Raw genomic sequence first — 43,643 nt, 5'->3', positions numbered from 1 at the left:
GCCGGCGGCGGTGCGCGCCTTCGACGACGACCGCGTCGCGGTGGCCGCCGCCGGCGCCCAGCGCGGCCGGCTGGTGCTGGTGGTGGAGGACGATGCGCCGTTCGCGCAGATCCTGTACGACCTGGCGCACGAGAAGCAATACCAGTGCCTGGTCGCGTTCGAGGCGGAAGAGGGGCTGGCGCTGGCGCGTGAATACCGCCCGGACGCGGTGCTGCTCGACATCCGCCTGCCGGACCGTTCCGGCCTGTCGGTGCTGCAGCTGCTGAAGGACGATCCGGCCACCCGCCACATCCCGGTGCACGTGGTGTCCGGCGCCGACAACGGCGAGGCGGCGCTGCACCTGGGCGCGATCGGCTACGCGCTCAAGCCGACCACGCGCGAACAGCTGACCGAAGTGTTCCGCCGCATCGAAACCAAGCTGACCCAGAAGATCAAGCGCGTGCTGCTGGTCGAGGACGACGACCGCCAGCGCGACAGCGTGGTGCAGCTGATTTCCGACGCGGACGTGGAAATCGTCGCGGTCGGCAGCGGCCAGGAAGCGCTGGCGCTGCTGCGCACCACCATCTACGACTGCATGATCATCGACCTCAAGTTGCCGGACATGCAGGGCAACGAGCTGCTGCAGCGCATGGCCGGCGAATCGCTGGCGGCGTTCCCGCCGGTGATCGTCTACACCGGCCGCAACCTGTCGCGCGAGGAGGAAGCCGACCTGCACAAGTATTCGCGCTCGATCATCATCAAGGGCGCGCGTTCGCCGGAACGTCTGCTGGACGAGGTGACGCTGTTCCTGCACAAGGTGGAAGCCGACCTGTCCAGCGAGCGCCAGCGCATGCTGAAGACGGTGCGCGCGCGCGACCGCGTGTTCGAAGGCCGCCGCATCCTGCTGGTGGACGACGACGTGCGCAACATCTTCGCCCTGACCAGCGCGCTGGAGCAGAAGGGCGCGCTGGTGGAGGTGGGCCGCAACGGCCACGAGGCGCTGGACAAGCTGGACACCGTGGCCGACATCGACCTGGTGCTGATGGACGTGATGATGCCAGGCATGGACGGGCTGGAAGCCACGCGCCGCATCCGCGCCGACGCCCGCTTCGCGCGCCTGCCGATCATCGCCATCACCGCCAAGGCCATGAAGGACGACCAGGAGCAGTGCCTGGCCGCCGGCGCCAGCGATTACCTGGCCAAGCCGATCGACCTGTCGCGCCTGTACTCGCTGCTGCGCGTATGGATGCCGAACGCGGAACGGAGTTAAGCCATGGTTCACAGCGACACCGAAATCGAGCTGAAGATGCTGATGGAAGCCATCTACATGAAGTACAGCTACGATTTCCGCGACTACACCGGCGCTTCGCAAAAGCGCAGGGTGCTGCACGCGCTGCGCGAAATGGATTGCAGCAGCATCTCGGCGCTGCAGGCCCGCATCATCCACGAGCCGGCCGCGTTCAGCCAGCTGCTGCAATACCTGACGGTGCCGGTGACGTCGATGTTCCGCGATCCGACCTATTACGCCGCGATCCGCGAGCACGTGGTGCCGGTGCTGCGCACCTATCCGTCGCTGAAGATCTGGGTGGCCGGCTGCAGCACCGGCGAGGAAGTGTATTCGATGGCGATCCTGCTCAAGGAAGAGGGATTGTTGGAGCGCAGCATGATCTACGCCACCGACATCAACCCGCAGTCGCTGGAGAAGGCGCGCAAGGGCGTGTTCCCGCTGGACGCCATGCGCGACTACACGCAGAATTATCAGGCGGCCGGCGGCACGCGCAGTTTTTCCGAATACTACACGGCGGCCTACAACGCGGCGCTGTTCGACAGTACGCTGTGCGACAACGTCACCTTCGCCGACCACAGCCTGGCCACCGACGCGGTATTTGCCGAGACCCATCTGATCAGCTGCCGCAACGTGATGATTTACTTTAAGAAAAAATTGCAGGAGCGCGCGCTGGGCTTGTTCCACGAGTCGCTGTGCCATCGCGGCTTCCTCGGGCTGGGCAGCAAGGAAAGCCTGGACTTTTCCGTCTACACCTCGCGCTTCGAGCCGGTCGTCAAGCGCGAGCGCCTGTTCCGCAAGCGCTGATCATGAGCCTGGACCTGCTACCTTCCCTGTTACAGGGCCGCCAGATCGAGGCGGTGATCATCGGCGCCTCGGCCGGCGGCGTCGGCGCGCTGCTGCGCCTGCTGCCGGGCCTGCCGACGCAATACGGGCGCGCGGTGGTGGCGCTGCTGCATCTGCCGGAAAACCGCCAGAGCCAGCTGGCCGAGGTGTTCCGGCCGCGCATGAGCATGCCGGTGCGCGAGGCGGCCGACAAGGAAGCCGTGTCGTCCGGAACGGTGTATTTTGCCGGTTCCGGCTACCATTTGTCGATAGAGACCGACCACAGCTTTTCCCTCAGTTGCGAGGCGCCGCTGCATTTTGCGCGGCCGGCAATTGATTACCTGATGGAATCGGCGGCCGATGCGTACGGCCCGGCGCTGGTGGGCATCCTGCTGACCGGCGCCAACTACGACGGCGCCGCCGGGCTGGCCGCCATCGCCGCGGCCGGCGGCCTGACCGTGGTGCAGGATCCGCGCGAGGCCGAGGTGGCGACCATGCCGCAGGAAGCGATCCGCCGCCGCCAGCCCGATCTGATCCTGACGCTGGACGATATACACACACTGCTGTTGATGCTGGAGAATAACTAATGCAAGACGCATCCCCCACCAAACTGTTGATCGTCGACGATCTGCCGGAAAACCTGCAGGCGCTCAACGCCCTGATCCGCGGGGACGGGCGCGAGGTGTTCCAGGCCGGCTCGGGCGAGGAGGCGCTGGCGCTGTTGTTGCAGCACGATTTCGCCATGGCCTTTCTCGACGTGCAGATGCCTGGCATGGACGGCTTCGAACTGGCCGAGTTGATGCGCGGCACCGAAAAGACGCGCCAGATCCCGATCGTGTTCGTCACGGCGGCCGGCAAGGAACTGAATTATTCGTTCAAGGGCTACGAGGCGGGCGCGGTGGACGTGCTGTACAAGCCGCTCGATCCGCGCGCGGTGAAGGGCAAGGTGCAGGTGTTCGTCGCGCTGTACGAGCAGCGCGAGGCGATGCGGCGCCAGGTCGAGGCGCTGGAGGCGGCGCGCCAGCAGCAGGAAGCGACGCTGTCGGAGCTGAACGCGGCGCAGGCGCAGCTGCAGCGCGCGCTGGCGATGCGCGATGAATTCATGTCCATGGTGTCGCACGAGATGCGCACGCCGCTCAACACGCTGTACCTGGAGACCCAGCTGCGCAAGATGCAGCTGGAACGCGGCAACATGGCGGCGTTCGGGCCGGAGCAGCTGCAGCGCATGGTGGCGCGCGACGACCGCCAGATCCAGAGCATCATCCGCCTGATCGACGACATGCTGGACGTGTCGCGCATCCGCAGCGGCAAGCTGTCCTTGCGGCCGGGCTGGGTGGAGTTGTCCGGCCTGCTGCGGCGCGTGGTGCACGACCTGACGCCGCAGGCCACCACCGCCGGCACCGCCATTTCGCTGGACGCGGCGACGCCGGTCAGCGGCTGGTGGGACGAGTTCCGCATCGAGCAGATCGTGGTCAACCTGCTGACCAATGCGATGCGCTATGGTTGCCAGAATCCGGTGCACGTGTCGCTGACGGTGGCGCCGGACTGGGCGCGCATCGATGTGCGCGATTGCGGTCCCGGCATCGCGCCCGAGCACCAGGAAAAGATCTTCGAGCCGTACGAGCGCGGCGTCGGCACCGACGCGCCGGCGGGGCTGGGCCTGGGCTTGTACATCTCGCGCCAGCTGGCCGAGGTGCACGAAGGCAGCCTGACGCTGCAGAGCAAGCCGGGCGAGGGCTCGGTGTTCAGCCTGACGCTGCCGCGCCGCGACGCGCCGCCGCAGTGATCAGCGCGAGCGCGCTTCCTCGCGGCGCTGGATCAGGTAGGTCTTCAGGTCGTCGAAACTGACGCTGCCGCGCTGGGCGGTGTCGATGTGGTCGAAATTCTTGTCGATGAAGCCGAGGCCGGCGGCGCGCGCCTCGTCGCGGCTCAGCACGCCGTTGCCGTCGAGATCGGCGGCGTCGAAGCGCTTCTTCAGCTTCTGCATGGACTGGTAGCGCAGCAGGATGGGGCCGGAAGCGGCGTCGCGCAGCGCCGGCCGCTGGTAGGGGTCGGCATAAGAAGGTGCATTGCGCGCCAGCACCGGCGCGGCGCCATCGGCGCCCGGCGTCTGGGCGCCGGCTTGCAACATGACCGCTGCAGCGGCCGTCAACACGGCTGATTGCAAAAGCTTCATTGTTGTCTCCCCGCATCTCGAGATGCATGGCTTATGGAGACACTGTGACGCGATTGCCGCAATTAAGCAACCATGTTTGCGCTGCGGCGCGCGCGGTGTCGCCCGGATGCGTCATCCAGGCCCGCAACTTTGTCTGAACGATCACGCCGCTCACTTGTGCCAGAAGCCCTGGTGGGCGACGCGCGCCTCGTCCTCGCGCAGCGGTCCGATCACCTCGGTCGGACGCTGGCCGGCCGCGAACACGGTGCGGCAGGGCAGCGACAGCGTGGGGTTCTCGGGATCGCTGCCGGTCAGCTGCAGCAGGCTGGCTTCCGACATGGCGTACACCACGCGGCCGACGCCGCTCCAGTACGTGCCGCCGGCGCACATGGCGCAGGGCTCGGCGTTGGCGTAGAGTGTGGCGCCGGCCAATTGTGCCGGGCTGTAGCGTTGCGATGCCAGCCGCAGCGCGTTCATCTCCGCGTGCGCGGTGCGGTCGGCGCTGGAGGCGTTCATGGCCTCCGAAATCACGCTGCCGTCGGCCGCCACCACCATGGCGGCGAACGGATGGTGACCTTGGTCGCGCGAGCGCTGCGCCAGGGCCAGCACGCGGGTCAGGAATTCGTGGTCTTGCGGTGTGGCGCTCATCGTAAAACTCCATAATGCAGGTTTTGTTGTTTGAGATAGCCGCGGCAGGCCAGCGACATGCGGTCGCACGCCACCGGGACTTTGGCGCGTGACGCCGGCGGCGATCCCGGTGGGCAGCGCCACCGGGTGCCAGTCGTGGTACACGACCGGGTCCATCATCACTTCGGTATCGTGCCTTCCACGCCCTGCACGTAGAAGTTCATCGACAGCAGATCCTTGACCGGCACCGGCACGCCGGCCGCGTATTTGACGGCGCCCGACTGGTCCTTGATCGGACCGGTGAAAGGCGAGAAGGTGCCGGCCGCCAGCGCCGCCTTCTTCTCCTCGAACGCCTTGGCCGCGTCGGCCGGCACGGCGGCGTTCAGCCTGGACATCTTCACCATGCCTTCCTTCATGCCGCCGCGATACTCGCTGGTTTTCCAGGTGCCGGCCAGCACGGCCTTGGCCGTGTCGATGTAGTAGCCGGACCAGTCGTTGGTGGCGGCGGTCAGGTGGGCCTTGGGCGCGAACCGCGACATGTCCGAATCCCAGCCGAAGGCATACACGCCTTTTTCCTGCGCCACCTGCAGCGTGGCCGGCGAATCGGTGTTCTGCGCCATCACATCCGCGCCTTGCGCCACCAGGGTTTCCGCCGCCTGGCGTTCCTTGGCCGGGTCATACCACGAGTTCACCCAGATCACCTTGGTCTTGATCCTGGGATTCACGCTCTGCGCGCCCAGCGTGTAGGCGTTGATGTTGCGGATCACCTCCGGCACCGGGAAGGAGGCGATGAAGCCCAGCGTGTTCGACTTGGTCATCTTGCCGGCCAGGATGCCGTTCAAATACGCGCCTTCGTACAGGCGCGATTCGTAGGTGCCCATGTTCTTGCCGGTCTTGAAGCCGGTGGCGTGCAGGAAGACGACGCCGGGCGTGCTCCTGGCCACCTTCTCGGTGGCGTTCATGTAGCCGAACGAGGTGGTGAAAATCAGCTTGTTCCCTTCCGCCACCAGCTTGCGGATCACGCGTTCGGCGTCCGCGCCTTCCGGCACGTTTTCGACATAGCTGGTCTTGACCTTGCCGCCCATTTCCTTTTCCAGCGCCAGGCGGGCCTGGTCGTGGGCGTAGGTCCAGCCGGCGTCGCCGACCGGGCCGACGTAGACGAAGCCCACTTTCAGCGGATCTGCTGCAAACGATGGGGCGGCGGCCAGCACGCCGGCTGCGGCCAGGGTGGCCAGTACTTTGCGACGATTCATCATGCGGTTTCCTTTGCGTGGTAGGGATTAGAAGTGGTATTCGGCGCGGACCATCGGCGTGCGCGCGGTGGCGCCGGGCACGGTGCGGTCCGGATTGCCGAATTTGTTTTTCCAGTACTGGTATTCGATGCCGACCTTGAAGGTGTTCTTCGGCGTGCCGAGCGTTTCGCTGATGTCGTACATGATCTGCATGTCGATGTTGGTCTCCGGCGCGGTGCCGCCGCCGAATTCATTGCTGCCCTTGGCGGCGATGAAGTTGGCGTAGCCTTCGAACGACAGCGGGATGCCGAGCGTGAACGGAATGCCCCAGGCGGCAGTCAGCATCGGGTGGGTACGATAGGCGTAGCGCGGCGTGGCCTGGTTGGTGTAGGTGTTGTAGGGCGCGTTCGATTCCCACAGCGCCATCAGGCTGATGTCGAGGAAGCCGGGGACGTCCATCATCAGCGTCGGGCCGGCGACCACCATGCGCTTCTTGGAGTTGTAGCCGGCGTCGGTCTTGCTGTTGAAGTCGAAGCCGACGGTGGCGCCGACGCCGCGCACCGGGCCGAAGGCATAGTTGTTGCCGGTGACTTTCCCCAGGTCCAGCGTGTTGCGGTAGACGACGTAAGCCTCGTGCGCGCCGCTGTTGGAACCGGCCGCCGACGGATCGAGCTCGGACGACATCAGCAGGTCGACGCTGAAGAAGTTCTTGCCGTACTTGTAGCCGGAGACGTGGCTCAGGTTGACGATGTTCTTGGTGATGTCCTGGTCGTTGTACGGTTCGGCGAACCTGGTGCCGTAACGGTAGCTGAGCGAGGTATCGCTCCAGTCGGCCGCCTGCGCGGTACAAGCGGCGGCGATCAGGGCGAGTGCTGCGGTACTGCGGGCGAGACGTGGCATAGGCGAACTCCATCAAGGTCGGGGTTTGAAAGCGCTGCTTTTGTATCCAATTCGTCCAAGCGATTGGATTCAATCTCGTCTACCTCTTTAGCAATAACCGGGCCAATGCGGAACCCTGCTCAAAAACCGGACAGGGCTTCAGCCAGGTTGACCTTCCTGTCCTGCTCAGCCAGGCGCAGGCGTTTTTCGATTTCCAGCAGGTGATGCTCGATCAGGTGCGTGGCTTCCTTGACCTTGCCCTTTTCGATCAGCGTGGCCAGGTCGTCGTGTTCATCGTTCCCGCACATGGCGCTGCCCGGCGTCTCGTACAGGGCGATGATCAGCGAGCAGCGCGACACCAGTTCCGCCATGAAGCGTTGCAGCACGTGGTTGCCGGCCAGTTCCGCCAATAACAGATGAAACTCGCCGCCCAGACGTATCCAGGCGGCGCGGTCGCCGCTGCGCCGCGCCGCGTCTTCCGCCGCAATGGCGGCGCGGATCTGCAGCAGCGACTCCGGCGTCGCATTCTGTATCACCAGCGGCACGATCTCGCGTTCGAGCGCGCGCCGCGCGGCGAAGATTTCGCGCGCTTCCTGCGGCGAGGGTGAGGCGATCACCGCGCCGCGGTTGGGCCGCAGTTCGATGATGTGGTCGTGCGCCAGCCGTTGCAGCGCCTTGCGCACGGTGGTGCGGCTGACCTGATACAGCTCGCAGAAATCCGCCTCGCCCAGGTGGGTGCCGGGCGGCAGACGGTGGCTCATGACGGCGTTGACCACCGCCTTGTAGATGCGCATGTCGATGGCGGTGGTACCGCGCTTGACTGCAGCTTGGTCGGCCTTGCGCTTGTGGGGCATGTTGAACTCCGTGTCAGTGGGGCTGGCTGGGTATTAAGCAGAAAGCGTGCTAACTCGTGTACAAATCTACCGGGTGTATTGTGTACGAAATGACTTTGTTCGTGCTGCCATGCGCACGATTTTGGTGACCCGGCATCCCTCTTTAGTGCAGGCAGCAGGCTAAAACGGCGCGGCGGCGCCACAGGCGCGTGGCATGCTAATTGCGTCTTCCGATGTATCCGATTTGTATACGATGAAGGGAACGGACCGATGACAGAACCGCGCTTGCAGATGCTCGGCATCGCCAAGATCTATCCCTCGGTGGTGGCGAACGCCGACGTCAACCTGACCGTCATGCCGGGCGAGATACACGCCGTGCTGGGCGAGAACGGCGCCGGCAAGAGCACGCTGATGAAGATCATCTACGGCGTGGTGAAACCGGACGAAGGCCAGATCATGTGGGAGGGCCGCCAGGTGCACATCCACTCGCCGCACGATGCGCGCAAGCTGGGCATCGGCATGGTGTTCCAGCACTTCGCCCTGTTCGAGACGCTGACGGTGGCGGAGAACATCGCGCTGGCGCTGGATGAGAAGGCGTCGCCCGCCGCGCTGGCGCCGCGTATCCGCGCCGTCTCCGAGCAGTATGGCCTGCCGCTCGATCCGCAGCGGCTGGTGCACAGCATGTCGGTGGGCGAACGGCAGCGGGTGGAGATCGTGCGCTGCCTGCTGCAGTCGCCGCGGCTGCTGATCATGGACGAGCCGACTTCGGTGCTGACGCCGGACGCGGTGCTCAAGCTGTTCGAATCGCTGCGGCGGCTGGCGGCGGAAGGCGTCAGCATCCTGTACATCAGTCACAAGCTCGACGAAATCCAGACCTTGTGCGACAAGGCCACCGTGCTGCGTGCCGGCCGTGTCTCCGGCACGGCGCTGCCGAAGCAGGAAAGCGCCAAATCGCTGGCCGAGCTGATGATAGGCCGCGAGCTGCCGGTCTGCGTGCAGCAGCCGCGCGAGCCGGGTGAGGCGCTGCTCGCGCTGGACAAACTCAATGTGCCGAGCGACGATCCGTTCGGCACCAGGCTCAAGGATATCTGCCTGACGCTGCGCAGCGGCGAGATCGTCGGCATCGCCGGCATTTCAGGCAACGGCCAGCAGGAGCTGCTGAAGGCCATTTCCGGCGAGCGCACGCTGGGTGCGCGCGAGGGGACCATCAGGCTGGGGCAGCGCGACGTCGGCGCGCTCGACGCGGCGCAACGCCGCCAGCTCGGACTCGGCTTCGTGCCGGAAGAACGGCTGGGACGCGGCGCCGCGCCCGATCTGTCGCTGGCCGATAACGCCCTGCTGACCGGCTACGTGCCGGCGGCGCGGACCGGCATGGTGCGGCGTGGGTTGATACAGCGCGGCGCGGTGCGGGCGTTCGCGCAGCAGGTGATCGAACGCTTCAAGGTCAAGTGCGGCGGCGCGCAGTCGGCGGCGGCGTCGCTCTCGGGCGGCAATCTGCAGAAGTTCATCGTCGGCCGCGAAATCATGCTGGCGCCGAAGGTGATGGTGTTCGCCCAGCCGACATGGGGCGTGGACATCGGCGCCGCCATGCTGATACGTCAGGCCATCATCGACATGCGCGACCAGGGCGTGGCGGTGCTGGTGCTGTCGGAGGAATTGGATGAGCTGTTCATGATGAGCGACCGCATCGCCGTGCTGGCGGACGGCCGCCTGTCGCGCGCGGTGCCGGCGGCCGGCACCAGCATCAACCAGATCGGCGTGTGGATGAGCGGCGATTTCGACTACCAGGGAGTGCCAGAATATGTCCAGGCTTGAACGACGTCCCGAACCCTCGCGCCGCATGATGCTGGCGTCGCCGCTGCTCGCGGCGCTGGCCATGCTGGCTTCCGGCTCGCTGCTGTTCTTCTTTCTGGGGCAGGCACCGCTGCATGCGTTTTACGTCTATTTCATCAAGCCGTGGACCACGCTGTATGGCGTGGGCGAGCTGCTGCTGAAGGCGACGCCGCTGATCCTGTGCGGCGTCGGCCTGGCGATCGGCTTCCGCGCCAACGTCAACAACATCGGCGCCGATGGCCAGCTGACCGTCGGCGCAATCTGCGCCGGCGCGGTGGCGCTGTATTTCGACGAGGTGCAGGCGTGGTGGGTGATGCCGCTGATGCTGCTGGCCGGCGCCTTGGGCGGCATGCTGTGGGCGGCGATACCGGCGCTGCTGCGCACGCGCTTCAACACCAGCGAGATCCTGGTCAGCCTGATGCTGGTGTATACCTCCTACCATCTGCTCAGCTACCTGGTGCACGGCCCGATGCGCGATCCGGCCGGCTACAACTTCCCGCAATCGAAGATGTTCAGCGAATCGGCCACGCTGCCGCTGCTGCTGGAAGGCTTGCGCGTCAACGCCGCCTTCATCCTGTCGCTGATCGCGGCGGCGGCGGCGTGGTTCTTCTGCCGCCATACCTTCGCCGGCTACCGCATGCAGGTCAGCGGCATGGCGCCGGCGGCGGCGCTGTACGCCGGCTTCAGCGAGCCGCGCAACGTGTGGCTGGCGTTCATGGTCAGCGGCGCGCTGGCCGGCATCGCCGGCGTGGGCGAAGTGGCGGGGCCGCTGGGCCAATTGCAGCCGTCGGTGTCGCCGGGCTACGGCTTCGCCGCCATCATCGTCGCATATGTCGGGCGGCTGCATCCGCTGGGCGTGGTGCTGTCGGCCTTGCTGATGTCGCTGCTGTACATCGGCGGCGAGACGGCGCAGATCGAGCTGCAGGCGCCGTCGGCCATCACCGGCATCTTCCAGGGACTGCTGCTGTTCTACCTGCTGGCGGCCGACCTGTTCATCCACTATCGCTTCAAACCGCATAAACGCGCCGTGGGAGTTCCAGCATGATGACGACTGAATTGTTGATCGCTTTCCTGGCCAGCACCGCCGGCGCGGCGACACCGCTGGTGGTGGCGTCGATGGGCGAGCTGGTGACCGAGCGTTCCGGCGTGCTCAATCTGGGCATGGAGGGCATGATGCTGGTCGGCGCGGTGGTCGGCTTCGGCGTCACGCTGGGTAGCGGCAGCATGGTCATCGGCCTGCTGGCGGCGGCGGCGGCCGGCATGGCGATGGCGCTGGTCTTCGGCTTCCTGGCGCTGACGCTGCAGACCAACCAGGTGGCGACCGGACTGGCGCTGACCCTGTTCGGCATCGGCGTGTCGGCCTTCCTCGGGCGCGGCTTCGTCGGCCAGACGGTGCAGCCCATGCCGCACCTGCACTTGCCCGTGCTGTCCGAGCTGCCGTTCATCGGGCCGCTGCTGTTCCGCTTCGACGCGATGGTGTACGCCTCGGTACTGCTGGTGCTGGCGATCGGCTGGATGCTGGCGCGCACGCGGCTCGGGCTGATCATCCGCGCGGTCGGCGAGTCGCCGCACAGCGCGCACGCGATCGGCTTCCCGGTGATCGGTCTGCGTTACGGCACGGTGCTGTTCGGCGGCGCGCTGGCGGGGCTGGGCGGCGCCTATCTGTCGCTGGCACTGACGCCGATGTGGGTGGAAGGCATGACGGCGGGACGCGGCTGGATCGCGCTGGCGCAGGTGGTGTTCGCCACCTGGAAGCCGCGCGGGGTGCTGATCGGCGCCTATCTGTTCGGCGGCGTGACGGTGCTGCAGTTCCACGGCCAGGGCATGGGGCTGGCGATACCGTCCGAGTTCCTGTCGATGCTGCCGTATCTGGCCACCATCGTGGTGCTGGTAATCATCTGCCGCAACCCGCAGACAATCTTGTTGAACAAACCAATGTCGCTGGGGCAGAACTTCAAACCTGACTGACTTCCCTGTTGTAATTTGGGGCGTTGCGACAATTGGTGAATTTTCCGCATGGAAAATTAGCTATTGTTGAGCGTGGCGCCCCCCAAACCCCGGTTCGCCTCCCTACTTATCCCCAACAACAAGTATAGGAGCCTGCCATGCGCGTTAATACGCCGGTCACATCGAACGAGTATCTGATGGAGGATGGCCGCACCATCGTCTCCAGCACCGACTTACAGGGCAACATCAATTACGCCAATCCGTACTTCATCGAAGTCAGCGGCTTTACCGAGGAAGAGCTGATCGGCGCGCCGCAAAATATCGTGCGGCATCCCGACATGCCGGCCGAGGCGTTTGCCGACCTGTGGGCCACCATCCGCAGCGGCATGCCGTGGACCGGGCTGGTGAAGAATCGCTGCAAGAACGGCGATTTCTACTGGGTGCTGGCGAACGTCACGCCGGTCATCGAGAACGGCAAGCCGGTGGGCTATCTGTCGGTGCGCACCAAGCCGTCGCGCCAGCAGGTGCGCGAGGCCGATGCGCTTTACCGCGAAATCAAGGGCGGCAATCCGCGCCGCCTGCGCATCGTCAATGGCCGGGCGATATCGACCGGGCTGGCGGCGCGGCTGCGGGAAACGATGCGCATGTCGCTGGCCACGCAAATCGCCGCCGCCACCAGCCTGCTGGTGGGCGTGCTGGCGCTGCTGTCGATCATGCTGCTGGCGATGGACGACGCCACGGCCGTCAAGGCGCACGGCTGGCTGGGCGCGGCCGCCGTGGCGGCGATGCTGGGCATGCTGGCCTTCGGCCGCAGCCTGTATGCGAATGTGGCGCTGCCGCTGCGCCAGGCGACACGCTGCGCGCGCATGATGGCGGGCGGCGACCTGACCGCGTCGATCGACGTGCGGCGCGACGACGAAGTGGGCCAGTTGCTGGCGGCGCTGCGGCAGACCAATATCAACCTGCACAGCATCATCGGCGACGTGCGCGCCAACTTCGACGAGATCTCGGTGGCCACCGGCGAAATCGCCGACGGCAATATGGATCTGTCGGGGCGCACCGAATCGCAGGCCTCCAGCCTGCAGCAGACCGCGTCCAGCATGGAGCAGCTGACGGCCACGGTACAGCAGAGCGCCACCAGCGTGGCCAGCGCCAACGAACTGGCCGAACGCGCGCGCGAGGTGGCGACGCAGGGCGGCAGCATCGTGTCGCAGGTGGTGTCCACCATGGGCGACATCAGCACCTCGTCCAACAAGATCCTGGACATCATCGGCCTGATCGACGGCATCGCCTTCCAGACCAACATCCTGGCGCTGAACGCGGCGGTGGAGGCGGCGCGCGCCGGCGAGCAGGGACGCGGCTTCGCGGTGGTGGCCAGCGAGGTGCGCGGCCTGGCCCAGCGTTCGGCCACGGCCGCCAAGGAAATCAAGGAACTGATCGACAACTCCCTCGAGAAGGTGCAGGCCGGCACCGCGCTGACCAACAGCGCCGGCGTCACCATGAACGAAGTGATCGAATCGGTGTGCCGGGTGTCGAAAGTGATGGGCGAGATTTCCGACTCCACGCGCGAGCAGAGTTGCGGCATCGGCCAGGTCAACGACGCCGTGATCAAGATCGACGACATCACGCAGCAGAACGCCGCGCTGGTGGAGCAGGCGGCGGCGGCGGCCGGCAACCTGGCGCAGCAGACGCGCTGTGTGTCACAGGCGATGGCGGTGTTCAAGCTGCAGCAGGCCGGCCATCAGCCGCCGCGGCGTGCTGCGCCCGGCGCCAAACCGCGGCTGCAGCTGCAGGCTTGATATGATGGCGCTTTCGACAGGAAGGCGCGCATGGCATACACGGTGACACTGGCAGGGCAGGGCTGGACCTTCGTCACGGATGCGCCGGCGACGGTACTGGAATCGGCCGAACGGGCCGGCATCCGCCTGCCGAGCTCGTGCCGCAACGGCACCTGCCGCACCTGCATCTGCCTGTCGACCAGCGGCGCGGTGCGCTACAAGACCGACTGGCCGGGCCTGAGCCTCGACGAAAAGCGCGAAGGCTACATCCTGCCCTGCGTGGCCATCGCCGAGTCCGACCTCACCATCGAAGCCCCGGCCGCCAACTCCGGGGTCAGGTCTTCCATTGCGTCACGAGCCCAGCCGTAGCGTTCACTACGGCTGGGCTCGTGACGCAATGGAAGACCTGACCCCGGATTAGGCCTCGCGGCGGCGGTAGGCGCCGGGGCCGACGCCGTATTGGCGCTTGAAGGCGCGGTTGAAGGCGGCTTCGGATTGGTAACCGACCGCTTCGCCGACCAGACCGGCCTGCCGGCCCTCGTCCAGCAGGCGCGCGGCGCGCGCCATGCGCAGCTGGGTCAGGACGTCGGCCGGGGTGGCGTCGGCCGCCTGCTTGAACAGGCGCGCGAAGGTGGCGCGCGACATGTGGCTGAGCTCGGCCAGTTCTTCCAGGGTCCATGGCTTTTCCGGCGCGGTCAGCATGCTGTTCAGCGCGGCCTGCAGGCGCCGTTCGGCCAGCACGCCGAACAGCCCGGGAATCGACAGCGCCTGTTCCAGCCAGGTGCGGATCAGCAGCGCGAACAAGGCCGAGGCCAGCTGGCGCACGATGGCTTCCGAGCCGCCACGCGGCGCTTCCGCTTCGGCCTGCAGCATGTCGATCAGTTGGCGCAGGCTGCGTGCGTCGGGCCAGTTGGTGCACACCACCACCACCGGCGGCAGCGCCGCCAGCAGGCCGGCGCTGCCGTCTTCATCGAAGCGGAATTCGCCGCACAGAATGTCGGTCTGCGGCCCGTCGCCCTCGTTGCGGACATTGCGCAGCAGGCCGGGCTCGGCGGTCTCCTGGCTGACCCGCGCGGGATCGCCGATGTGCAAACGGTGCTTGCTGCCGTGCGGGAAGACGATGATGTCGCCCGCCTTCAGCAGCCGCTGGTCGACGCCCGGGCCGTCGGCCAGCGCTTCGCCGCGCACGATCAGATGGTAGGGGGCGACGCCGGTCGGCGTGCCGTCATGGTCGAGCACCCAGGGCGCGCCGAAGCGGCAGCGCACGTCCAGCGCGGTGCGCACCGGGTACAGGGAGAGCAAATGGCTGAGCGTATCCATAATTTTCCGTTGAGACGATAAAGCAAATTGTAGAGCATTTCAGGCATTCAGGATCGCAAGGCCAAGGCATACACTGTTTCCATACCAAATCACTTTTGAAAGGAAACACATCATGTCCCGTCTGTTCAACCAACCCGTCTCGCAAGCTACCGGCCAGGCTGCCCAACTGTTCACCGCCATCAAGGGCGCGATCGGCAAAGTGCCGAATGCCTACGCTGCCATCGGCAACAACAGCCCGCTGGCGCTGGAAGCCGCCCTGAACCTGGATGCGGCGCTGAAAAAATCCAGCATCAGCGGCAAGGAAATCGAGGTGATCAAGCTGGCCGTCAGCCAGGATGCGCAGTGCGATTACTGCCTGGCCGCGCACACGCTGATGGGCGGCATGGCCGGCCTGAGCGCCGACGCGATCAAGAACGTCCGTCACGGTAATCCGACAGGCGACGCCCGCACCGATGCGCTGGCGACCTTTGTCCACACCGTGGTGACCACCAGCGGCGACGTGCCGGCCGAGGTGGTGCAGGCGGTGAAAGACGCCGGCTACACCGATGCGCAGATCGTCGACACCCTGCTGGCGATCGCGTCGATCACCTTCACCAACCTGTTCAACCGGGTGAATGTGACCGATATCGATTTCCCGCGCGCCGCCTAACCGGCCTGGCCGCCTCCCTTGCGGAGGCGGTCCAGCAAGGCTTCCGTGGTATCGCTGAGCGGCACGCCGTGCCGTCTCAGCAGTTGTACATTGAGGACCAGGTTTTCCAGCACCAGCTTGGCGGCGACGGCCAGCATGGTCAGCTGGCGGTCTTCCTCGCTGAAATTGTCCATCGCGTCGGCCATCTCGCACAGGTGGTTGGCGATCAGGCCGCGCAGTTCGTGTTCGTCGAACGGCAGGTCGGCGAAATCGATGGGGTCTTCCTGTTCCACTTCCTGCATCAAAACTTCCAGTTGTTGCGGTGTGATCGACATGCAGGGCTCCGGTCATTGAGGCGTTTTCATTTTAGCGCTATCGGAATAGAATCGGTGGCAGAGCCAATTCGATAAGAACAACGATGGCGCAACTGATTTTTACCCAACAATTGGGGCGCTTCATGACCGTGCCGCAGGTGGAGACCCGGGCCGACGATCTGCGCAGCGCCCTCGATGCCTGTTTCGCCGTGCATACGCGCTTGCGCGGCTACGTGCTCGACGAGCAGGGACACCTGCGCGAGAACGTCGTGATCTTCATCGACGGCCAGCGGGCCCGCGATCCGCGCCGGCTCGACGATGCGCTCCGGCCCGAATCCCAAGTCTATATTCTGCAAGCTCTGTCAGGAGGCTGATATGTCCGACCGCGCCTATATCGCGACCCGCAAGGGGTTGTTCGAGCTCTACCGTACCCATGAGGCGTGGTTGTTCGACCGCCAGCATTTCCTCGGCGATCCGGTGTCGATGGTGTTGCCGGACCGGCGCGACGGCAGCGTGTACGCGGCGCTGCATCTCGGCCATTTCGGCGCCAAGCTGCACCGGCGCGACCCCGGCAGCGCCGAGTGGACCGAGATCGCCACGCCGGCGTTTCCGCCCAAGCCGGCCGACAGCAGCGATCCGGTCGAATGGAAGGTGCGGCAGATCTGGAGCCTGGCGGCCGGCGGACCCGACCAGCCGGGCGTGCTGTGGGCCGGCACGCTGCCGGGCGGGCTGTTCCGCTCCGACGACCGCGGCGACAGCTGGCGGCTGGTCGACGCGCTGTGGAACGTGCCGGAGCGCGCGCAATGGATGGGCGGCGGCTACGAGGTGCCCGGCATCCACAGCATCTGCGTCGATCCGCGCGACAGCGATTCGCTGATCGTCGGCGTGTCCTGCGGCGGCGCCTGGCTGACGAACGACGGCGGCGCCAGCTGGTCGCTGCGCGCCAAGGGCATGAACGCGGCGTATATGCCGCCCGAGCTGGCCGGCGAACAGGCGGTGCAGGATCCGCACTGCATCGTGCGCTGCGCGGCCGAGCCGGACAAGCTGTGGTGCCAGCATCACAACGGCATCTGGCGCAGCGTCGACAATGGCGCCAGCTGGACTGAGATCCGGCCGGCCGCGCCGGTGTCGAATTTCGGCTTCGTCACCGCGGTGCACCCGCACGACGGCGAGACGGCCTGGTTTGTGCCGGCCGAGGCCGACAGCAAGCGCATCCCGCCGCGCGCCGGCCTGGCGGTGACGCGCACTACCGACGGCGGCCGGCATTTCACCGCCTGGCGCGGCGGCTTGCCGCAGCAGCACTGTTACGATCTGATCTATCGCCATGGCCTGGCGGTCAGCGCGGACGGCCAGCTTCTGCTGATGGGCTCGACCACCGGCAATGCCTGGGTGTCGGAAGACGCCGGCGGCCAGTGGCAGCCGCTGTCGGCGCACCTGCCGCCGATTTATGCGGTGAGTTTCGCCTAGCCGGCGTAGGCCAGGAACATCTCGACGGTCGTTCCCACCACTTTTTCCTGCATGGCCGGGTCCAGCGGCGGCTGGCCCATGGTCACCTGCGGCCAGAACGCGAAAGTCTTCAGCGCCCCCTGCAACAGCTGCGAGGCGATCACCGGATCGGCCTTGAGCAGCTTGCCGTCCGCCTGCACCGCGCGCAGCCAGGTGGTGACGGCTTCTTCCTTCACGTTCAGCCGCGCCACCATTTCCTGCGCCCGCTCGGGCGAATGGATGGCTTCAGCGATGGCCACGCGCGCCAGGTCGAGGAAGTAATCGTCGCGCAGTAAATCCATTTTGCGTTTCATCACGTCCAGCAGCTGCTGGCGCAGCGGCAGGGCCGGGTCGTAGGGCGGCGGCGCCATCGCGGCGGAACTATTCCATAACTCATGCAATATTTGAGCGAAGAGTTCGTCTTTACTGGGGAAATGGTTGTAAACGGTGCGTTTGGAGACGCCGGCCGTGGCGGCGATCTTGTCCATGCTGGTGGCTTCGAAGCCGCTGGCGCGGAACTCGGCAATGGCGGCATCAATGATGGCCTGGCGCTTGCGGTCGGTGAGTTTGAGGGGCGCGTTCATGCTTATATTTTACACCGGCTAGTTTACTTTTCCAAAAAATAGAACTACACTGTGTAGTGTACATTTTTGATTGGAGTCCCAACATGACTTATCCATCTGTCATCGCCGATAGCGCCCTCGATGGGCTTGACGGGCTGTCCGTGCCGAGCGCGCCGCGCACGCGTGACGGCCGTTTCCGCAATCCGGTGAAGATGCACAAGATGGGCTTCCTCAAGACGCTGGGCATCATGCTGCGCTTTGCCTTCGACAAGCCGAAGGACACCGTGCCCAGCGTCGCCATTCCCGTTCACGCGATCACGCAGCAGCAGTTAATGGATGCTCCGGATCGCAGCCTGTTCCGCCTCGGCCACTCGACCGTGCTGCTGAAGCTGAACGGTCACTTCTGGCTGACCGATCCGGTGTTTTCCGAGCGCGCGTCGCCGGTGCAGTGGGCCGGGCCGCAGCGTTTCCACCAGCCGCCGATCAGCATCGACGAGCTGCCGCCGATCAAGGGCATCATCCTGTCGCACGACCATTACGACCACCTGGACAAGGCGGCGGTGTTGAAGCTGGCGGAGAAGACCGAGCATTTCATCACGCCGCTGGGCGTGGGCGACCGCCTGGTCGCCTGGGGCATCCCGAAGAAAAAGGTGCAGCAACTGAGCTGGTGGCAGATGACCTTGGTCGCCGGCCTCAAGCTGGTGGCCACGCCGGCCCAGCATTTCTCGGGCCGCGGCCTGGGCGACCGCAACAAGACGCTGTGGGCCTCGTTCGTGATCGAAGACCGCGGCACGCGGATTTTCTTCAGCGGCGACAGCGGCTATTTCGATGGTTTCAAGGAGATCGGCCGGCGTTACGGCCCCTTCGATCTGACGATGGTGGAGACCGGCGCATACGATCCGCAGTGGCCCGATGTGCATATGCAGCCGGAAGAGTCGTTGCAGGCGCACCTCGATTTGAACGGCAAGGTGCTGCTGCCGATCCACAACGGCACCTTCGATTTGTCGCTGCATGCCTGGCATGATCCGTTCGACCGCATCACTCAACTGGCGGTCGAGCGTCGCCGGCCGATCGCCACGCCGGAAATCGGCCAGCGGCTGGATATCCGCCAGCCGCTGGCGACCGAAAAATGGTGGGAGCCGCTGGCGCAGCGGGAAAAGCTCGCCACCGCCTGATCAGGCGGTCACGTTGATGAACTTGCCGAGGGCCTGGCCCAGGGTATTCACCTGCGGCCGGGATGCCGGCAGCTGCTGCGCCGGGCGTGACGGTTTTTCGATGGCACGGTCCAGATTGATGCTGGGCGTGGACGCTTGTTGCGCCGCGCTGGCCTGATTGCTCTCGCGCTCGGTGTCGCTCAGCCGCTGCCTTTCCTGCGCCAGCTGGTTGCGGCTGGCGTCCAGCCTGGCCGCGTCCTGCGCCACCCGAGTCTGTCCCTGTTGCACCTGCCTTTCAGCCTGGGCAACCGAAGCTTGCAGTGCATTGACGGACAAAAACGTGGCCATATCTTCCCCCAGGTCGCGAATTCATTTATTGTAGATTAGACCACAAAGATAAAAAAGGCAAGGCCGACCGCGCCTTGCCTGCGAGAGGGTAGGGGACGTTTAGAAGCGGTACAGCAGCGACGCTTCCCAGGTGCGGCCGAACAGCGGACGGGCGTTGATCGGACCGACATTGCCGGTGGTCAGACGCGAGTTGCCTTCGGTCAGGCCCAGCTCGTTGTTCAGGTTGGTGCCGGCCAGGCGCACTTCGATTTTTTCACCGAGCTCGAACAGCACGCCGGCGTCGAAGGTGTGGTACGCCGGCAAGTATTGCTGGTTCAACTGGTCCGCCCAGCGCGAGCCGATCGAGGTGTAGGTGCCGTACAGCTTGGCCGAATTGCCCTCGCCGAACGGGATGCGGTAGGTCGGGGTGAAGCGGAACTGCAGCTTCGGCTGGCGCTGCACGGTCTTGCCGGCGGTGTCAGGATTGTCCTTGTACTCGGACTTCTGGTAATCGCCGGTCAGCGCCAGTTGCAGGTTGTCGATCGGACGCACGGCCAGTTCGAATTCCAGACCATTGCCCTTGGAGCCGCTGATGCGGTGCAGCTCGCTGCCGTCGGTCAGGATCTGCGTGAAGGCGATGCCGTCGAAATCGGTGTGGAAGGCGTTGATGTAGGCGGTGTACAGCTGCGTCGCGGTCTTGAAGCCGACTTCATACTGGCTGACCTTCGGCGTCGGCAGGATGCCGTGGTTGTTCACGTCGGCCTGGTTGCCCACGCCGCGCATGTCATCAAACGAGATGAAGGTATGGCCACGGTTGGCGCGCACGAACACCGAGGAGTTCTTGCCCAGCTTGTAGTTGCCGCCGACGGTGAAGGAATTCGCGCTGTCGGTGCGGCTCAGGTAGGTGTTGCTGCCGTTCGGCATCGAGGTGCCGTTGTTGTAGACGGTCAGGATGTTGTTGTCGGTGTCGGCCGACGTCAGGTTGGAGATCGTGCCGCTGATCTTTTGCTGTTCATGGCGCACGCCGAAATCGACCTTGATCTTGTCGTTGACCTGCCAGTCGTCCGAAATGAAGCCGGCCGTGTTGCGGCCGTCATACGAAGCCACCGGCGCGTAATTGATGTTGCCGTCGGTGCCGTTCTTCGACACGATCACGCCGTTGTTGAGGGTGACGTTGATCAGGCTGGCCTGCGGCTGGGCCGTCATCAGGTGGCTGTTGCCCAGATACCAGACGTCGTGCGAAGAGTAGTCGGCGAAGTAGCCGCCCACGGTGACCGTGTGGCCGCCGCCCAGGTCCTTGCTGACGCGCAGTTCGTCGGTGAAGGAGCGCAGCTGCTTTTCGACCGCCCACAGACCGGCCTGCACCACCTGCTGGTTGCCGTCGACCGCGCCGCCATGCACGAACGAGGCGGTGCCCGCGGTGGCCACGCCGCCGGCCGCGGCGACCACCGCCGCATTGCCGTTGGCCGCGGCGATGGCGTTCTTGAGGTAGTCATTCATCGACAAGGGGTTGTTACCGGTGAACATGGCGACGGTATTCAGGTCGCCATCGAAGCGGTTGAACTTGTTCGAGATGGACCAGTCGCCGACCTTCTGGTCGAAGTCGGCGCCGAACACGGTGGCTTTCAGGCCACGGCCGTCGGCCAGGTCCTTGGTCAAGGTCTTGCCCGGTCCCGCCTCGATGGTGAAGTTGCGCATTTCGCCGCTCATCAGGGTGCCGGTCAGCGGGTCGAAGCCGGGGAAGGCGCTGATGGTGCGGCCGTTGTTGCTGGAGATCAGCGGAACGCCGGTGTAGAAGGCGTTCTTGTCGTCGGTGTTGCGGGCATAGATGGTCAGCTTGCCCTGGTCCAGCTTGCGGGTCAGGGTGGCGGTGATCTGGTGGCCGTCGTCGGCCGGGAAGCCGGCGTCGCGCACGCCGTCGGTCTTGCGGTAGAAGCCGCCCACCGAGCCGTACCAGCCATCGCTGATCTTGCCGCCGTAGTACATGTCGACGCGGCGCAGGCTGCCGGTGCCGGTAGTGAAGCGCACCGTGCCTTCCGGCGTGTCCGTGCCTTCCTTGAGGATGAAGTTCATGGTGGCGCCGGGCTGGCCGTTGGACCAGATGGTCGACGGGCCGCCGCGCAGCACTTCCACGCGCTCGACGGTGTCGTCCAGGCGGAACGCCGACGAGCCTTCAAAGAACGACAGGGTCGGCGGCGGGTAGATCGGGTTGCCCATCAGCTGCACCGAAACGAAGGGCGAATCGCTGCCCGACGGGAAGCCGCGCACTTCGATGTTGGCGCCCGACTGGCCGCCGGTCGATTCGGCGTACACGCCCGGGACGATTTTCATGATGTCGGCGGTGCTGCTCGGCGCGGCCTGTTTCAGCTGTTCTTCGTTGGCGGTGGTGATCGAGAAGGCCGAATCGACCTTGCGCACGCCGCGCGCCGAAGCGACGCCGGTGACGACCACTTGCTGGATTTCCTTGGCAACTTCCTGGGTCGGCGCCGCTTGCGCGCTGGTGTCGCCGGCGGCGGCCGGTTCGGTGGTCTGGGCCTGGGCGGCGGTCTGGTTGAGCAGAGTCAGGACTGCGGCCGCAATGGCCGATGGCAGGAACGGGTTTTTCATCGTGTCTGGGCTTTCTTATTAGGATACTTCGTCTCCTGGACGGCAGTCGCCAGCGTGGCAGCCTCCATCCCCATCTTCATGCATAAATGTGAAGATTAGCCATTGAAACAAGAAATGTTATCGATGTCAATTGAAATGTTATCGATGTCATTTTCCGCGACAAATTTCAAAATTCTGTCATAATGCGTGCGCCGACCCTGATTTTTACCTTTAGAACAACGATGCCCGCGAATAAGAATGCAGCCCGCAAAAGCGACACGGCGCTGACGATGGAAGACCTGGCCAAGCTGGCCGGCGTCTCGAAAATCACCGTGTCGCGGGCCTTGCGCGACAGTCCGCTGGTGACGGTGGAGACGCGGGAAAAGATCCGGGCGCTGGCCGAGCAGCAGGGCTACCGTCTCAACGTCAGCGCGCGCAATCTGCGCATGGGACGCAGTTATTCGGTGGCGGTTGTGGTGGAAATGACACCTGTGCGCGGCCGGCCGATGTCCGATCCGTATCCGCTGGAGCTGCTGGGCGGCATCACGCAGGAACTGACCACGGCCGGCTACAGCGTGGTGCTGACCTCCAAGCAGCTGATGAACACGGCGCCGGTGATGGGCGCCGACGGCCTGATCCTGCTGGGCCAGGGTTCGCACAGCGAGGCTGTGCACGCTTTACAACAAACCGGCATGCCGCTGGTGGTCTGGGGCGCGCCGGAAGCGGACACCGACTACATCGTGGTCGGCTCCGACAACCGGAAGGGCGGCATCAGCGCCGCTGAACGGTTTATCGCGCAGGGCCGCCAGAAGCTGGTGTTCCTCGGCGACGTCGATCACGCCGAGGTGCAGGAACGCTGCGCCGGCTTCATCGACGCGATGGGGGGACGGGCGACGGTGCACATCATCCGGCCCAAGGCATTCACCTTCGAGGCCGGCTTCGACAGCATTTCGTCGCTGCTGAGGAAGAAGGGCGCGCCGTTCGACGGCGTGTTTGCCGCCAGTGACTTGCTGGCCATGGGCGCGATCCGCGCGCTGGCCGAGAAGAATTTGCGGGTGCCGGAGAATGTCTCCGTCATCGGCTATGACGATACGCCCGGCGCGGCCAGTTTCGTGCCGCCGCTGACCAGCGTGCACCAGTATCTGCGCGATGGCGGCGTGTTGTTGGCCAAGAAGATGTTGGGCCTGATCGAGGGCCACCCGGTCGCTTCCGAAATGCTGCCGACCACGCTGATGGTACGCCAGACCTAGTTTTTCCCGAAATACGCTAAAAACCCGATGAGAACCGGTGTATTTTGAAATTCAAACCGCTTTGAATCGCTATCTGAGGAATTCGCTGTGCAACAACACACCTATCCGCTTGACGCCTGGTGCATCCGGGAGACCGCTTTCGACACCCAGTCCCATTTTCTCGACGAGACCCTGTTCGCGCTGGGGAATGGCTACATCGGCCTGCGCGGCACCGGCGAGGAAGGCTACAGCGGCCCGGCCGGCACGTCGCTGGACGGCACGTATCTGAATGGCTTTTACGAATCGGAGCCGATCACCTATCCGGAGACGGCGTACGGCCTGGCCAAGATCAACCAGTTCATGCTGAACGTGCCGAACGCGAAGGGCGTCGAACTGTGGCTGGAGAACGAGCGCTTCGATCTGCTGACCGGCAGCGTGGATGCGTATGAGCGTGTGCTGGACTTCCGCACCGGCGTGCTGGCGCGCACGCTGGAGTGGACCTCGCCGTCCGGCCGCCGCATCGCGGTCCGCAGCCGGCGCCTGGTCTGCTTCAACAACAAGCATTTGTTCGCGCAGCAGTTCGAGGTGACCGCGCTGAACTTCGACGGCACCATCCGGCTGGTGGCGGCGCTCGATGGCGCGGTGAAGAATATCGAAGCGGGCGACGATCCGCGCGTGGGCTCGGCCGTGTCCGGCCCGACGCTGCATCTGATCGGCGTCGAACAGCAGGACGGTTTCGCGGCGCTGGTGCAGAAGACGCACAACAGCGGCTTCACTTTGGTCAGCGCCACCGAGACGGTGATCACCGCCGAACGCGCGCAGGCGCCGGTGCAGGAACAGGAAGGTCTGCGTCTGACGCAGACCTGGGAACTGCCGCTGAAGTCCGGCCAGTCGGCGCGTCTGGATAAATTCGGCAGCTATCATTCGTCGCGCGACTACGCGGCCGACGAGCTGCTGCCGCACAGCCGCGCCACGCTGGCCGAAGCCAAGGCGGCCGGCTTCGAGGCGCTGTGCGTGGAGCAGGCGCGCTACCTGGCCGACTTCTGGCAGCAGGCCGACGTGCAGATCGCCGGCGACGACGCGCTGCAGCAGGGCATGCATTTCAATCAGTTCCACCTGCTGCAGTCGGTGGGCCGCGACGGCAAGACCAATATCTCGGCCAAGGGCGTGACCGGCGAGGGCTACGAGGGCCACTATTTCTGGGACACGGAAATCTACATCTTCCCGTTCTTCCTGTATTCCAAGCCGGAGATCGCGCGCAAGCTGCTGGAATACCGCTACGCCGGCCTGCCCAAGGCGCGCGAGCGCGCGCGCCAGATGTCGCATGACATCGGCGCACTGTACCCGTGGCGCACCATCGCCGGCGAGGAATGCTCGGCCTACTTCCCGGCCGGCACCGCGCAGTACCATATCAATGCCGACATCGCGTATTCGATCAAGATGTACATGGAAGCCACGGACGACCAGCAATACCTGGTCAAGTACGGCGCCGAGATCGTGATGGAGACGGCGCGCATCTGGGCCGGCATCGGCTCCTACGACCGCGAGGGCCGCTTCTGCATCAACCAGGTGACCGGTCCGGACGAGTACACGGCGCTGGTCAACAACAACTACTACACCAACGCCATGGCGCAGATGCACCTGAACTTCGCGGCGTCGATCGCGGAGCGGTTGCAGGCGGATGCGCCAGAAGAATTCGCGCGCATCGCCGCCGCCATGGCACTGGACGCCAACGAGCCGGCACAATGGCGCCGCGCCGCATCGCTGATGCATCTGCCATACGACCAGGCGCTGCAGATCCATGCGCAGGACGACAGCTTCCTGTCCAAGAAGGTCTGGGACTTCGCCAACACGCCGAAGGAGAATTACCCGCTGCTGCTGAACTACCATCCGATGGTGATCTATCGCCATCAGGTGTGCAAGCAGGCGGACGTGGTGCTGGCGCTGCTGCTGCTCAGCGACCAGTTCACGCTGGAAGACAAGCGCCGCGACTTTGATTACTACGAGGCGGTGACCACGCACGACTCGTCGCTGTCGTCCTGCATCTTCAGCATCATCGCGGCGGAAGTGGGGTATCAGGACAAGGCCTACGACTACTTCATGGAGACCGCGCGCCTGGATCTGGACGACACCCACGGCAACACGCATTACGGTGTGCACACGGCGGCCATGGCCGGCACCTGGATGGGCGTGGCCTACGGCTTCGCCGGCATGCGCGTGCTGGGCGGCGAACTGCACTTCGCGCCGCAGTTGCCCAGGCAGTGGCAGCACTACACCTTCAAGATCCACTTCCGCGGCGCGCTGCTGCAGGTGCACATCGAAGCGGGGCGGGTGGAATACAGCCTGCTGCAAGGCGAGGTGCTGGACTTTACCCATGGCGGCGAACAGCTGACGCTGACCGCCTCGCAACCCAAGCAATCGAGGAGCTACGCATGAGCCGCTTCAAGGCAGTCATATTCGATCTGGATGGCGTGATCACCGATACCGCCCATTACCACTATCTGGCGTGGAAGCAGCTGGCGGAATCGCAGGGCGTGCACTTCGATCAGGCGTTCAACGAGAACCTGAAGGGCATAGACCGCATGGGTTCCCTGGACCTGATTCTGGCCTCGTCGCCGCGCCGGTACACGCAGGAAGAGAAGCTGGCGCTGGCCGATGAAAAAAACCGGCATTATCAGGAGCTGATTTCCACCATGTCCTCGGCCGACCTGCTGCCGGGCGCGGTGGCGGCGCTGGATTCGGTGCGGCGTGCCGGCTTGCGCATCGGCCTGGCCTCGGTCAGCAAGAACGCCTTCACGGTGCTGGAGCATCTGGGCATCACCGACAAATTCGATTACGTGGTGGATGCGGCAAAAATCGCGCGCGGCAAGCCTGACCCGGAAATCTTCCTCAAGGCCGCGAGTGAGCTGGGCGTGGCGCCGGCCGATTGCCTGGGCGTGGAAGATGCCGTGGCCGGCGTGGCGGCGATCAAGGCGGCCGGCATGTTCGCACTGGGGATCGGGCATCCCTTCGTGCTGACCGAGGCGGATGTGGTGATCACCAGCCTGCAGGAATTCAATCTCGCTGCATACTAAAACATAAAGCTCCGGAGACAGCAGCATGAAGAACAATAAGATTCTATTCGCCCTATTCCTGATCTACTTTGTCTTTGCCATCCTGCTCAACAGCGTGGGGACGGTGATCCTGCAGGTGATCAGCAACTACGGCATCAGCAAATCCGCCGCCAGCGTGCTGGAAGGCTTCAAGGATCTGCCGATCGCGGTGGTGTCGTTCCTGGTGGCGTCGTTCCTGCCGCGCATAGGCTACAAGAAGGCCATGCTGATCGGCCTGGCCATCGTCACCTTTGCCTGCATGGCGATGCCGCTGGCGCCGTCGTTCGCCACCACCAAGTTGCTGTTCTTCTGCGTCGGCGTGTCGTTCGCGCTGGTCAAGGTGTCGGTGTACTCCACCCTGGGCCTGATCGCGGCCGACCGCAAGCAGCACGCCAGCACCATGAACCTGCTGGAGGGCTTCTTCATGCTGGGCGTGCTGAGTGCCTACTGGGTCTTCGGCTACTTCATCGACTCGCACAATCCGCTGTCGCAAAGCTGGCTGCACACCTACTGGGTGCTGGCGGCGCTGTGCGCGCTGACGTTCCTGCTGGTCCTCTCGACGTCGTTCAACGAATCGCTGGCGGCGCCGCCCGAGGGACGCGGCCTGGTCGAGGACTTCGCCGCCATGCTCAAGCTGTTTTTCAAGCCGCTGGTGTGCGTGTTCATCATCACCGCCTTCCTGTATGTGCTGATCGAGCAGAGCATCGGCACCTGGCTGCCGACCTTCAACAACGAAATCCTCAAGCTGCCGGCGGCGATGAGCGTGGAAGTGACCAGCATCTTTGCCGCCTGCCTGGCGGCGGGGCGGTTGTCGGCCGGTGTGCTGATGCGCAAGCTGAACTGGTATCCGGTGATGAACGGCTGCGTGCTGGGCATGGCCGCCATGGTGCTGCTGGCGCTGCCGTTGACGCACGACGTGATCGCCGACCCGCACATCACCTGGGCGACGGCGCCGCTGGCGACCTTCCTGTTCCCGCTGATCGGCCTGTTCATGGCGCCGATCTACCCGGGCATCAACTCGGTGATGCTGAGTTCCCTGCCCAAGCATCAGCACTCGGCCATGACCGGCCTGCTGGTGATTTTCTCGGCGCTGGGCGGCACCACCGGCTCGCTGATCACCGGCTACGTGTTCGGCAACTTCAACGGCCATTTCGCCTTCTATCTGACCCTGGTGCCGATCAGCATCGTGCTGCTGATGTTGTATTTCTTCAAACGGGAAGTCGATCAGAGTGGCGGCGGATTTGACGCCGCCGCTATAATCAGCGGTCAACATTAAGTAATCGTCTATGAATCTGGCGCACCTCGCAAATCAACTTGGCATGTCCAAGACCACGGTTAGCCGGGCGTTAAACGGTTACCCGGAGGTCAATGCCAAGACGCGCGAGCGGGTGCTGAAGGCCGCGCGCGAAGTCGGCTACCAGCCGAATCCGATGGCGCGCTCGCTGGCGCTGGGGCGCACCAATGTGTTCGGCATCATCTATCCGCTGCTGGCGGCTGACCTGGGCGACGCCATGTTCCTCGACGTGGTGTCGGGCATGTCGGCCGCGCTGGAGGCGGTGAACAAGAACCTGATCATCGCGCCGGTGTCGCCGGCGGCGGAGCAGCCCTCGTATCAGCAGATCGTGCGCGGGCGGCGTGTCGACGGCCTGGTGGTGGGGCGCACCTTGGTCAACGACGAGCGCATCGCCTTTCTCAGCAAGGCCAAGTTTCCGTTCATCGCGCATGGACGCACCTCGCTGCGCGCGCCGTATGCGTGGTTCGACTACGACAACGAGGCCGGCATCCGGCTGGCGATGGAACGTTTGCTGGGACTGGGCCATCAGCGGATCGCCCTGATCAGCGCACCGCTGGAACTGAACTTCGCCATGCAGCGCAAGTTCAGCTTTATCGCCTCGATGATGTCGGCCGGGCTGAGCCCTGACTCGCGCTACCTGATCGACAACACGCTGGACCGCCGCAGCGGCTATCAGGCGATGCAGCAGCTGCTGGCCTGCTCGCCGCGGCCGACCGCGGTGATCATCGACAATCATTTATCGGGCGTCGGCGCGGTGCGCGCGTTGCTGGATGCCGGCATCGACATCGGCAAAGAAATCTCCGTCATCGTCTGGGGCTGCATGTCGGACACACTGGCGGGCGCCAACGTCACCACCATCGACCAGCCGGACGCCCATAAGGCCGGCGCGCGCATGGTGGAAATGCTGCTGGCGCTGGTGGACGGTACGCCAGCCGGCGAACTGCACGAACTGTGGCAGCCGGTGTTGCAGCCAGGCGCCACAGTTGGCCCTTGCCCGGTCTGATAGGGTAAAGTAAGCGTTTCGACATCCTTGCGCTTGCTGCATGAAATCTAAACTGGCTTACGCCACCATGTTCCTGTTGCTCGGCGGCTGCGCCAGCGTGCAGACACCACCGACGCCGTCGGTGCGCACCGTGCAGGTGCTGGAGAATACCGGTACCGAGTTCCCCACCATGTGCATGCTGCTGCAATCGGACGGCAGCCTGCTGTTCAAAGGCGGCTTCGATTTCTACAATCCGGGCGCCTGGCGTCGCGACGGCGACATCCTGACCGTCTCGCTGGGCGGCAAAGCGCCGTTCGCGGCGGAACTGTACAAGGAACAGCTGAGCAAGCACGCCGGCAGCCTGAGCGGCTACAACGAAAAGCGGCGCGAGCTCAGCTACCACTTCGCGCCATCCACGGAATCAGTCGGTTTCGACGGCTTCTACTTCTACCGCGCAGCAAGCTGCCACGCGCAGTGAGCTCATCTAGAGGGCTGATTATGCTGAGGACGCGTCTTTGGGGAGGTGATAGGAGATGGTTGCCTTTAACTGCTCTGCATATTTGTAAAGGTCGTCTACTTCCATTGGATCGAATACGTTATAACCAAGGAGCTGAATGAAAGGCATGATCATGGCATTCTTCGTTGCCTCTTCTGTTTGGATTACGTCCTTCGATGATGCAATTCGAGTGGCGAGCGCGCGTAACTGATCGATGAAATCCATAGGGTAATCTCCTTGCTAGTTTCGGATGAATACAATCTTTTTCTTAAAATGAATACAACAGTTTAGTTTTGCAGCAAGAAAAAGAAATGGCAACTAGAAAGCAGCTTGGTCGCCAGAAATGACATACTGCTTGTCAAAAAAGCGACACCATAGATTAGAGGGCTAAGGAAGCCGTTGCAACGCACTTACCGGGTCGATGATATGGATGCCCTGATAGGACTTGAGGATGAGTAAGTCTTTATCCCCAGACACAACGGCGTAAGCGCCTGCTTGTAGTGCGCAAGCCACAACAATGTCATCTGTCGGATCCCTGGAAATTTTCGGAATGATTACTGGGGGCTGGATCATTACTGCGAGGCGGAGATATTCCTTTATGATTTTGCGGGGTGTGATGGAAGTCAGCTTAAGCCTTGCCGTAAATTTCGGGCGGTTAAGGACGCATAATAGTTCTAGAAGGATGTCGTGGCAGGTGCAGAGAGTGAAACGTTGATCTCGAGCGGCTTCCAGCAACAGATGCGGAGCACCATGCCATAGCGCCCCCGACACCAATGTATTGGTGTCAAGAACGAGTCGCATGCTGTTCTCTCCGAACAGCACGAATTTCTTCTTGCACTTCTTCCGCGGTCATGGGCTTGTCCCCGGTTGCCGCCAACTCGTCGGCAATACTCAGCAAGTGATTGCATGCTTGCTTACGTATTTCGTTGCGCAAAATTTCCGAGATCGTATCGGGCTTTAGTAAGCCCATCTCTTTGGCATCGCGAGCAAGGTCTTCTGGTAGCGATATTTGTAACGTAATCACAATCTGCTCCTGGAATATACAACCAGTTTAGCTCTGTATTCGATAGGTCGGAATGAAAGAAATTGATGAGCGCTAAAAACACCTACGATCGGGGTCAGAGCCGACATTCGGACACAAGCCCAGCCGTAGTGGCTGCTACGGCCGGGCTTGTGTCCGAATGTCGGCTCTGCCCCCGACTTGGTTTACATGTTGCGGCGGTATTGGCCGCCGACTTCGAACAGCGCGGTGGTGATCTGGCCCAGTGAGCAGACGCGCACGGCGTCCATCAGCTTTTCGAAGACGTTGGCGTTGTCGATCGCGGCTTGCTGCAGGGCTGCGAGGGCTTGCGGCGCATCGGCCGCGTGGCGCTGGTGGAACTGCTCCAGGCGCTGGAGCTGCGATTGTTTCTCGTCGTCGGTGGAGCGCGCCAGCTCGATCTGCGCCGGCGCTTCCGAGCCTTTCGGATTGCGGAAGGTGTTGACGCCAATGATAGGCAGGGTGCCATCGTGCTTCTGGTGCTCGTACAGCATCGACTCTTCCTGGATCTTGCCGCGCTGGTAGCCGGTTTCCATCGCGCCCAGCACGCCGCCACGTTCGGCGATGCGTTCGAATTCCTGTAGCACGGCTTCTTCCACCAGGTCGGTCAGTTCGTCCATGATGAAGGAACCCTGATTCGGGTTCTCGTTCTTCGCCAGGCCCCATTCGCGGTTGATGATCAGCTGGATCGCCAGCGCGCGGCGTACCGATTCGTCGGTCGGGGTGGTGATGGCTTCGTCGTAGGCGTTGGTGTGCAGCGAGTTGCAGTTGTCGTAGATGGCGATCAGCGCCTGCAGCGTGGTGCGGATGTCGTTGAAGTCGATCTCCTGCGCGTGCAGCGAGCGGCCCGAGGTCTGCACGTGGTACTTGAGCTTTTGCGAGCGGTCGTTGGCGCCGTATTTGTCGCGCATGGCGACGGCCCAGATGCGGCGGGCCACGCGTCCCAGTACGGTGTATTCCGGGTCCATGCCGTTCGAGAAGAAGAACGACAGGTTGGGCGCGAAGTCGTCGATGTGCATGCCGCGCGCCAGGTAGGCTTCGACGAAGGTGAAGCCGTTGGACAGGGTGAACGCCAGCTGCGAGATCGGGTTCGCGCCCGCTTCGGCAATGTGGTAGCCGGAGATCGATACGGAGTAGAAGTTGCGCACCTGGTGGTGGACGAAGTATTCCTGGATGTCGCCCATCACTTTCAGCGAGAATTCGGTGGAGAAGATGCAGGTGTTCTGGCCCTGGTCTTCCTTGAGGATGTCGGCCTGCACGGTGCCGCGCACGTTCTGCAGCACCCAGGCCTTGATCTTCGCCGCTTCGTCGGCGGTGGGCTGGCGCTGGTTCTCTTCGGCGAACTTGTCGAGCTGCTGGTCGATGGCGGTGTTCATGAACATCGCCAGGATGGTCGGCGCAGGACCGTTGATGGTCATCGAGACCGAGGTGCTCGGGCTGCACAGGTTGAAGCCGTCGTACAGAACTTTCATGTCGTCCAGCGTGGCGATGGAGACGCCTGAGTTGCCGACCTTGCCGTAGATGTCTGGACGCAGCGCGGGATCGGCGCCGTACAGCGTAACCGAGTCGAACGCGGTCGACAGGCGCTTGGCCTCCATGCCGGTGGAGACCAGCTTGAAGCGGCGGTTGGTGCGGAAGGCGTCGCCTTCGCCGGCGAACATGCGGGTCGGATCCTCGCCTTCGCGCTTGAAGGCAAACACACCGGCGGTGAAGGGGAAGGAGCCCGGCACGTTTTCCAGCATCAGGAAGCGCAGGATTTCGCCATGGTCTTCGTAGCGCGGCAGCGCGACCTTGCGGATTTTGGTGCCGGACAAGGTGTGCTGCACCAGTCGCGTGCGGATTTCCTTGTCGCGGATTTTGACCACGTAGTCGTCGCCGGCGTAGGCCGCCTGCATGTCGGGCCATTGCGCCAGCAGCTTTTTGGCGCCGGCGTCCATCTCGGCGTCGCGTTCGGAGATCAGGTCGTCGAAGTCGGCGCTCTTGTGGGCGATGGCCAGCATGCGTTTGGCTTCGCTCAGTTGCTGCCGCTCGCGCGCCAGCGTGACCTGTTTGCGGGTGTGCCGATGGTAGCCGCGCACGGTGTCGGCGATCTCCGCCAGGTAGCGGTTGCGCGCCGGCGGCACGATGACGTTCTTGCCGCTCGAATGACGCACCTCGGCCGGCAGCAGTTTGCCCGGCTGCGTGCGCAGGCCGAATTCCGCCAGCTTGGGCAGCAGGCCCTGATACAGCGCGGTCACGCCGTCGTCGTTGAAGCGCGATGCCTGGGTGCCGTACACCGGCATTTCTTCCGGACGCTTGCGCCACTGTTCGCGGTTGCGCTGGTACTGTTTGGCGACGTCGCGCAGCGCATCCAGCGCGCCCTTGCGGTCGAACTTGTTGATGGCGATGAAGTCGGCGAAATCGAGCATGTCGATTTTTTCCAGCTGCGAGGCGGCGCCGAATTCCGGCGTCATCACGTACATCGACACGTCCACGTGCGGCACGATGGCGGCGTCGCCCTGGCCGATGCCGGAGGTCTCGACGATCACCAGGTCGAAGCCGGCCACCTTGCAGGCCGCGATCACGTCCGGCAGCGCCGAAGAAATCTCCGAGCCGGCCTCGCGCGTGGCCAGCGAGCGCATGAACACGCGCGCCTTGCCGGCCCACGGGTTGATGGCGTTCATGCGGATACGGTCGCCCAGCAGCGCACCGCCCGATTTGCGGCGCGACGGGTCGATCGAGATGATGGCGATGTTCAGCGCGTCGTTCTGGTCGAGGCGGATGCGGCGTATCAGTTCATCGGTGAGCGAGGATTTGCCGGCGCCGCCGGTGCCGGTGATGCCCAGCGTGGGCACCGGCAGATCTTCGGCGGCGGCCAGCAGTTCGGCGCGCAGCGCGGGCGCGGCCTTGTCGTTTTCCAGCGCGGTGATCAGTTGCGCCAGCGGACGGTGACGCCCGGCGATGTCGCCCTCGCGCAGCGGCGCCAGCGCGGTCGGCGAATATTGCGACAGGTCGATGTCGCACTGCTGCACCATCCACTGGATCATGCCGGCCAGGCCCATGCGCTGGCCGTCTTCCGGGCTGAAGATGCGGGTCACGCCGTAGGCATGCAGTTCTTCGATTTCGTGCGGGACGATCACGCCGCCGCCGCCGCCGAACACCTTGATGTGGGCGCCGCCGCGCTGGCGCAGCAGGTCGATCATGTATTTGAAGTATTCGACGTGGCCGCCCTGGTAGCTGGAGATGGCGATGCCCTGCACGTCTTCCGCCAGCGCGGCGGTGACCACTTCGTCCACCGAGCGGTTGTGGCCGAGGTGGACGACTTCCACGCCGTTCGATTGCAGGATGCGGCGCATGATGTTGATCGAGGCGTCATGGCCGTCGAACAGCGAGGCCGCGGTGACGAAGCGGACCTTGTTGTGCACGCGCGGCAGGTCGGAGATCGCGGCGACTTTCGGGGTAGAGAGATCGTTCATTGCTGTCCCTAATAATTTTTATGTTAACGTAACTATGCATCAGGCGGCGCGTTGCTGGTTGAACTGCTCCAGCAGGCGCTCTTTTTCGGTGCGGAAGGTGGCGACGGCGGCTTCCTTCACGTGGCCGAAGCCGCGCACTTTTTCCGGCAGCGCGGCCAGGTCCACCGCCACCGCATGGTTGTCGCGGGTCAGGCCGGCCAGCAGGCCGTTTACCATCTCGCGGTACTCGGCGATCAGCGCGCGTTCCATCTTGCGCTCTTCGGTGTAGCCGAAGATGTCGAAGGCGCCGCCGCGCAGGCCTTTCAGTTTGGCCAGCAGCTTGAATGCACTCCACATCCATGAGCCGAATTCCGCTTTTACCAGATGACCCTTGGCGTCCTTTTTGGCGAACAGCGGCGGCGCCAGGTTGAACTTCAGCGTGAAGTCGCCTTCGAACTGCTGCTTGACCTGCTCGACGAAGCGGCCATCGGTGTACAGGCGCGCCACTTCGTATTCATCCTTGTAGGCCATCAGCTTGAAGTAGTATTTGGCCACGGCCATGGACAGCTTGTTACCCAGGCCGAGCGCGGCCTCCGTGTCGCGCACCTGCGTCACCAGCTGCGCGTACTGCGACGCGTAGGCGGCGTTTTGATAGCCGGTCAGGAATTCGATGCGCTTGCCGACCACGGTGTCCAGGCTTTGCGGCATCTGCATCACGATGGCCTGTGTCGGCACGGCGGTGCGTTCCACGCGCTTCAGATCGACAGCGGCGCGGCGGCCCCACAGGAAGCTTTTCTTGTTCGATTCCACCGCCACGCCATTCAGCTCGATCGCGCGCAGCAGCGATTCCTGCTTGAGCGGGATACGGCCGCGCTGCCAGGCATAGCCCAGCATGAACAGGTTGGCGGCGATCGAATCGCCCATCAGCGCGGTGGCCAGCCTGGTGGCGTCGATGAAGTCGGCGGCGCCGGCGCCCACCGATTCTTCGATCAGCGCGCGCACGTCTTCGGCCGGATATTCCCAGTCCGGCTGTTGCGCGAAGGTGCCGGGCGGCTGTTCGTGCAGGTTGACGATGGCCAGCGTGCGGCCGGGACGCATCTTGGACACGGCATCGGCCGCGCCGGCGGTCAGCATGTCGCAGCCGAGGATGACGTCGGCCTCGCCGGTGGCAATGCGCTGTGCGCGCAGATGCGATGGCGTGCGCGCGATCTTCACGTGCGAGGTGACCGAGCCGTTTTTCTGCGACATGCCGGTCATGTCCAGCACCGAGGCGCCTTTGCCTTCGATGTGCGCGGCCATGCCCATCAAGGCGCCGACGGTGATCACGCCGGTGCCGCCGATGCCGTTGATCAGGATGTTGTAGGGCTGCTCGCATGCGGGCAGCGAAGGTTCCGGCAGATCGGCCCAGCCGTCATCGGATTTCGAAGCGCCGGTCTTGGTCTTTTTCAGCGCACCGCCTTCCACCGTGACGAAGCTGGGGCAGAAGCCTTTCGCGCACGAGTAGTCCTTGTTGCAGGACGACTGGTCGATGGTGCGCTTGCGGCCGAACTCCGTTTCCTTGGGCAGGATGGACACGCAGTTGGACTGGATGCCGCAATCGCCGCAGCCTTCGCACACGGCTTCGTTGATGACCATGCGTTTATTCGTGTCCCCGGCAAGCGCTCCGTTCGCGCTTGCCTTGCGGCGGCGGCGCTTTTCGGCGGCGCAGGTCTGGTCGTAGATCAGCACCGAGACGCCGGACACCTCGCGCAGCTCGCGCTGCACGGCGTCCATGTCCTTGCGGTCGTGCAGGGTGACGATAGCTGGCAGCGCCGAGCGGTCGGTATAGCGCGACAGGTCTTCCGTCACCAGCGCGATGCGCTTGATGCCTTCTGCCGCCATCTGCTGCGCGATCATCGGTACGGAAGTGATGCCGTCCACCGGCTGGCCGCCGGTCATGGCCACCGCGTCGTTGTACAGGATCTTGTAGGTGATGTTGACCTTGGCCGCCACCGCCGCGCGGATCGCCAGGTAGCCGGAGTGGAAGTAGGTGCCGTCGCCCAGGTTCTGGAACACGTGCGGCACCTTGGAGAACGCGGCCTGGCCGATCCACGGCGCGCCTTCGCCGCCCATGTGGGTGGTCAGCTTGTTGTACTCCGGGTAGATCGAGGTGGCCATCACGTGGCAGCCGATGCCGGCCAGCGCGAACGAGCCGTCCGGCACCTTGGTCGAGGTGTTGTGCGGGCATCCGGAGCAGTAGAAGGCGGGACGGAATGGCGTGTTGATGGCCTTCTTCAGCACCGCGTCCTTCTCGTCGAGGAAAGTCAGGCGGGCCTTGATCTGGTCCTGGATGTGGGCGTCGCCGATGTAGCGCGCCACGCGGCCGGCGATCACGCGCGCCACCTGCGATACCGAGAAATCGGCCTTGGGCGGCAGCAGCCATTCGCCACGCGGTGCCACCCATTCGCCCTTGTCGTCGAATTTGCCGATCACGCGCGGACGCACGTCGTCGCGCCAGTTGTACAGCTGTTCCTTGAGCTGGTATTCGACGAACTGGCGCTTTTCCTCCACCACCAGGATCTCATCCAGGCCCTGGGCGAATTCGCGCACGCTGTCCGGTTCCAGCGGCCAGGGCATGGCGACCTTGAACAGGCGCAGGCCGACCTTGGCGGCCATGTCTTCGTCGATGCCCAGTTCCTCCAGCGCTTCCAGCACGTCCAGATACGATTTGCCGGAGGCGATGATGCCCAGCTTGGCGTCCGGCGCATCGATGGTGGTGTGATTCAGCTTGTTCTCGCGCGCGTAGGCCAGCGCGGCGTAGATTTTGTAGTCCTGCATCAGCGCTTCCTGATTGCGCGCCTGCTGGCCCAGCGGCACCGACGACAAACGCGCATTCAGGCCGCCCGGCGGCATCACGAACTCCTGCGGGATTCTGGTCTCGACGCGGAACGGATCGGCGTCGATCGAGGCGGACGATTCCACCGTGTCGGCCAGCGCCTTGAACGCCACCGCGCAGCCGGAGAAGCGCGACATGGCCCAGCCGTGGATGCCCAGGTCCAGGTATTCCTGCACATTGCAGGGATACAGCACCGGCACCATGCAGGCCGAGAAGATGTGGTCCGACTGGTGCGGCAGGGTGGACGAATAGGCGCCGTGGTCGTCGCCGGCCACCAGCAGCACGCCGCCGTGTTTGGCGGTGCCGGCGTGGTTCATGTGCTTGAAGACGTCGCCGCAGCGGTCCACGCCCGGGCCTTTGCCGTACCACATGGCGAACACGCCGTCGTAATCCGACGGGCCGATCAGGTCCACCTGCTGCGAGCCCCAGACGGCGGTCGCGGCCAGGTCTTCGTTCACGCCCGGCACGAATTGCACGTTGTGCGCCTCCAGGTGCGGCTTGGCTTTCCACAGGTTTTCATCCAGGCCGCCCAGCGGCGAGCCGCGGTAGCCGGAGATGAAGCCGGCCGTGTTCAGGCCGGCCATCTTGTCGCGCACGTGCTGCATCATCGGCAGGCGCACCAGCGCCTGTATGCCGGACAGGAAGATCTTGCCGTTGGTGGAAGTGTACTTGTCGTCGAGGCTCACGGACGTGAGCGTGCTGGCGCCGTCTGGCATGGTGGTTGTCTCCGTTTTTGGTATCAGATCGCGCTCAAGCTGGTTGCTGCCGGGTAGGCGTGCCAGGCTCGAGCCATATGCCACAGGGTCTGCGGCTTGCTACCAGTATGGGCGCTACTTGACGTATACGGAAATACCGAATCCCGATGGGGGTATAAGAAAAACCTATGGCTAGGCGATCGGTGTGGCGCCCGGCCACCGGCCCTGGTCGCACAGGGTGTCGCTGACCTGGCGCACCAGCCGGCTGACCGCCGCCGCCGCGTTGGTCAACGGGATGTTCCGTGAGGAACACAGCACCACCGTGCGCGAGATAGCCGGCTCGCGGATACGCTGGGCGCGCAGCAGCCCGCGAGTAAGTTCGTCCAGGACAGGCGAGGACGGCAAAATCGTGGCGCCCATGTCGGCCAGCAGCGCCGATTTAAGGATGGCGATGGAGTTGATTTCGATGACGTTGTTCAGGCTCAGGCCGGCAGCGCGCGCCACCGCCTCGATGCGCGGGCGCACGCCGTGCTGCAGTCCGGGCAGGATCAGGGTCGTGTCCAATGCCTGTTGCAATGTCAGTGATTGCTCACCTCGGGCGTAGGCCGCATCGGTACGGCAGATGAACTGCAATTCCTCTTCCACCAGCGCGGTGGTGGCGAACTGGCTGAGCTGGCCGTCATCGAGCAGCACGGCCAGGTTGACGCGGCCGGATTTCAGCTGATCGGCCAGGTTGCCGGTCAGCTCCTCGGTCAGTTGCAGCGTGATTTCCGGGTACTGGGCGCGGCAGGCGGTCAGCAGCGGCAGGGCCAGCGCGCCCGAAATGCTGTGCGGCAGGCCCAGGGTAACGCTGCCGCTGGGCCGTTCGGCCGACTGCGCCACCGCCGAGCGCGCATCGGCCACCTGCTTGAGGATGGCTTGTGCGTGTTCGTAGAAAATCTTGCCGGCATCGGTGCTGAGCACGCCTTGCGCCGAGCGGTGCAGCAGCTGCACGCCCAGATCGTCCTCCAGCTGGCGCAGCTGCTGGGTCAGGGCCGGCTGCGCCACGTGCAGCACCAGCGCGGCGCGCGACAGTGAGCCGTGGTCGACGATGGCAACAAAATAGCGGAGTTGGCGCAGTTCCATATGCAGGAAAGGTAAAGATAGTTTCGGTAGGAAATGTTTTTGTTATACTGGTTGCATCCCTTGCTATCTATTTTGATGGGTATCCCATGTTAAAGAAAGTCGATTCTTCCCAGCTCAAGGTAGGCATGTACATCCATGACCTGAGCTGCGACTGGATGACCCATCCATTTATCCGCAACCGCTTCCTGATTGCCAGCGCGGACGAGATCCGCAAGATCATCGGCGCCGGCATCCACGACGTGGTCATTGACAGCAGCAAGGGCCTGGACGTGGAAGACGCGCCCACCCTGGCGGAAGCGCAAGCCGCCACCGAACGCGAGATCGTCGAGATCGCCGCCAAGGCGCCGGTGGTCAGCCGTGTGTCGCTGGGCGAGGAAATGCAGCGCGCGGTGCAGATCCGCCACCAGGCCGCCAGTCTGGTGCGCACGGTGATGCAGGATGCCCGGCTCGGCAAGGCGATCGAGCTGGACCAGGTGCAACCGGTGGTGCAAAACATCACCGAATCGATCCTGCGCAATCCGGGCGCGCTGGTCGGGCTGCTGCGGATCAAGACCAAGGATGATTACACCTTCCTGCACTCGGTCAGCGTGTGCACGCTGCTGGTGGCGTTCTGCCGCTCGCGCGGCATGGCGGCCGACATCACCCATCAGGCCGGGCTGGGCGGCTTATTGCACGACACCGGCAAGGCGCTGGTGCCCGATCACATCCTCAACAAGCCGGGGCCGCTGACCGACGAGGAATTCGCCATCATCAAGAAGCACCCGCAGGATGGCTACAACATCCTGAAACAGTCGCCGGAGATCGGCCCGATTCCGCTCGATATCACGCTGCACCACCACGAACGCCGTGACGGCAGCGGCTATCCGGGCAAACAGGCCGAGGAAGGCATCAGCGAACTGGCGCAGATGGCTGCCATTGTCGACGTGTACGATGCCATCACGGCCGACCGCTGCTATCACAAGGGCATGTCGGCGGCGGCGGCGCTGCGCAAGATTTACGAGTGGAGCAAGTTTCACTTCAATCCGGCGTATGCGCAGGAATTCATGCGCTGCGTCGGCATCTATCCGGTCGGCACCATGGTGCTGCTGGAATCGGGACGGCTGGGCGTGGTGGTGGAGCCGCACGAAACCAACCTGCTGGCGCCCAAGGTCAACGTGTTTTTCCACACGAAGAAAAATGTCTACATCAAGCCGGAAACCGTGGATCTGGCGCGCGGCGTGGGCTTTGGCGGCGGCGACAAGATCGTCAGCCACGAGTCGCCGGCCAAGTGGAATGTCGACCCGATGCGTTTTTTGAGCGTCGCCTAGAAGAATTCGGCGGTATCGTTCGATTCGATGGTCTGCAGCAGGCCGCCGCTGACCAGTTCATCGTAGTGGCAGACCAGGTTGCGGCCATGGCTCTTGGCGTAATACAGCGCCTGGTCGGCATGGCCGAGGATGATCACCGGCGCTTCCATCGCGCTGATGCTGACGAAGCCGACGCTGACCGTCACCTTGCCGACTTGCGGGAAGTCATGCGCGGCCACGTTCATGCGGAAGCGTTCGATGATTTTCTTGGCGTTTTCCAGGGTCGCGGAACGCAGCAGCACGACGAATTCCTCGCCGCCGAAACGGAACACGCGGTCTTGCGCGCGGAACGACGAGGTGAGCAGGTTGGCGATCAGGATCAGCACCTCATCGCCGTACAAATGGCCGAAACGGTCGTTAACGTGCTTGAAATGGTCCACATCGACCACCGCCAGCCATTGTTTTTCCTCGTCGCGGTGCAGCCGGCGCTCCGGTTCGCCCGGCAGCGTCAGCGAATCCTGTTCGGTGCTGGCGGCCAGCATCTTGGCCAGCTGGTCGTCGAAGGTCTTGCGGTTGAGCAGGCCGGTCAGCGAATCGCGTTCGCTGTAGTCCAGCAGGTTCTGGAAATTGCGGTAGACGCTGACCACGCCGCCGATCACGGTCACGGTTTCCTTGGTGTACGGCGTCGGGTTGACGATTTCCAGGCAGGTGTCGGCCTTGTCGCCGAGCCAGATCGGCAGCCACAGCGTGTGCTCGTCGGCTTCGTTGGCGACGTCGGCGCTGGCCTCGTGGCGGGCCAGGCATTGCGCCAGCGCCGGGTAGCGTTCGATCGGCTCGCCAGGGCTGTTCTGGTCGGTCGTGTCGACCATGCGTGCGGCGTCGCCGGCCACGATGATGGCGCGCGGACGCACGAAGATCTTCCCTCTGACGACGGCCAGGGTCAGTACGCGGACCTGACTGGCGTGAGCAAGCTCCTGCACCGCCGAAATCACCGAAATGTCCAGCATGGTGTGATCGCGGTGACCGGTCATGTCCACCATGTGTTTCAGTAGGGAATCCATTTTCTTGCGAAGAGCAGTAAGACCACGCCTTTCCAAAGAACAGCTAAGCAGGATAATAGCTTTTTGCAATCGTGGCAATTCATGTGTGCGAAAAAAAACATATGTTGTAACAGCGCGGTCACAATTTGCGTGTCGGGCGGCGCCTCCGGCTGCACACAGTCACAGTGTGACATAAGCGCGCGCCGCCGTGCGCGCATAAAAATAATTCCGCAAGGAAAACTTGCGCATAGTCAATTCCCACTTGCCGCTAATCCGTATAGTGCTCCCTAATGGTGCCGCACGGCAATATCGTCAGTGCCAGAGGCAGTTTCAATCCATTCACCAAGGAGTACGACATGAACTCACTGATTGCAGCAGCAAAACAGTTTGCGCGTGACGAGGACGGTATCACCGCGATCGAGTATGGCCTGATCGCCGCCACCATGGCCACCGCCGTGCTGGCCGCTTTCGGTCTGCTGGGGCCGGCGTTGAAAACCGCCTTCGAGACCATCGCCAACCAGATCAAAGGGACGCCGTAAATGCAGGCTTTCCAGCCGCTGTCCGGGCTGGAAAGCCTTCAGGAGACCATCATGCTGAATGCCATCGAAGTGATACTGATCTGCCTGGTCGCGCAGGCGGCGCTGACCGATCTGGCCATGCGCAAGATCCCCAATGTGCTGATCCTGAGCGGACTGTTGCTGGCGCTGATCCTGCATCTGCTGAGCGGACCGCCGTGGGCGCCGCTGTCGCACTGGTTAGCCGGCACCATGGCCGGCTTTTTTTTATTCCTGCCGCTGTACCTGCTGCGCGGCATGGCCGCCGGCGACGTCAAGCTGATGGCCATGGTCGGCGCATTCCTCGGACCGTGGGCGGCGCTCCAGATCGCGGTGGTGTCGTCCCTGATGGGCGGCGTGATCGCGCTGCTGATGCTGCTGGTCACGGGCCGCTGGCGCCAGATCTGGCGCAATCTGGTGCAGATCTGCCAACCGCTGCTGTTGCGGCTGAGCGGCGTGCCGCTGCTGCCGGTGCCGCTGGAACCGGCCGCCAGCGTGGGCGGCATTCCCTACGGCGTCGCCATCGCCTGCGGCACCGTCAGTGTGGTGGTTTTGAACCATTGCTGAGCAGAGCTTGTTGCAGGTCAATATCCAGCCCGCTTGGCTGACTAAACTTGATTCCGCACCGTAACTATTTCCCTGCGGAGACAAAGATGTTTGCCCTTGAAACCTCCCCGATACACGATACCGAAGTGGACAACCTGCTGCCGTCCTCGCCGCGCTCGATCCGCGACAGCGGCCTGCCGCAGCAGTTGCTGGTGGAACTGGTGGCCAAGGTGTTGTACACCAGCGGCAAAAGCCACCTGCCGGTGCTGACCACCCGGCTGCACCTGTCGATCAACGTGCTGCGCGAAGTGCTGGATTTCATGGTGGCCGAGCAACTGGCCGAGGTGGCCTGGCGCGGCGCTTCGGAAATCGACGTGCAGTACCAGCTGACCGGCGCCGGCAAGCAGCGCGCCGCGGCCTGGCTGGAGCGCTGCCCGTACGCCGGCCCGGCGCCGGTGACGCTGGAAGCCTATCGCGCCATGGTCGAGCGCCAGGCGGCGCACATGCCGCTGCCCTGCGCGGAAGAGCTGGCGGCCGAATTCGCCGACGATTTGCTGCCGCCGGCCACGCAGCGGGTGTTGGGCGCCGCCATGTATTCGGGCCGCAGCATGCTGCTGCATGGCCCGTCCGGCAGCGGCAAGTCGACGCTGGCGCGCCGCCTGGGCGGCTTGCTGCAAGGGCTGGTGGCGGTGCCGTACGCGCTGGTGGTGGGGCAGGACGTCGTGCAGGTCTACGATCCGTCGGTGCACCAGCCGCCGTCGCCGCGCCAGGCGCGCACGCTGCCGGCGCCGACCGAGCGCCGCAGCAGCGATGCGCGCTGGGTGCTGTGCCAGCGTCCGGTGGTGGTGCTGGATGCCGACCTCGATGCGGAAATGCTGGATCTGCAGGCCGACGCGGCCAGCGGCTGCTACCGCGCGCCGCCGCAGATGAAGGCCAACAACGGCCTGCTGATCGTCGACGATCTGGGGCGCCAGCGCATGCCGGCGGCCGAGGTGTTGAACCGCTTCGTGCTGGCGCACGAGCTGCAGCGCAGCCGCTTGTCGATCGCCGCGCTGGCGGCGCAGGCGCCCGGCTACCACTTCAGCGTGCCGTGCCGCATGCGGCTGGTGTTCGCCACCAGCCTGGAACCGTCGGCGCTGCTCGACGCGATGGCCTTGCGCCGCCTCGGCTACAAGATCCAGGTCGGCGCCCTGAGCGCGGCCAGCTACCGCACCCTGTTCCGCCAGCAGTGCCTGAGCATGGGCGTGCTGTATGACGAGGCGGCGCTGCGCTATCTGCTCGACGAACTGCACGCCGGCAGCGCGCTGCCGCTGCTGGCCTGCTATCCGCGCGAGATCATCGGCCGCGTGGCCGATTTCGCCGGCTTCATGGGGGAGCCGGCGCGCATCTCGATTGCCGCGCTGGACCAGGCCTGGACCAGCATGTTCGCCTGCGCGCCCGGCGCGAACGAAGACGACCTGTCGCCGCGCATAGCATGAAGAACCGGCGCGCACTGTTGATGATGGCATTGGCCGTCGTGTTCGGACTGGCGGCGGTGGTGCTGGCCTCGCGCTGGCTGCTGAAGCAGACGCCCGGCACCTCGAACAAGATCGTGGTGGCGGCGGTGGACGTCAGCCTGGGCCAGCGTCTGACGCAGGACATGCTGAAGCAGATCGACTGGCCGGCCGATACCCTGCCGCGCGGCGCGCTGCGCGACGGAGGCAAGCTGGTGGGCCGGGTGCTGAAGACCAGTGTGCTGCGCGACGAGCCGCTCAGCGAGGCCAAGCTGGCGCCGGCCGGTACCCTGGGCGGCTTGTCGGCGCTGATCGCGGAAGGCAAGCGGGCCATCACGGTGCGCGTGAACGATGTGGTGGGCGTGGCGGGGTTTGCGCTGCCGGGGAATTTTGTCGACATCATCGTCAACACCCAGTCCACGCGCGAGACGGCCATTTCCAAGATTGTGCTCGAGCGCATCCTGGTGCTGGCGGTGGCGCAGGAGGTCGGCCGCGACGAGACCAAGCCGCGGGTGGTCAACGCGGTCACGCTGGAGGTGACGCCCGAACAGGCGGAGAACCTGGACCTGGCGCGCAGCGTCGGCACCTTGTCGCTGGTGCTGCGCAACCAGGTCGACCCGCGCCCCGGCGTCACCGATGGCGCCACCAAGGGCAGCCTGCTCGGCATCCACGAGTCGGCCGCACCGGCGCCGGCGCCGCCGCCGGTGGCCGAG

41 protein-coding genes are annotated in these 43,643 nt (G+C 64.3%); 24 read left to right on the top strand and 17 right to left on the bottom strand.

Going from position 1 to position 43,643, the window contains the following annotated elements; genetic code table 11:
* The 4 genes from E4L98_RS12475 to E4L98_RS12460 form a co-directional block, all read left to right on the top strand.
* A partial coding sequence (locus E4L98_RS12475) for a response regulator (protein WP_135201879.1) occupies positions 1 to 1,249 on the top strand: 1,249 nt, incomplete at its 5' end.
* 3 nt (positions 1,250 to 1,252) lie between these two features.
* A complete protein-coding gene (locus tag E4L98_RS12470; RefSeq protein WP_135201878.1) occupies positions 1,253 to 2,071 on the top strand; it encodes a CheR family methyltransferase in 819 nt (272 codons plus the stop codon).
* A 2-nt stretch (positions 2,072 to 2,073) separates the two neighbouring features.
* A complete protein-coding gene (locus E4L98_RS12465; RefSeq protein ID WP_135201877.1) occupies positions 2,074 to 2,676 on the top strand; it encodes a chemotaxis protein CheB in 603 nt (200 codons plus the stop codon).
* Positions 2,676 to 3,875 (top strand): hybrid sensor histidine kinase/response regulator, encoded by a 1,200-nt coding sequence (locus E4L98_RS12460; protein ID WP_135201876.1) that lies wholly within the window; start codon positions 2,676 to 2,678, stop codon positions 3,873 to 3,875. The genes E4L98_RS12465 and E4L98_RS12460 overlap by 1 nt, the downstream gene beginning before the upstream one ends.
* On the opposite strand, the gene E4L98_RS12455 is transcribed toward E4L98_RS12460, so the two are convergent.
* The 5 genes from E4L98_RS12455 to E4L98_RS12435 form a co-directional block, all read right to left on the bottom strand.
* A complete protein-coding gene (locus E4L98_RS12455; protein WP_229257376.1) occupies positions 3,876 to 4,265 on the bottom strand; it encodes an EF-hand domain-containing protein in 390 nt (129 codons plus the stop codon).
* A gap of 150 nt (positions 4,266 to 4,415) precedes the next feature.
* Positions 4,416 to 4,892 carry a nucleoside deaminase gene (locus E4L98_RS12450; protein WP_135201874.1) on the bottom strand — a complete coding sequence of 159 codons (477 nt, stop codon included), beginning with the start codon at positions 4,890 to 4,892 and terminating at the stop codon, positions 4,416 to 4,418.
* Positions 4,893 to 5,050: 158 nt separating this feature from the next.
* On the bottom strand, positions 5,051 to 6,127 hold the full coding sequence (locus tag E4L98_RS12445) for a BMP family ABC transporter substrate-binding protein (RefSeq protein ID WP_135201873.1): 1,077 nt from the start codon (positions 6,125 to 6,127) through the stop codon (positions 5,051 to 5,053).
* 24 nt (positions 6,128 to 6,151) lie between these two features.
* The gene (locus E4L98_RS12440) at positions 6,152 to 7,003 is read right to left on the bottom strand and encodes an outer envelope protein (RefSeq protein ID WP_135201872.1); all 852 of its coding nucleotides are present in this window, start codon (positions 7,001 to 7,003) and stop codon (positions 6,152 to 6,154) included.
* Between the two features lie 119 nt (positions 7,004 to 7,122).
* The gene (locus E4L98_RS12435) at positions 7,123 to 7,836 is read right to left on the bottom strand and encodes a GntR family transcriptional regulator (protein WP_135201871.1); all 714 of its coding nucleotides are present in this window, start codon (positions 7,834 to 7,836) and stop codon (positions 7,123 to 7,125) included.
* A gap of 249 nt (positions 7,837 to 8,085) precedes the next feature.
* Between E4L98_RS12435 and E4L98_RS12430 the strand changes: the two genes are divergently transcribed.
* From E4L98_RS12430 to E4L98_RS12410, 5 genes are all read left to right on the top strand, one after another.
* On the top strand, positions 8,086 to 9,630 hold the full coding sequence (locus E4L98_RS12430; RefSeq protein ID WP_135201870.1) for an ABC transporter ATP-binding protein: 1,545 nt from the start codon (positions 8,086 to 8,088) through the stop codon (positions 9,628 to 9,630).
* Positions 9,617 to 10,693 carry an ABC transporter permease gene (locus tag E4L98_RS12425; protein WP_167761322.1) on the top strand — a complete coding sequence of 359 codons (1,077 nt, stop codon included), beginning with the start codon at positions 9,617 to 9,619 and terminating at the stop codon, positions 10,691 to 10,693. The genes E4L98_RS12430 and E4L98_RS12425 overlap by 14 nt, the downstream gene beginning before the upstream one ends.
* Positions 10,690 to 11,616, top strand: coding sequence for an ABC transporter permease (locus E4L98_RS12420; RefSeq protein ID WP_135201869.1), 927 nt, complete (start codon positions 10,690 to 10,692; stop codon positions 11,614 to 11,616). The genes E4L98_RS12425 and E4L98_RS12420 overlap by 4 nt, the downstream gene beginning before the upstream one ends.
* Positions 11,617 to 11,753: 137 nt before the next feature.
* Positions 11,754 to 13,394, top strand: a complete 1,641-nt coding sequence (locus E4L98_RS12415) for a methyl-accepting chemotaxis protein (RefSeq protein WP_135201868.1) — start codon at positions 11,754 to 11,756, stop codon at positions 13,392 to 13,394.
* A gap of 30 nt (positions 13,395 to 13,424) precedes the next feature.
* Complete coding sequence (locus E4L98_RS12410) at positions 13,425 to 13,742, top strand: 2Fe-2S iron-sulfur cluster-binding protein (protein ID WP_135201867.1); 318 nt, start codon at positions 13,425 to 13,427, stop codon at positions 13,740 to 13,742.
* Positions 13,743 to 13,790: 48 nt separating this feature from the next.
* Here the strand turns inward: E4L98_RS12410 and E4L98_RS12405 are convergent, their stop codons facing one another.
* On the bottom strand, positions 13,791 to 14,693 hold the full coding sequence (locus E4L98_RS12405; protein ID WP_135201866.1) for an AraC family transcriptional regulator: 903 nt from the start codon (positions 14,691 to 14,693) through the stop codon (positions 13,791 to 13,793).
* A gap of 112 nt (positions 14,694 to 14,805) precedes the next feature.
* Here E4L98_RS12405 and E4L98_RS12400 point away from each other — a divergent pair, with 112 nt between their 5' ends.
* Positions 14,806 to 15,342, top strand: a complete 537-nt coding sequence (locus E4L98_RS12400) for a carboxymuconolactone decarboxylase family protein (protein ID WP_135201865.1) — start codon at positions 14,806 to 14,808, stop codon at positions 15,340 to 15,342.
* Here the strand turns inward: E4L98_RS12400 and E4L98_RS12395 are convergent.
* Positions 15,339 to 15,656: a hypothetical protein gene (locus E4L98_RS12395; RefSeq protein WP_135201864.1), complete on the bottom strand. Its 318-nt coding sequence runs from the start codon at positions 15,654 to 15,656 to the stop codon at positions 15,339 to 15,341. The two genes, E4L98_RS12400 and E4L98_RS12395, sit on opposite strands and share 4 nt — an antisense overlap.
* Positions 15,657 to 15,739: 83 nt before the next feature.
* On the opposite strand from E4L98_RS12395, the gene E4L98_RS12390 reads away from it, so the two are divergent.
* Both E4L98_RS12390 and E4L98_RS12385 read left to right on the top strand, forming a co-directional pair.
* Positions 15,740 to 16,009, top strand: coding sequence for a MoaD/ThiS family protein (locus E4L98_RS12390; protein WP_135201863.1), 270 nt, complete (start codon positions 15,740 to 15,742; stop codon positions 16,007 to 16,009).
* 1 nt (position 16,010) lies between these two features.
* Complete coding sequence (locus E4L98_RS12385) at positions 16,011 to 17,102, top strand: WD40/YVTN/BNR-like repeat-containing protein (RefSeq protein WP_135201862.1); 1,092 nt, start codon at positions 16,011 to 16,013, stop codon at positions 17,100 to 17,102.
* On the opposite strand, the gene E4L98_RS12380 is transcribed toward E4L98_RS12385, so the two are convergent.
* Complete coding sequence (locus E4L98_RS12380; protein WP_135201861.1) at positions 17,099 to 17,704, bottom strand: TetR/AcrR family transcriptional regulator; 606 nt, start codon at positions 17,702 to 17,704, stop codon at positions 17,099 to 17,101. The genes E4L98_RS12385 and E4L98_RS12380 overlap by 4 nt on opposite strands.
* A gap of 83 nt (positions 17,705 to 17,787) precedes the next feature.
* On the opposite strand from E4L98_RS12380, the gene E4L98_RS12375 reads away from it, so the two are divergent.
* On the top strand, positions 17,788 to 18,858 hold the full coding sequence (locus E4L98_RS12375; RefSeq protein WP_135201860.1) for an MBL fold metallo-hydrolase: 1,071 nt from the start codon (positions 17,788 to 17,790) through the stop codon (positions 18,856 to 18,858).
* Here E4L98_RS12375 and E4L98_RS12370 read toward each other — a convergent pair whose 3' ends face one another.
* The gene (locus E4L98_RS12370; protein ID WP_135201859.1) at positions 18,859 to 19,185 is read right to left on the bottom strand and encodes a hypothetical protein; all 327 of its coding nucleotides are present in this window, start codon (positions 19,183 to 19,185) and stop codon (positions 18,859 to 18,861) included. It abuts the gene before it with no gap.
* Between the two features lie 99 nt (positions 19,186 to 19,284).
* The gene (locus E4L98_RS12365; protein ID WP_135201858.1) at positions 19,285 to 21,771 is read right to left on the bottom strand and encodes a TonB-dependent receptor; all 2,487 of its coding nucleotides are present in this window, start codon (positions 21,769 to 21,771) and stop codon (positions 19,285 to 19,287) included.
* A gap of 221 nt (positions 21,772 to 21,992) precedes the next feature.
* Here E4L98_RS12365 and E4L98_RS12360 point away from each other — a divergent pair, with 221 nt between their 5' ends.
* The 6 genes from E4L98_RS12360 (at position 21,993) to E4L98_RS12335 (ending at position 28,825) form a co-directional block, all read left to right on the top strand.
* Positions 21,993 to 23,000 carry a LacI family DNA-binding transcriptional regulator gene (locus tag E4L98_RS12360; protein ID WP_135201857.1) on the top strand — a complete coding sequence of 336 codons (1,008 nt, stop codon included), beginning with the start codon at positions 21,993 to 21,995 and terminating at the stop codon, positions 22,998 to 23,000.
* An 87-nt stretch (positions 23,001 to 23,087) separates the two neighbouring features.
* Positions 23,088 to 25,415, top strand: a complete 2,328-nt coding sequence (locus E4L98_RS12355; protein WP_135201856.1) for a glycoside hydrolase family 65 protein — start codon at positions 23,088 to 23,090, stop codon at positions 25,413 to 25,415.
* Entirely contained in the window at positions 25,412 to 26,053 is a 642-nt protein-coding gene (pgmB, locus tag E4L98_RS12350; protein WP_135201855.1) for a beta-phosphoglucomutase, read from the top strand. The genes E4L98_RS12355 and pgmB overlap by 4 nt, the downstream gene beginning before the upstream one ends.
* Before the next feature lie 25 nt (positions 26,054 to 26,078).
* Entirely contained in the window at positions 26,079 to 27,347 is a 1,269-nt protein-coding gene (locus E4L98_RS12345; RefSeq protein ID WP_135201854.1) for an MFS transporter, read from the top strand.
* Between the two features lie 10 nt (positions 27,348 to 27,357).
* Positions 27,358 to 28,368, top strand: coding sequence for a substrate-binding domain-containing protein (locus tag E4L98_RS12340; protein WP_135201853.1), 1,011 nt, complete (start codon positions 27,358 to 27,360; stop codon positions 28,366 to 28,368).
* A gap of 40 nt (positions 28,369 to 28,408) precedes the next feature.
* On the top strand, positions 28,409 to 28,825 hold the full coding sequence (locus E4L98_RS12335) for a hypothetical protein (RefSeq protein ID WP_135201852.1): 417 nt from the start codon (positions 28,409 to 28,411) through the stop codon (positions 28,823 to 28,825).
* A gap of 18 nt (positions 28,826 to 28,843) precedes the next feature.
* Here the strand turns inward: E4L98_RS12335 and E4L98_RS12330 are convergent, their stop codons facing one another.
* The 6 genes from E4L98_RS12330 to E4L98_RS12305 form a co-directional block, all read right to left on the bottom strand.
* On the bottom strand, positions 28,844 to 29,068 hold the full coding sequence (locus tag E4L98_RS12330) for a hypothetical protein (protein WP_229257375.1): 225 nt from the start codon (positions 29,066 to 29,068) through the stop codon (positions 28,844 to 28,846).
* A 162-nt stretch (positions 29,069 to 29,230) separates the two neighbouring features.
* Positions 29,231 to 29,644, bottom strand: coding sequence for a putative toxin-antitoxin system toxin component, PIN family (locus tag E4L98_RS12325; protein WP_135201851.1), 414 nt, complete (start codon positions 29,642 to 29,644; stop codon positions 29,231 to 29,233).
* Positions 29,628 to 29,867: a hypothetical protein gene (locus E4L98_RS12320; protein WP_135201850.1), complete on the bottom strand. Its 240-nt coding sequence runs from the start codon at positions 29,865 to 29,867 to the stop codon at positions 29,628 to 29,630. Before E4L98_RS12320 ends, E4L98_RS12325 begins: the two co-directional genes overlap by 17 nt.
* A 182-nt stretch (positions 29,868 to 30,049) precedes the next feature.
* Positions 30,050 to 33,337 (bottom strand): fused isobutyryl-CoA mutase/GTPase IcmF, encoded by a 3,288-nt coding sequence (gene icmF / locus E4L98_RS12315; protein WP_135201849.1) that lies wholly within the window; start codon positions 33,335 to 33,337, stop codon positions 30,050 to 30,052.
* A gap of 39 nt (positions 33,338 to 33,376) precedes the next feature.
* On the bottom strand, positions 33,377 to 36,907 hold the full coding sequence (locus E4L98_RS12310; protein WP_135201848.1) for an indolepyruvate ferredoxin oxidoreductase family protein: 3,531 nt from the start codon (positions 36,905 to 36,907) through the stop codon (positions 33,377 to 33,379).
* A gap of 171 nt (positions 36,908 to 37,078) precedes the next feature.
* Entirely contained in the window at positions 37,079 to 38,011 is a 933-nt protein-coding gene (locus E4L98_RS12305) for a LysR substrate-binding domain-containing protein (protein WP_135201847.1), read from the bottom strand.
* An 86-nt stretch (positions 38,012 to 38,097) separates the two neighbouring features.
* Between E4L98_RS12305 and E4L98_RS12300 the strand changes: the two genes are divergently transcribed.
* Positions 38,098 to 39,318: an HD-GYP domain-containing protein gene (locus tag E4L98_RS12300; RefSeq protein ID WP_135201846.1), complete on the top strand. Its 1,221-nt coding sequence runs from the start codon at positions 38,098 to 38,100 to the stop codon at positions 39,316 to 39,318.
* On the opposite strand, the gene E4L98_RS12295 is transcribed toward E4L98_RS12300, so the two are convergent.
* Positions 39,315 to 40,358, bottom strand: coding sequence for a GGDEF domain-containing protein (locus tag E4L98_RS12295; protein WP_135201845.1), 1,044 nt, complete (start codon positions 40,356 to 40,358; stop codon positions 39,315 to 39,317). The two genes, E4L98_RS12300 and E4L98_RS12295, sit on opposite strands and share 4 nt — an antisense overlap.
* Before the next feature lie 335 nt (positions 40,359 to 40,693).
* Here E4L98_RS12295 and E4L98_RS12290 point away from each other — a divergent pair, with 335 nt between their 5' ends.
* The 4 genes from E4L98_RS12290 to cpaB form a co-directional block, all read left to right on the top strand.
* Positions 40,694 to 40,876, top strand: a complete 183-nt coding sequence (locus E4L98_RS12290) for a Flp family type IVb pilin (RefSeq protein WP_135201844.1) — start codon at positions 40,694 to 40,696, stop codon at positions 40,874 to 40,876.
* On the top strand, positions 40,877 to 41,458 hold the full coding sequence (locus E4L98_RS12285) for an A24 family peptidase (RefSeq protein WP_229257374.1): 582 nt from the start codon (positions 40,877 to 40,879) through the stop codon (positions 41,456 to 41,458). It abuts the gene before it with no gap.
* 86 nt (positions 41,459 to 41,544) lie between these two features.
* Positions 41,545 to 42,915, top strand: a complete 1,371-nt coding sequence (locus E4L98_RS12280) for a DUF8689 domain-containing protein (RefSeq protein WP_135201843.1) — start codon at positions 41,545 to 41,547, stop codon at positions 42,913 to 42,915.
* Positions 42,912 to 43,643 (top strand): Flp pilus assembly protein CpaB (gene cpaB / locus E4L98_RS12275; RefSeq protein WP_135201842.1); only part of this gene is annotated, 732 nt, incomplete at its 3' end. The genes E4L98_RS12280 and cpaB, both read left to right, overlap by 4 nt.

The organism is Duganella callida (assembly GCF_004614165.1).
GTDB classification, from domain to species: Bacteria; Pseudomonadota; Gammaproteobacteria; order Burkholderiales; family Burkholderiaceae_D; genus Rugamonas; species Rugamonas callida.
The sequence above is the reverse complement of the archived record's forward strand: the minus strand, read 5'-3'. Positions and strand labels throughout refer to the sequence as shown.

Bases quoted from the DNA above. Each gene is read 5' to 3' on its own strand.
- E4L98_RS12415 (WP_135201868.1), top strand. From the start codon at position 11,754: ATGCGCGTTAATACGCCGGTCACATCGAACGAGTATCTGATGGAGGAT.
- pgmB (WP_135201855.1), top strand. From the start codon at position 25,412: ATGAGCCGCTTCAAGGCAGTCATATTCGATCTGGATGGCGTGATCACC.
- E4L98_RS12465 (WP_135201877.1), top strand. From the start codon at position 2,074: ATGAGCCTGGACCTGCTACCTTCCCTGTTACAGGGCCGCCAGATCGAG.
- E4L98_RS12455 (WP_229257376.1), bottom strand. From the start codon at position 4,265: ATGAAGCTTTTGCAATCAGCCGTGTTGACGGCCGCTGCAGCGGTCATG.
- E4L98_RS12370 (WP_135201859.1), bottom strand. From the start codon at position 19,185: ATGGCCACGTTTTTGTCCGTCAATGCACTGCAAGCTTCGGTTGCCCAG.
- icmF (WP_135201849.1), bottom strand. From the start codon at position 33,337: ATGAACGATCTCTCTACCCCGAAAGTCGCCGCGATCTCCGACCTGCCG.
- E4L98_RS12405 (WP_135201866.1), bottom strand. From the start codon at position 14,693: ATGGATACGCTCAGCCATTTGCTCTCCCTGTACCCGGTGCGCACCGCG.
- E4L98_RS12435 (WP_135201871.1), bottom strand. From the start codon at position 7,836: ATGCCCCACAAGCGCAAGGCCGACCAAGCTGCAGTCAAGCGCGGTACC.
- E4L98_RS12295 (WP_135201845.1), bottom strand. From the start codon at position 40,358: ATGGATTCCCTACTGAAACACATGGTGGACATGACCGGTCACCGCGAT.
- E4L98_RS12300 (WP_135201846.1), top strand. From the start codon at position 38,098: ATGTTAAAGAAAGTCGATTCTTCCCAGCTCAAGGTAGGCATGTACATC.
- E4L98_RS12310 (WP_135201848.1), bottom strand. From the start codon at position 36,907: ATGCCAGACGGCGCCAGCACGCTCACGTCCGTGAGCCTCGACGACAAG.
- E4L98_RS12380 (WP_135201861.1), bottom strand. From the start codon at position 17,704: ATGAACGCGCCCCTCAAACTCACCGACCGCAAGCGCCAGGCCATCATT.
- E4L98_RS12430 (WP_135201870.1), top strand. From the start codon at position 8,086: ATGACAGAACCGCGCTTGCAGATGCTCGGCATCGCCAAGATCTATCCC.
- E4L98_RS12345 (WP_135201854.1), top strand. From the start codon at position 26,079: ATGAAGAACAATAAGATTCTATTCGCCCTATTCCTGATCTACTTTGTC.
- E4L98_RS12470 (WP_135201878.1), top strand. From the start codon at position 1,253: ATGGTTCACAGCGACACCGAAATCGAGCTGAAGATGCTGATGGAAGCC.
- E4L98_RS12420 (WP_135201869.1), top strand. From the start codon at position 10,690: ATGATGACGACTGAATTGTTGATCGCTTTCCTGGCCAGCACCGCCGGC.
- E4L98_RS12450 (WP_135201874.1), bottom strand. From the start codon at position 4,892: ATGAGCGCCACACCGCAAGACCACGAATTCCTGACCCGCGTGCTGGCC.
- E4L98_RS12385 (WP_135201862.1), top strand. From the start codon at position 16,011: ATGTCCGACCGCGCCTATATCGCGACCCGCAAGGGGTTGTTCGAGCTC.
- E4L98_RS12360 (WP_135201857.1), top strand. From the start codon at position 21,993: ATGCCCGCGAATAAGAATGCAGCCCGCAAAAGCGACACGGCGCTGACG.
- E4L98_RS12325 (WP_135201851.1), bottom strand. From the start codon at position 29,644: ATGCGACTCGTTCTTGACACCAATACATTGGTGTCGGGGGCGCTATGG.
- E4L98_RS12400 (WP_135201865.1), top strand. From the start codon at position 14,806: ATGTCCCGTCTGTTCAACCAACCCGTCTCGCAAGCTACCGGCCAGGCT.
- E4L98_RS12425 (WP_167761322.1), top strand. From the start codon at position 9,617: ATGTCCAGGCTTGAACGACGTCCCGAACCCTCGCGCCGCATGATGCTG.
- E4L98_RS12280 (WP_135201843.1), top strand. From the start codon at position 41,545: ATGTTTGCCCTTGAAACCTCCCCGATACACGATACCGAAGTGGACAAC.
- E4L98_RS12340 (WP_135201853.1), top strand. From the start codon at position 27,358: ATGAATCTGGCGCACCTCGCAAATCAACTTGGCATGTCCAAGACCACG.
- E4L98_RS12390 (WP_135201863.1), top strand. From the start codon at position 15,740: ATGGCGCAACTGATTTTTACCCAACAATTGGGGCGCTTCATGACCGTG.
- E4L98_RS12410 (WP_135201867.1), top strand. From the start codon at position 13,425: ATGGCATACACGGTGACACTGGCAGGGCAGGGCTGGACCTTCGTCACG.
- E4L98_RS12365 (WP_135201858.1), bottom strand. From the start codon at position 21,771: ATGAAAAACCCGTTCCTGCCATCGGCCATTGCGGCCGCAGTCCTGACT.
- E4L98_RS12440 (WP_135201872.1), bottom strand. From the start codon at position 7,003: ATGCCACGTCTCGCCCGCAGTACCGCAGCACTCGCCCTGATCGCCGCC.
- E4L98_RS12290 (WP_135201844.1), top strand. From the start codon at position 40,694: ATGAACTCACTGATTGCAGCAGCAAAACAGTTTGCGCGTGACGAGGAC.
- E4L98_RS12395 (WP_135201864.1), bottom strand. From the start codon at position 15,656: ATGTCGATCACACCGCAACAACTGGAAGTTTTGATGCAGGAAGTGGAA.
- E4L98_RS12330 (WP_229257375.1), bottom strand. From the start codon at position 29,068: ATGGATTTCATCGATCAGTTACGCGCGCTCGCCACTCGAATTGCATCA.
- E4L98_RS12285 (WP_229257374.1), top strand. From the start codon at position 40,877: ATGCAGGCTTTCCAGCCGCTGTCCGGGCTGGAAAGCCTTCAGGAGACC.
- E4L98_RS12375 (WP_135201860.1), top strand. From the start codon at position 17,788: ATGACTTATCCATCTGTCATCGCCGATAGCGCCCTCGATGGGCTTGAC.
- E4L98_RS12335 (WP_135201852.1), top strand. From the start codon at position 28,409: ATGAAATCTAAACTGGCTTACGCCACCATGTTCCTGTTGCTCGGCGGC.
- E4L98_RS12305 (WP_135201847.1), bottom strand. From the start codon at position 38,011: ATGGAACTGCGCCAACTCCGCTATTTTGTTGCCATCGTCGACCACGGC.
- E4L98_RS12460 (WP_135201876.1), top strand. From the start codon at position 2,676: ATGCAAGACGCATCCCCCACCAAACTGTTGATCGTCGACGATCTGCCG.
- E4L98_RS12445 (WP_135201873.1), bottom strand. From the start codon at position 6,127: ATGATGAATCGTCGCAAAGTACTGGCCACCCTGGCCGCAGCCGGCGTG.